The sequence below is a fragment of the Acidovorax sp. 93 genome (assembly GCF_003633835.1).
Lineage (GTDB): Bacteria > Pseudomonadota > Gammaproteobacteria > Burkholderiales > Burkholderiaceae_C > Acidovorax > Acidovorax facilis.
Genome location: NZ_RBIT01000001.1, coordinates 1,283,225 through 1,339,238, shown reverse-complemented (window position 1 = coordinate 1,339,238; position 56,014 = coordinate 1,283,225). Strand labels below are relative to the sequence as shown.

Annotated in this window: 55 protein-coding genes (2 of these 55 cut by a window edge); 33 read left to right on the top strand and 22 right to left on the bottom strand. The window is 64.9% G+C overall.

Going from position 1 to position 56,014, the window contains the following annotated elements:
* The 4 genes in view from C8C93_RS06045 to C8C93_RS06030 are tightly spaced (each overlapping or abutting the next) and all read left to right on the top strand, a layout consistent with a single transcriptional unit that may run on beyond the window.
* Positions 1-170: the final stretch of an ABC transporter permease gene (locus C8C93_RS06045; protein ID WP_121506243.1), read on the top strand. The gene continues 799 nt to the left of window position 1, outside the view; the window shows 170 of its 969 coding nt (coding positions 800-969); its start codon lies beyond the left edge, outside the window; its stop codon occupies positions 168-170.
* Positions 167-1,075 carry an ABC transporter permease gene (locus tag C8C93_RS06040; RefSeq protein ID WP_121506242.1) on the top strand — a complete coding sequence of 303 codons (909 nt, stop codon included), beginning with the start codon at positions 167-169 and terminating at the stop codon, positions 1,073-1,075. Before C8C93_RS06045 ends, C8C93_RS06040 begins: the two co-directional genes overlap by 4 nt.
* On the top strand, positions 1,072-2,520 hold the full coding sequence (locus C8C93_RS06035) for an ABC transporter ATP-binding protein (RefSeq protein WP_121506241.1): 1,449 nt from the start codon (positions 1,072-1,074) through the stop codon (positions 2,518-2,520). Before C8C93_RS06040 ends, C8C93_RS06035 begins: the two co-directional genes overlap by 4 nt.
* On the top strand, positions 2,517-3,266 hold the full coding sequence (locus C8C93_RS06030) for a glutamine amidotransferase (RefSeq protein WP_121506240.1): 750 nt from the start codon (positions 2,517-2,519) through the stop codon (positions 3,264-3,266). Before C8C93_RS06035 ends, C8C93_RS06030 begins: the two co-directional genes overlap by 4 nt.
* Positions 3,267-3,429: 163 nt before the next feature.
* Here the strand turns inward: C8C93_RS06030 and C8C93_RS06025 are convergent, their stop codons facing one another.
* The 4 genes from C8C93_RS06025 to icd all read right to left on the bottom strand — a co-directional run bounded on the left by C8C93_RS06025 (position 3,430) and on the right by icd (position 10,853).
* Positions 3,430-7,047 carry an EAL domain-containing protein gene (locus tag C8C93_RS06025; RefSeq protein WP_121506239.1) on the bottom strand — a complete coding sequence of 1,206 codons (3,618 nt, stop codon included), beginning with the start codon at positions 7,045-7,047 and terminating at the stop codon, positions 3,430-3,432.
* 18 nt (positions 7,048-7,065) lie between these two features.
* Entirely contained in the window at positions 7,066-7,461 is a 396-nt protein-coding gene (locus C8C93_RS06020) for a response regulator (protein WP_055396057.1), read from the bottom strand.
* Positions 7,458-9,311: a PAS domain S-box protein gene (locus C8C93_RS06015; protein ID WP_121506238.1), complete on the bottom strand. Its 1,854-nt coding sequence runs from the start codon at positions 9,309-9,311 to the stop codon at positions 7,458-7,460. Before C8C93_RS06015 ends, C8C93_RS06020 begins: the two co-directional genes overlap by 4 nt.
* A gap of 282 nt (positions 9,312-9,593) precedes the next feature.
* On the bottom strand, positions 9,594-10,853 hold the full coding sequence (gene icd, locus C8C93_RS06010; protein ID WP_055396054.1) for an NADP-dependent isocitrate dehydrogenase: 1,260 nt from the start codon (positions 10,851-10,853) through the stop codon (positions 9,594-9,596).
* Between the two features lie 199 nt (positions 10,854-11,052).
* Between icd and C8C93_RS06005 the strand changes: the two genes are divergently transcribed.
* Both C8C93_RS06005 and C8C93_RS06000 read left to right on the top strand, forming a co-directional pair.
* The gene (locus C8C93_RS06005; RefSeq protein ID WP_055396052.1) at positions 11,053-11,298 is read left to right on the top strand and encodes a hypothetical protein; all 246 of its coding nucleotides are present in this window, start codon (positions 11,053-11,055) and stop codon (positions 11,296-11,298) included.
* A 155-nt stretch (positions 11,299-11,453) separates the two neighbouring features.
* A complete protein-coding gene (locus tag C8C93_RS06000) occupies positions 11,454-11,951 on the top strand; it encodes a DUF192 domain-containing protein (RefSeq protein WP_055396050.1) in 498 nt (165 codons plus the stop codon).
* Positions 11,952-12,234: 283 nt separating this feature from the next.
* Here C8C93_RS06000 and C8C93_RS05995 read toward each other — a convergent pair whose 3' ends face one another.
* Together C8C93_RS05995 and xseA are read right to left on the bottom strand one after the other, a co-directional pair.
* Positions 12,235-12,816, bottom strand: coding sequence for a superoxide dismutase (locus C8C93_RS05995; RefSeq protein WP_121506237.1), 582 nt, complete (start codon positions 12,814-12,816; stop codon positions 12,235-12,237).
* A gap of 210 nt (positions 12,817-13,026) precedes the next feature.
* Positions 13,027-14,352, bottom strand: coding sequence for an exodeoxyribonuclease VII large subunit (xseA, locus tag C8C93_RS05990; RefSeq protein ID WP_121506236.1), 1,326 nt, complete (start codon positions 14,350-14,352; stop codon positions 13,027-13,029).
* A 352-nt stretch (positions 14,353-14,704) separates the two neighbouring features.
* Here xseA and C8C93_RS05985 point away from each other — a divergent pair, with 352 nt between their 5' ends.
* The 6 genes from C8C93_RS05985 (at position 14,705) to adk (ending at position 18,930) form a co-directional block, all read left to right on the top strand.
* Complete coding sequence (locus C8C93_RS05985; protein ID WP_055396044.1) at positions 14,705-15,349, top strand: MotA/TolQ/ExbB proton channel family protein; 645 nt, start codon at positions 14,705-14,707, stop codon at positions 15,347-15,349.
* Positions 15,350-15,455: 106 nt separating this feature from the next.
* A complete protein-coding gene (locus tag C8C93_RS05980) occupies positions 15,456-15,890 on the top strand; it encodes a biopolymer transporter ExbD (protein WP_121506235.1) in 435 nt (144 codons plus the stop codon).
* Between the two features lie 5 nt (positions 15,891-15,895).
* On the top strand, positions 15,896-16,960 hold the full coding sequence (gene lpxK, locus C8C93_RS05975) for a tetraacyldisaccharide 4'-kinase (RefSeq protein ID WP_121506234.1): 1,065 nt from the start codon (positions 15,896-15,898) through the stop codon (positions 16,958-16,960).
* Between the two features lie 70 nt (positions 16,961-17,030).
* Positions 17,031-17,213, top strand: coding sequence for a Trm112 family protein (locus tag C8C93_RS05970; RefSeq protein WP_010458810.1), 183 nt, complete (start codon positions 17,031-17,033; stop codon positions 17,211-17,213).
* Complete coding sequence (gene kdsB, locus C8C93_RS05965; protein WP_121506233.1) at positions 17,210-18,046, top strand: 3-deoxy-manno-octulosonate cytidylyltransferase; 837 nt, start codon at positions 17,210-17,212, stop codon at positions 18,044-18,046. The genes C8C93_RS05970 and kdsB overlap by 4 nt, the downstream gene beginning before the upstream one ends.
* Positions 18,047-18,273: 227 nt before the next feature.
* Positions 18,274-18,930, top strand: coding sequence for an adenylate kinase (gene adk / locus C8C93_RS05960; protein ID WP_121506232.1), 657 nt, complete (start codon positions 18,274-18,276; stop codon positions 18,928-18,930).
* A 122-nt stretch (positions 18,931-19,052) separates the two neighbouring features.
* On the opposite strand, the gene C8C93_RS05955 is transcribed toward adk, so the two are convergent.
* Genes C8C93_RS05955 through C8C93_RS05945 form a run of 3 tightly spaced genes read right to left on the bottom strand, consistent with a single transcriptional unit; the run spans position 19,053 to position 20,938 of the window.
* Entirely contained in the window at positions 19,053-19,523 is a 471-nt protein-coding gene (locus C8C93_RS05955; RefSeq protein WP_121506231.1) for a DUF6152 family protein, read from the bottom strand.
* A gap of 24 nt (positions 19,524-19,547) precedes the next feature.
* Positions 19,548-19,970, bottom strand: coding sequence for a hypothetical protein (locus C8C93_RS05950; RefSeq protein ID WP_055396033.1), 423 nt, complete (start codon positions 19,968-19,970; stop codon positions 19,548-19,550).
* A 17-nt stretch (positions 19,971-19,987) separates the two neighbouring features.
* Positions 19,988-20,938: an asparaginase gene (locus C8C93_RS05945; RefSeq protein WP_199726988.1), complete on the bottom strand. Its 951-nt coding sequence runs from the start codon at positions 20,936-20,938 to the stop codon at positions 19,988-19,990.
* Positions 20,939-21,027: 89 nt separating this feature from the next.
* Between C8C93_RS05945 and lexA the strand changes: the two genes are divergently transcribed.
* The 3 genes from lexA (at position 21,028) to C8C93_RS05935 (ending at position 23,553) form a co-directional block, all read left to right on the top strand.
* Positions 21,028-21,702, top strand: coding sequence for a transcriptional repressor LexA (gene lexA / locus C8C93_RS05940; protein ID WP_121506230.1), 675 nt, complete (start codon positions 21,028-21,030; stop codon positions 21,700-21,702).
* 173 nt (positions 21,703-21,875) lie between these two features.
* A complete protein-coding gene (locus tag C8C93_RS24935; RefSeq protein WP_147433732.1) occupies positions 21,876-22,364 on the top strand; it encodes a hypothetical protein in 489 nt (162 codons plus the stop codon).
* A gap of 181 nt (positions 22,365-22,545) precedes the next feature.
* On the top strand, positions 22,546-23,553 hold the full coding sequence (locus tag C8C93_RS05935; protein WP_055396027.1) for a D-2-hydroxyacid dehydrogenase family protein: 1,008 nt from the start codon (positions 22,546-22,548) through the stop codon (positions 23,551-23,553).
* Between the two features lie 287 nt (positions 23,554-23,840).
* Here C8C93_RS05935 and C8C93_RS05930 read toward each other — a convergent pair whose 3' ends face one another.
* Positions 23,841-24,968: a branched-chain amino acid ABC transporter substrate-binding protein gene (locus C8C93_RS05930; RefSeq protein ID WP_121420293.1), complete on the bottom strand. Its 1,128-nt coding sequence runs from the start codon at positions 24,966-24,968 to the stop codon at positions 23,841-23,843.
* Between the two features lie 131 nt (positions 24,969-25,099).
* A complete protein-coding gene (locus C8C93_RS25215; RefSeq protein WP_055396105.1) occupies positions 25,100-25,300 on the bottom strand; it encodes a hypothetical protein in 201 nt (66 codons plus the stop codon).
* Here C8C93_RS25215 and C8C93_RS25210 point away from each other — a divergent pair.
* Positions 25,299-25,442, top strand: a complete 144-nt coding sequence (locus C8C93_RS25210; protein ID WP_199726987.1) for a hypothetical protein — start codon at positions 25,299-25,301, stop codon at positions 25,440-25,442. The genes C8C93_RS25215 and C8C93_RS25210 overlap by 2 nt on opposite strands.
* A gap of 280 nt (positions 25,443-25,722) precedes the next feature.
* Here the strand turns inward: C8C93_RS25210 and C8C93_RS05920 are convergent, their stop codons facing one another.
* Both C8C93_RS05920 and C8C93_RS05915 read right to left on the bottom strand, forming a co-directional pair.
* On the bottom strand, positions 25,723-26,157 hold the full coding sequence (locus C8C93_RS05920) for a DNA polymerase III subunit chi (protein WP_121506228.1): 435 nt from the start codon (positions 26,155-26,157) through the stop codon (positions 25,723-25,725).
* A 7-nt stretch (positions 26,158-26,164) separates the two neighbouring features.
* Positions 26,165-27,661: a leucyl aminopeptidase gene (locus C8C93_RS05915; RefSeq protein ID WP_121506227.1), complete on the bottom strand. Its 1,497-nt coding sequence runs from the start codon at positions 27,659-27,661 to the stop codon at positions 26,165-26,167.
* 73 nt (positions 27,662-27,734) lie between these two features.
* On the opposite strand from C8C93_RS05915, the gene lptF reads away from it, so the two are divergent.
* From lptF to C8C93_RS05890, 5 genes are all read left to right on the top strand, one after another.
* A complete protein-coding gene (gene lptF, locus C8C93_RS05910) occupies positions 27,735-28,838 on the top strand; it encodes an LPS export ABC transporter permease LptF (RefSeq protein WP_121506226.1) in 1,104 nt (367 codons plus the stop codon).
* On the top strand, positions 28,835-29,941 hold the full coding sequence (lptG, locus tag C8C93_RS05905; protein WP_121506225.1) for an LPS export ABC transporter permease LptG: 1,107 nt from the start codon (positions 28,835-28,837) through the stop codon (positions 29,939-29,941). The genes lptF and lptG overlap by 4 nt, the downstream gene beginning before the upstream one ends.
* Positions 29,942-29,974: 33 nt before the next feature.
* A complete protein-coding gene (locus C8C93_RS05900; RefSeq protein ID WP_121506224.1) occupies positions 29,975-30,355 on the top strand; it encodes a sirohydrochlorin chelatase in 381 nt (126 codons plus the stop codon).
* A 64-nt stretch (positions 30,356-30,419) separates the two neighbouring features.
* Positions 30,420-31,361 carry a CysB family HTH-type transcriptional regulator gene (locus C8C93_RS05895; protein WP_010458783.1) on the top strand — a complete coding sequence of 314 codons (942 nt, stop codon included), beginning with the start codon at positions 30,420-30,422 and terminating at the stop codon, positions 31,359-31,361.
* A 55-nt stretch (positions 31,362-31,416) separates the two neighbouring features.
* Positions 31,417-32,589 (top strand): pyridoxal phosphate-dependent aminotransferase, encoded by a 1,173-nt coding sequence (locus C8C93_RS05890; RefSeq protein ID WP_121506223.1) that lies wholly within the window; start codon positions 31,417-31,419, stop codon positions 32,587-32,589.
* Between the two features lie 21 nt (positions 32,590-32,610).
* On the opposite strand, the gene C8C93_RS05885 is transcribed toward C8C93_RS05890, so the two are convergent.
* Positions 32,611-33,513, bottom strand: coding sequence for a DMT family transporter (locus C8C93_RS05885; protein WP_121420300.1), 903 nt, complete (start codon positions 33,511-33,513; stop codon positions 32,611-32,613).
* Positions 33,514-34,013: 500 nt separating this feature from the next.
* On the opposite strand from C8C93_RS05885, the gene kdpF reads away from it, so the two are divergent.
* The 6 genes from kdpF to C8C93_RS05855 all read left to right on the top strand — a co-directional run bounded on the left by kdpF (position 34,014) and on the right by C8C93_RS05855 (position 42,190).
* Positions 34,014-34,109 (top strand): K(+)-transporting ATPase subunit F, encoded by a 96-nt coding sequence (kdpF, locus tag C8C93_RS05880; RefSeq protein ID WP_010458774.1) that lies wholly within the window; start codon positions 34,014-34,016, stop codon positions 34,107-34,109.
* Positions 34,106-35,899 carry a potassium-transporting ATPase subunit KdpA gene (gene kdpA / locus C8C93_RS05875; RefSeq protein ID WP_121506222.1) on the top strand — a complete coding sequence of 598 codons (1,794 nt, stop codon included), beginning with the start codon at positions 34,106-34,108 and terminating at the stop codon, positions 35,897-35,899. Before kdpF ends, kdpA begins: the two co-directional genes overlap by 4 nt.
* Before the next feature lie 21 nt (positions 35,900-35,920).
* Positions 35,921-37,987, top strand: a complete 2,067-nt coding sequence (gene kdpB / locus C8C93_RS05870; protein ID WP_121506221.1) for a potassium-transporting ATPase subunit KdpB — start codon at positions 35,921-35,923, stop codon at positions 37,985-37,987.
* 53 nt (positions 37,988-38,040) lie between these two features.
* Complete coding sequence (gene kdpC / locus C8C93_RS05865) at positions 38,041-38,655, top strand: potassium-transporting ATPase subunit KdpC (RefSeq protein ID WP_121506220.1); 615 nt, start codon at positions 38,041-38,043, stop codon at positions 38,653-38,655.
* A 70-nt stretch (positions 38,656-38,725) separates the two neighbouring features.
* Complete coding sequence (locus C8C93_RS05860) at positions 38,726-41,458, top strand: DUF4118 domain-containing protein (RefSeq protein ID WP_121506219.1); 2,733 nt, start codon at positions 38,726-38,728, stop codon at positions 41,456-41,458.
* 21 nt (positions 41,459-41,479) lie between these two features.
* Positions 41,480-42,190 (top strand): response regulator, encoded by a 711-nt coding sequence (locus tag C8C93_RS05855; RefSeq protein WP_121506218.1) that lies wholly within the window; start codon positions 41,480-41,482, stop codon positions 42,188-42,190.
* 187 nt (positions 42,191-42,377) lie between these two features.
* Here the strand turns inward: C8C93_RS05855 and C8C93_RS05850 are convergent, their stop codons facing one another.
* Positions 42,378-43,328: a YafY family protein gene (locus C8C93_RS05850; RefSeq protein WP_121506217.1), complete on the bottom strand. Its 951-nt coding sequence runs from the start codon at positions 43,326-43,328 to the stop codon at positions 42,378-42,380.
* A 95-nt stretch (positions 43,329-43,423) separates the two neighbouring features.
* Between C8C93_RS05850 and C8C93_RS05845 the strand changes: the two genes are divergently transcribed.
* Entirely contained in the window at positions 43,424-44,032 is a 609-nt protein-coding gene (locus tag C8C93_RS05845; RefSeq protein WP_121506216.1) for a glutathione S-transferase family protein, read from the top strand.
* 24 nt (positions 44,033-44,056) lie between these two features.
* On the opposite strand, the gene rng is transcribed toward C8C93_RS05845, so the two are convergent.
* From rng to C8C93_RS05810, 7 genes are all read right to left on the bottom strand, one after another.
* A complete protein-coding gene (rng, locus tag C8C93_RS05840; RefSeq protein ID WP_121420308.1) occupies positions 44,057-45,544 on the bottom strand; it encodes a ribonuclease G in 1,488 nt (495 codons plus the stop codon).
* Positions 45,545-45,574: 30 nt separating this feature from the next.
* The gene (locus tag C8C93_RS05835; RefSeq protein WP_121506215.1) at positions 45,575-46,189 is read right to left on the bottom strand and encodes a nucleoside triphosphate pyrophosphatase; all 615 of its coding nucleotides are present in this window, start codon (positions 46,187-46,189) and stop codon (positions 45,575-45,577) included.
* 93 nt (positions 46,190-46,282) lie between these two features.
* Positions 46,283-46,750: a 23S rRNA (pseudouridine(1915)-N(3))-methyltransferase RlmH gene (gene rlmH / locus C8C93_RS05830; RefSeq protein WP_010458753.1), complete on the bottom strand. Its 468-nt coding sequence runs from the start codon at positions 46,748-46,750 to the stop codon at positions 46,283-46,285.
* 56 nt (positions 46,751-46,806) lie between these two features.
* Positions 46,807-47,691 (bottom strand): ribosome silencing factor, encoded by an 885-nt coding sequence (gene rsfS / locus C8C93_RS05825; protein ID WP_121506214.1) that lies wholly within the window; start codon positions 47,689-47,691, stop codon positions 46,807-46,809.
* Between the two features lie 194 nt (positions 47,692-47,885).
* Positions 47,886-48,857 carry an oxygen-dependent coproporphyrinogen oxidase gene (gene hemF / locus C8C93_RS05820; RefSeq protein WP_121506213.1) on the bottom strand — a complete coding sequence of 324 codons (972 nt, stop codon included), beginning with the start codon at positions 48,855-48,857 and terminating at the stop codon, positions 47,886-47,888.
* A complete protein-coding gene (purD, locus tag C8C93_RS05815) occupies positions 48,857-50,137 on the bottom strand; it encodes a phosphoribosylamine--glycine ligase (RefSeq protein WP_121506212.1) in 1,281 nt (426 codons plus the stop codon). The genes hemF and purD overlap by 1 nt, the downstream gene beginning before the upstream one ends.
* Positions 50,138-50,251: 114 nt before the next feature.
* Entirely contained in the window at positions 50,252-50,971 is a 720-nt protein-coding gene (locus C8C93_RS05810) for a YebC/PmpR family DNA-binding transcriptional regulator (RefSeq protein WP_010458745.1), read from the bottom strand.
* 71 nt (positions 50,972-51,042) lie between these two features.
* Here C8C93_RS05810 and C8C93_RS05805 point away from each other — a divergent pair, with 71 nt between their 5' ends.
* The 5 genes from C8C93_RS05805 to upp form a co-directional block, all read left to right on the top strand.
* Entirely contained in the window at positions 51,043-52,563 is a 1,521-nt protein-coding gene (locus tag C8C93_RS05805) for a helicase HerA-like C-terminal domain-containing protein (protein ID WP_121506211.1), read from the top strand.
* Between the two features lie 191 nt (positions 52,564-52,754).
* The gene (locus C8C93_RS05800; RefSeq protein ID WP_121506210.1) at positions 52,755-53,561 is read left to right on the top strand and encodes a hypothetical protein; all 807 of its coding nucleotides are present in this window, start codon (positions 52,755-52,757) and stop codon (positions 53,559-53,561) included.
* A gap of 166 nt (positions 53,562-53,727) precedes the next feature.
* Positions 53,728-54,570 carry an enoyl-CoA hydratase-related protein gene (locus tag C8C93_RS05795; RefSeq protein WP_055401170.1) on the top strand — a complete coding sequence of 281 codons (843 nt, stop codon included), beginning with the start codon at positions 53,728-53,730 and terminating at the stop codon, positions 54,568-54,570.
* 151 nt (positions 54,571-54,721) lie between these two features.
* Positions 54,722-55,714, top strand: a complete 993-nt coding sequence (locus tag C8C93_RS05790) for a threo-3-hydroxy-L-aspartate ammonia-lyase (RefSeq protein ID WP_055401172.1) — start codon at positions 54,722-54,724, stop codon at positions 55,712-55,714.
* A 182-nt stretch (positions 55,715-55,896) separates the two neighbouring features.
* On the top strand, positions 55,897-56,014 hold the 5' end (the start) of the coding sequence (upp, locus tag C8C93_RS05785) for a uracil phosphoribosyltransferase (protein ID WP_121420316.1). Its footprint extends 530 nt past the window's final position; only the first 118 of its 648 coding nucleotides appear in the window; it begins with the start codon at positions 55,897-55,899; its stop codon lies beyond the right edge, outside the window.

Below are 56,014 nucleotides of genomic sequence, written 5' to 3'. Positions count from 1 at the left end.
CCTGGCCCGGCATCGGCCATGCGCTGGTGCACGCCGTGTTTGGGCGCGACATCCCGGTGGTGCAAGGCACGGCCCTGTGCATGGGGGTGCTGTTTGTAGTGTTCAACCTGCTGGTGGATGCGGCGTGCCTCGCGCTGGACCCTCGGCATACCCAGAAGGTGGCGAAATGAGCAGCCCCCCTGAGTCGCTGCGCGCCATCCCCCCAGAGGGGGGACGCACCCCGGTGGCCTGGCAAAGCCAGATCCACGGGGGCGCTGAGGCAGTGCCTTCTGTCCCCCCGCGTCCTCTCCGCTGGCCTGTTCGCACCGTGCTGGGCATTACCTTGCTCGGCCTGCTGGCGCTGTTTGCCCTGCTCGGCCCCTGGCTGGTGGGCGCCAGCCCGGTGGTGCAAGACCTGCGCAACACCCTGGCGCCCCCCAGCGCCCAGCACTGGCTGGGCACCGATGTGCTGGGCCGATCGGCGCTAGCGCGGCTGGCGCATGCGGCGCAGCTGTCGCTGGGCATGGCGCTGCTGGCGGCCGTGAGCGCCGCCGTGCCCGGCACGCTGCTGGGCATTGCCGCCGCGTGGCGCGGCGGGCGCACCGAGCGGGCGCTGCTCATGCTGTCGGACTCGGTGCTCGCCATCCCCGGCCTGCTGCTAGTGTTGCTGATTGCCGCCCTGGCGCCCGGCGCGCTGTGGGCGCTGTATGCGGGCCTGTCGGCCGCGTTGTGGGTCGAATACTTCCGCGTGAGCCGCGCGGTGGCCCGGCCCGTGCTGGCGGGCGACGCGGTGCAGGCATCGCGCCTGCTGGGTTTTGGGCGCGGATACGTGCTGCGCCGCCACCTGCTGCCTGCGCTCGCGCCCACGCTGGGCACGCTGCTGGCCTTCACCACATCGCAAGCCGTGCTGGCGCTGGCCGCGCTGGGTTTTGTGGGTGTGGGCATGCAGCCGCCCACGCCCGAGCTGGGCCTGATGATGACAGAGGCCATGCCCTACTACGAAGAAGCCCCGTGGCTCATTGCCGCCCCCACCGCGCTGCTGGTGTGGCTGGTGGCCGCGATGATGCTGCTCAACCCCGACCGGGAGACCGCATGACCACGCCTTTGAAATCCGACGCCCTGCTGGTCGTGGAGGGCCTGGGCATCCAGGTGGGCGGCAAGCGGCTGCTGCGCGACATCGGCTTCAGCCTGCGGCCGGGCGAGGCGCTCACGCTGGTGGGTGAAAGCGGCGCGGGCAAGTCGCTGCTGGCCCAGGCCATCATGGGCAACCTGCCGCCTGCGCTGCAGGCCACGGGCCAGATCACGCTGGATGGCACCACCACCGGCGCCCAGGACGCCGCCGCGCGCCGCGCCTTGTGGGGCCGCAAGCTGGCGCTGCTGCCGCAGGAGCCCTCGCTGGCGCTCAACCCCCTGGCCCGCGTGGCACCGCAGCTGGCCGAGGTGTACCGCCTGCTGCACCAGCAGCCCCCCAGCGCCGCCAGCGCGCAGGCCGAACAGGTGCTGAGCGCTGCGGGCCTGGGCGGTGCAGGCAGCCACTACCCCTGGCAACTGTCGGGCGGCATGGCCCAGCGCGCCGTGGCCGCCATCACCCTGGCTGGGGGCGCTCCGGTGCTGATGGTGGACGAGCCCACCAAGGGCCTGGACGCGCATTGGCGCGGCCGCATGGTGGAATTGTTCCAGGGCGTGCTGAAGGCAGGCGGCTGCCTGCTCACCATCACCCACGACATGCAAGTGGCGCAGGCGCTGGGCGGCCAGGTGATCGTGCTGCGCCACGGGCAGGCGGTGGAGCAAGGCGACATCCACACCGTGGCCGCCGCGCCGCAGCACGCCTTTACCCGCCAGCTGCTGCAGGCCGACCCGGCCCACTGGCTGCCGTTTGCCGCGCCCACGCTGGGCGAGCCGGTCGTGCAAGCGAATGGCATCTCCAAAGCCTATGGTGCGCAGAAGCTGTTTGCGCCGCTGGACCTGGAACTGCGCAGCGGCGAGCGCCTGGCCGTTCAAGGCCCGAGCGGCACCGGCAAAAGCACGCTGGGCAATGTGCTGCTGGGCCTGGTGGCGCCCGACACGGGCCGTGTGGAGCGCAGCGCCCGGCTGCGCCCGCATGCGTTCCAAAAGCTGTACCAGGACCCGGTGGGCTCGTTTGCGCCGCACATCAGCCTGGCCCAGTCGCTGCGCGATGCTGCGCGGCTGCACCGCTGCGACTGGAAGGCCGTGCAGCAGCGCCTGGCGCAGCTGCGCGTGCCCGAGGACCTGCTGGCGCGCAGGCCCGACCAAGTCTCGGGCGGCGAGTTGCAGCGCATTGCGCTGGCGCGCGTGCTGGTGGCGCAACCGGCGCTGCTGTTCGCCGACGAGCCCACCTCGCGCCTGGACCCGATCACGCAGCAGGAGGCCATCCAGGTGCTGCTGCACGCGGTGCAAGACACCGGCGCCGCGCTGATGCTGGTGACCCACGACCCGCACCTGGCCGCCGCCGTGGGCACCCGCACGCTGGACTTCGCGAGCGCTGGCAAGGAGCCCGCCGCCACTATGCTCGCCGCATGACAGCGACACCCTCCCGCACCCTCTGGATCATCAAGACCGGCGACACCCTGCCCCCCCAACGGGCCCGGCATGGCGACTTTGAAGACTGGATTGCGGGCGGCCTGAACCAAGCCCCCGCCAGCACGCAGCTGGCGCTGCAGACACTGGACGCCCGCACCGCCACCGCATGGCCAGAGCCCGGCCAGATAGCGGGCGTGGTGGTGACCGGCTCCCCCGCCATGGTGACCGACCGCGAACCCTGGAGCGAGCGCACCGCTGCATGGCTGGCCAGCGTGGTGGCGGCCCGGGTGCCCGTGCTGGGCATCTGCTACGGCCATCAGCTGCTGGCCCACGCGCTGGGCGGCGAGGTGGCGCGCCACCCCGCCGGGCTGGAGATAGGCACCGTGGCCGTGCAGCGCCTGGCCGGTGCCGAGGGCGACGCCCTGCTGGGCCACCTGCCAGCCCGCTTTGGCGCCCAGGTGGTGCACGAGCAAACGGTGCGGCGCCTGCCCCCTGGTGCCGTGGCGCTGGCCGCCAACGCCCACGAGCCGCACCACGCGTTCCGCGTCGGCCCCTGTGCCTGGGGCGTGCAGTTTCACCCCGAGTTCAGCGACGTGGTGATGCGCGACTACGTGGCGTGTTTTGCGCCTGCGCTGCAACGCGCGGGCATGGATGTGGCAGCGCTGGAGCAAGGTGTACAGGCCACGCCAGAATCGGCCAGCCTGCTGGCACGTTTTGCGCAGCTGGCGGCAGCGGCCACCACTTGAAATCTCAATGAAAATTGGCTCTAGCGCTTATCTATCAAGCACTAACAGCTATCAATACAATAGCAAATCCTCCGCTGCGATTGCTTTGCATTGGGCGTAGCGCCTCACCAGTGCATCACCCGCCGCTGCCCCGGCGCACCGCCAATTTCTCGGATTCAGTGGACTAGGAAGCTAGGAAGCGGGCTTCAAACACCTCGGCGGCCACCGGCCTGCTGAGCAGGTAGCCCTGGATTTCGTCACAGCCCAGCAGCGCGAGCCGGCCGCATTGTTCGTCCGTTTCTACGCCTTCGGCAACCACCTTGAGCCCCAGCGAGTGCCCCATGTTGATGATGGCGGAGACCAGCGCCTGCCCTTGCGGTCCGGTATCCATCCCCATGATGAAAGAGCGGTCGATCTTGAGGGTGTCAGCGGGCAGCGTCGCCAGGTAGCTCAGTGATGAGAACCCGGTGCCGAAGTCATCAATGGCAATCGTGATGCCCATCTCGCGCAGGGCGTGCAGGCTGCTGCGGCTGTGCTCCACATCCTCCATGACCATGCTCTCGGTGATCTCCAGCTCCAGCCCGGCCCCTGCGGCCGGGTCAAAGGCCAGCGCCTCGCGCACCTCGGCCACAAAGCTGCGGTGGCGCAGCTGCAGAAACGACACGTTGACCGCCACCCGCAGCGGCGCATGGCCGGCCTGCCGCCAGCGCTGGTTGTCTGCCAGTGCCTGCCCAAGCGCCCAGCGCCCCACGTCGTAGATAAGGCCGGTTTCCTCCAGGATGGGGATGAAAAGCCCCGGCGGCACCAGCCCCCGCTCAGGGTCGTTCCAGCGGATCAGGGCCTCTGCGCCTGCCAGGGCGCCAGTGGACAGGCACCGCTTGGGCTGGTAGTGCAGAACAAACTGCCCGCGCTCCAGGGCATCGCGCAGGCGGCCTTCCATGCCCAGGGCCTCGGCCACGCGGGTATTCATCTCCGACATGTAGAACAGCAGGCTGTCTGCCGATGCCTTGGCCTTGTTGACGGCGGCCTCCGCATTGCGCAGCAGCGTTTCGGCATCAGCGCCATCCATGGGGTACAAGGCCACGCCAGCCTTGGCGGCCATGCGCAGCTCGGTGCCGCCCAGCGCAAAGGGTGTGTCAAAACAGGCGCGCAGGAGGTAGTCCACCGCCATGGCCACCGCGCCCGCATCGCGTGCGTCGGTCACAGCGATGCCGAAGCTGTTGATGCCAATGCGTGCCACGTCGTACACATCGCGGCTGGCGTGCTGCAGCCGCTGCGCGACCTGCTTGAGGAGTTCGTCGCCCATCTGCCGCCCCAGCGTGTCATTGACAAAGCGAAAGCGGCTGATGTCCATCAGCGCAATACCCAGCAGAGGCCGTGTGCCCTCACGCGGGCGCAGGTGCTGGCCGGTGCGCTCCAGAAAAAGGGTGCGGTTGGGCAGCCCGGTGATTTCGTCGTAATAGGCGAGGTAACTCAGCCGGTCTTCCTTGTCGAGGTGGTCCAGGGCAAAACCGATGTCGCCGGACAGCTCTGTCAGCAGCTTCATCTCGGCCTCGTCGAAGAAGCCCACCTCGTCTGCCAGCAGGGCCAGTGTGGCGGCGACCTCCTGGCCCACCAGGATGGGCAGTACCGCAATGCTGGCCACACCCCGCTGGCGCAGTTGATCGCGCAGCATCACGCGCGGGTCGCCGCTGATGTCGTCGCACAGCACGGCCTTGCGAGTGCGAACCACTGCGGCGGCGAGGCTTTCACCCGGTGTGGGAACGTCAAACAAACCCAGTCGGTCGCGGATGTTGTGCACAAAATCGGCCTCTACGCCCGACAGCCCCACCGGCACCACCTGCTGCGCCGCGCGGTCCACGCGGCCGATCCAGGCGATGCGGAAATGGCCGTGCTCCACCGCAATGCGGCAGGCCTCGCGGAACAGTTCCTCGCGGTCGCGCACCCGCACGATCAGCGTGTTGATGCCGCTGAGCATCGCGTACACGCGGTTCAGGCGCTTGATCTTGCGCTCGGCCTCACGGCGCTCGGTAATGTCTTCACCGAGCGCGGCCACGCCCGTCACCTGTCCGCCCACAGAGCGCAGCACGGTGTTGTTCCAGTGCACCAGGCGCCGCTCGCCCGAGCGGGTGAGGATCTCGTTGTCGTAGTGCCAGGCCGAAGGCCGGTCCGCCAGCACATCGGCAAACACGCTGCGCACATTGCCCATCTCAGGGGGCACAAACATGTCAAACCAGTTGCGGCCAGCGATCTCTTCACGCTCCCAACCTGTCAGGCGCAGCAGGTAGTCGTTGCAATAGGTGATGCGCCCTTCGCAGTCGAGCATCAGCGAGATCATCTCGACCTTGTCGAGCATGTCATTGAAACGGCGGTCGCTTTCGTGCAACTCTTCCTCGGCGCGCTTCTCCCGGGTGACATCCTGGATGGTGTTGAACCAACGGCCCTGCTCGCCCCGGCCAGCCTCATCCTCCAAGGGCTCCATCACCTGGCGCAAATGCAGCAGTTCGCCATCTGCGCGCAACAGGCGGTAGGTGAAATCCAGGCGGGCGCCTTGCTGTGCAGCCTGCAGCGCATGCTGGCGGAACATGTCGCGGTCTTGCGGGTGTACCAGCGCCAGCCACTCGCGCGCGGACTTGGGCATGGCATCGGCCCCCAGCCCCAGCATATCCGGCAGCGTATCCAGCCAGCTCTCGAAAGCACCATCAGCACCGCTGATCACATGGGTGATTTTTGCCAGTGCCTGCGCCCTTCGCAGGCTGGCTTTGCTGGCGCGCAGCGCGTCCATGGCCCGCTGGCGTTCGAACACTTCCACCTGCAGTTGCTCGGCATGCTTCTGGATCTCGATATAAAGGCTGCCGTTTTCGTAGATACGACCCACCTGCGCGCCCAGGACGGCCAGGACTTTTTCATCGTCGGCCGTGAACGCTTCTTCCCCCTGCTTGTTGGCCAGGCAGATCCAGCCATAGGAGAACGAGAGCGAAGTGATGGGCGCAATCAAGCCGGAGTGCAGTGGCGGGTAGCCTGCAGGCAGGCCGATGTCGCTCGGCGCACCGCTTTCATTGACCAGCCGCTCAGAGCGGCGCGCAGCACGCAACTGCCCCAGAAGGCCGTGCGAGACCACGGGCAGGTCCAGCAGCCCGCTCAGCGCAGGCTCGATGCCGCTGGTGCACACGATGGAGGCATCGCTTTGCTTGCGCACCACACACAGCACCGCATACTGCGCCCCCACCAGTTCGCGCGCGCCACGGCATACATTGGCCAGCAGCACCTGCGGGTCGCGCTCGGAGGCCAGTTGCAGGTTCAGGTCGGTCAGGGCCGCCAGACGCCGGTTCATGGCCTCCAGCTCGGCGACGTTGCCCGTGAGCTTGTCCGTCATGAGCTGCAGGTGCCGGGTCTGAAAACTGTGCTCCATCGGGTGGAAGGGCTGCGGCGGCACCTGCGACAAGGCCCGTTCAATGGCCGAGGTGATGTCCTGTGGCTCGCAGGGCTTCACCAGCACCTGCGTCACCCCACAAGCCAGGGCCAGGTTGCGGGCCTCTTGCTCGCGGTAGTGCGCGCTGTAGAAGATCACCTGGGTTGCGGCGAGCTGGTGGTCTGTGCGCAGCTGGCGCACAAACTCGTACCCGTCCATGGTCGGCATCAGGATGTCGGAGATCACCAGATCGGGACGCTCGGCACGCACCAGGGCCAGGGCCTCGGCACCGTCTGCGGCCTCCAGGGCCTGGTGGCCACTGTGCCCGATGAGCGTGACCACCAGCGCACGGTTGGCCGGCAGGTCATCGACAACAAGGATCTTGGCCATGCTACCCGGGGTCCAACGTCAGGCTGCGCCCGGCGGCGCGTGGAATGAAGAACCCAGAAACGCCTCGACCTGGCTCACGAAGGTTTCGGGCGTGATGGGCTTGGACAGGTGCTCGTCAAAACCCACCTCAAGGGCCTTTTCGCGGTCACCCGGCATCGAAAAAGCGGTCACAGCCACCAGCGGCACCACACGCCACCCATGGTGCGAGCGCAGGCTTTGTGCCACCTCATAGCCATTCATCACCGGCATTTGCAGGTCGCACAGGATCAGGTCGGGCCCCTCGGCCAGCGCCAGCCCCAGGCCCAGGGCGCCGTTTTCGGCGGCCAGCACACGGTGGCCCGCGGCTTCCAGCAGGTAGGTGACGAGTTGCCGGCTGGCATCATCGTCTTCGATGACCAGGATGGTGGCTTTCATGCGCTGGTCTCCTGAAACTCCACAATGAACGTGCTGCCCTGCCCTTCGGCGCTCTCCAGCCCCACACTGCCCCCCAGCGCTTCGGCAAGCTTGCGGCTCAGGTGCAGGCCCAGGCCGGTGCCTTCGTGGTGACGCCGGTCGGCGCTTTCGACCCGGGAGAAGGCCTCGAAAAGCCGCGACTGCTCCTGCAGCGGAATGCCAGGCCCGGTGTCGCGCACCTGAACCTGCACAGTGCGCCCCTGGGCCGACAAGGTCTCCTCCAGCACCACATCCACACGCCCCTGCGGCGTGAACTTGATGGCATTGCCCACCAGATTGATCAGAATCTGGCTGAAGGCCCGGCGGTCGGTGTGCAACTGAACTGCCTGGGCGGGAGCATGCACATTAAACACCAGGCCCTTGCGCACGGCTTCGGGCTCCAGCGTGGCGGCGACCTCCGCAACAATGCTGCGGCAGTCAAGCAGCTCCTTGTGGAGCGACACCTTGTTAGCGCTGAGCTTGGCCACATCGAGCAGGTCGTTGATGAGCGAAAGCAGGTGCCGCGCCCCAGTCTGCACGATGCGCAACTGCTTGTCCTGCTCCGGGTTGAGCGGCCCCGGCAGCTGCATGAGCAAGGTGCCCGTGAAACCGATGATGGCGTTCAGCGGGGTTCGCAGTTCGTGGGACATGCTGGCCAGAAAGCGGTCTTTGACCAAGGCGGCATTTTCAAGCTCCAGGTTCTTGTCGCGCAAGGCCCGCTCGATCCGCTTGCGCTCCGTCACATCGCGGATCGCGCTGGAGACAAACAGTCCTTCTTCCGTCTCCAGCGGGCTCAGGCTGATCTCGACTGGAAACTCGGAACCATCCTTGCGCAAACCAAACAGATCAAGGCCCGCCCCCATGGAGCGGGAGCGTGGTTCGGCAAAAAAGCCGCGGCGGTGCTCAGGGTGCCGACCGCTGAAGCGTTCTGGCACCAGCAGCTCGATCTTCTGACCCAGGAGTTCGCTGCGGCTCCAGCCAAACAGTTTCACGGCCTGCGAGTTGACGAGCACGATGCGGCCGTCGCGGTCAACGATGACCATCGCGTCCGGCGCGGCTTCGAGCAGGTCCTTGAACTTCTGGTCGGCCCGCTTGCGGTCGGTGATGTCTCGGATCGCGCTCATCACCATCGCGCCTTCTTCGGTGTGGATCGGGCTCAGGCTGATCTCCACTGGAAACTCGCCGCCATCCTTGCGCAGGCCATGCAGCTCCAGCCCCGCCCCCATGGTGCGCGTGCGCGGCGCCCCAAAGAACCCGCTGCGGTGCCCCAGGTGCGCGCCCCGGTAGCGGTGTGGCAACAGCACCTCCACGGCCTGCCCTAGCAATTCGGTCCTTTCATAGCCAAACACGCGCTCGGCCTGGGAGTTGACCAGGACGATGCGGCCTGTCACGTTGACCATCACGATCGCATCGGGTGTGGATTCGAGCAGGTCACGGAACCGCGCCTCCAGCAGCTTGGCCTCGCGCTGGACCTTGAGCTGGGTGACATCCTTCTTGCTCGACAGAAAGTACAGCAGCTGGCCAGCTTCGTCGCGCACGGCCTTGGTGGACACGTTGACATGCACCAGCGATCCATCCTTGCGGCGGCGCACCGACTCGTGCACGGTGCTGCTCAGGCCCCGCAGGGCCTCGGCCCGGATCTCGTCTTCTTCGTGGGCCCGGTTCTCGGGAACAATGAGATCAATGAGGCGCCTGCCCTGAGCCTCTGCCGGTGCATAGCCAAAGATCGCTTCGGCAGCCGGGTTCCAGTTGAGCACCACCCCCTCAGGCGACAGCACCAGCAGCGCATCGGGGTTTTGCTCCCAATATGCGGCAGAAAAATCAGATGCCATGCAGAACTCCCTGTGGGGACCCATCCCTCTGCATCCCGTTGTTGTGTTTGTGTGCGACTGCGGATGCAAGCCCGTGCCATCGCCCGCGCGGGCCCGTGGCTGGACCCATCTTAGGCGGGAAGCCTCTCGATTGCCAACTCTGAAATGCCACAGCCAGTTCCGCGCCGCCGACCATCGGGGCAGTTTGGCCCTGGGCGGAGCCCTGCAGCCGCCAGACGACAAAAAGCCCCTGCACCAACAAGGGAACAGGGGCTTGCGAAACGGCGCAAAAGCCGCGCTGGCTTACATGTGGTCGATCATGACCTGGCCAAAACCCGAGCAGCTCACCTGGGTGGCTCCGTCCATCAGGCGGGCAAAGTCGTAAGTCACCTTTTTGGAGGCAATCGACTTCTCCAGCGAACTGATGATCAGGTTGGCAGCCTCGATCCAACCCATGTGGCGCAGCATCATCTCGGCCGACAGGATCTCGGAGCCGGGGTTCACATAGTCCTTGCCTGCATATTTGGGGGCCGTGCCGTGGGTGGCTTCAAAACAGGCCACCGAGTCGGACATGTTGGCGCCAGGCGCAATGCCGATCCCGCCCACCTGGGCTGCGAGCGCATCGGAGATGTAATCGCCATTGAGGTTGAGCGTGGCCACCACCGAATACTCGGCCGGGCGCAGCAGGATCTGCTGCAGGAAGGCATCGGCGATGCTGTCCTTGATGGTGATGTCCTTGCCCGTCTTGGGATTCTTGAGCTTGCACCACGGGCCGCCATCGATCAGCTCGGCACCGAACTCTTTTTGCGCCAGGGCGTACGCCCAGTCGCGGAAGCCACCTTCGGTGTACTTCATGATGTTGCCCTTGTGGACGATGGTCACGCTGGGCTTGTCGTTGTCGATGGCGTACTGGATGGCCTTGCGCACCAGGCGTTCGGTGCCCTCGATGGAGACGGGCTTGACGCCGATGCCCGAGGTGTTGGGAAAGCGGATTTTCTTCACGCCCATCTCGTCCTGCAGGAACTTGATGAGCTTCTTGGCCTTGTCCGACTCGGCTTCGAACTCGATACCGGCATAGATGTCCTCCGAGTTCTCGCGGAAGATCACCATGTTGGTCTTTTCGGGCTCTTTCAGCGGCGAAGGCACGCCCTTGAAATACTGCACGGGGCGCAGGCAGACATACAGATCCAGCTCCTGGCGCAGTGCCACGTTCAGCGAACGGATGCCGCCACCCACGGGCGTAGTCAGCGGGCCTTTGATCGACACCACGTACTCGCGCAACACCTGCAGGGTTTCTTCGGGCAGCCACACATCAGGGCCGTAGACCTTGGTGGATTTCTCGCCCGCATACACCTCCATCCAGTGGATCTTCTTCTTGCCGCCATAGGCCTTGGCCACCGCAGCGTCCACCACCTTGATCATCACCGGCGTGATGTCGAGCCCCGTGCCATCGCCTTCAATGAAGGGAATGATGGGCTGGTCCGGCACATTCAGCGACATGTCGGCATTGACCGTGATTTTCTGGCCTTCGGCAGGCACCTTGATGTGCTGGTAGCTGGTCATGGAAGGGATGTCTCCTGTGGAAGCTGAAGCAGATTCAGCAGATGGGGCAAAGCGCTCGGTAGCCAGTCAATTCTAATGACAATTTTTTGGGCAAAGTCCCTGCCAGCCTGCGCGCCGCTGCTATCGTTGCGGGCGAAGCCGTGCAGGTTTGCGCGGCTTCAGATCCTCTCTTTCAACCCCTTCACTGGAAACGGCATATATGAAAAAACTCCTCGCTGTCCTGGTGGCTGGTCTGTTGGGTGCAAGTGCTTTTGCACAGGCGCCTGCAGCCGCTCCGGCCCCCGCCCCTGCAGCCCCAGCGCCCATGGCTGCACCCGCTGCACCTGTAGCTGCTGCCCCGGCACCCGTCGCCAAAACCAAGGCAAAGGCCAAGGCCACCAAAACGGCCAAAAAGAAAACCACCAAGAAGGTCGCCAAGAAAAAGACCACCCACAAGGCAGCCTGACGCTGGCATGCAGCACCCTTAGCGGGGTCATGCACATTGCTTCAAAATCGCCCGCTACTGCGGGCGTTTTCTTTTTCCGTTCTTTTCCCTTCTTTTGCCCGCCGGTTCGGCGCCCCTTGTGCGGACGCTGCCCCCTTGTCCAGAAAGCCTTGCCCATGACCGCTTTTGCACTTGCCTTGCCTTTTTCCGCTGCCACACGGCGCACCGTGGCCGCCGCGCTGTTGACCGCTGCTGCGGGACTGCCGTTCACCACGGCCCAGGCCCAGGACGGCCCCCAGCTGAATTTGCAGCGTGTGGAACTGACCGCAGGCATGCACCGCATTGACGCCCAGGTGGCCGCCACGCCCCAGGAGCGCCAGACCGGCCTGATGCATCGCAAGGAGATGCCCCAGCACGAGGGCATGCTGTTTGTGTTTGAACAACCCGCGCAGCAGTGCTTCTGGATGAAGAACACGCTGCTGCCGCTCACAGCAGCGTTTGTGGATGACGACGGCACCATCGTGAACCTGGCCGACATGAAGCCCCAGACGCTGGATTCGCACTGTTCGGCAAAACCGGTGCGCTACGTGCTGGAGATGAACCAGGGATGGTTTGCCAAGAAAAACATCAAGGCAGGCGCCAAGCTGGGTGGAGCGCTGTTCAGCCGCAAGTGACGCAGGACCACCCAGGGACTTGCGCAGATCGGGATGCCACAACCCCATAGGCCTTGGCCCTGGGCCCTGCCGCTTGCCCGAGCGCTGTCTTGCCGACATCGCACTCCCAGTATCCGGGAGTGTAAATTACTATCATTTATATAGCTACCAGCGCTTATCCAGCAAGCGCCAGATGCCAAAAACGCCTCAAAGTCCCCAACAAAAAACGGCCCGAAGGCCGTTTTTTGTTGCCCGCAGACCTCAGTCCATCAGGACAGGTCACTCGCGGGGCGCGGATCGCGCATCAGGCGAAGTTGGCTTCGGCAAACTTCCAGTTCACCAGCTTGTCGAGGAAGGTCTCAACGAACTTGGGACGCATGTTGCGGTAGTCGATGTAGTACGCGTGTTCCCACACGTCCACGGTGAGCAGCGCCTTGTCGGCGGTGGTCAGCGGCGTGCCGGCGGCGCCGGTGTTGACGATGTCAACGCTGCCATCGGCCTTCTTCACCAGCCAGGTCCAGCCCGAACCGAAGTTGCCCACGGCAGACTTCACGAACGCTTCCTTGAAGGCTGCGTAGCTGCCCCACTTGGCGGTGATGGCTGCAGCCAGTGCACCAGAAGGCTCACCGCCGCCCTGGGGAGCCATGCAGTTCCAGAAGAAGGTGTGGTTCCAGATTTGCGCTGCATTGTTGTAGATGCCGCCGCTCGACTTCTTGACGATCTCTTCGAGCGTCATGGCTTCGAACTCGGTGCCCTTTTGCAGGTTGTTCAGGTTCACCACATAGGCGTTGTGGTGCTTGCCATGGTGGTACTCCAGGGTTTCCTGGCTGTAGTGCGGAGCCAGGGCATCGATGGCGTAGGGCAGCGGGGGAAGGGTATGTTCCATGGTGGTGTTTCCTTGTGGTTTGAAATTCCGGGATGCCATCTGCAACGCTTTTCTTTCCTGAGCAATGCAGTCGGACACAGCGCGAAGGGGGCATTGTAGGAACATCAGGTGACCTGTGCAGCGTGAGGCCACCCAGATCCGGTCTGCAGCACCACAAACCGCTGCTGTCCTACAGAAGCGCGCCTTCTACGGCGCCGCGACATCACCCCGTTACAGCAGTCGCGGCTGGGCCACCGTCACGTCCACCACGCCATCGGCCAGTGTGGCGCGCAGGGCATCGCCGGGATGGGCACGCCGCACGCTGGTCACGGCTTGGCCCTCGGTGTCGGTGAGCAGCGCGTAGCCGCGCTGCAGCACCAGGCGCGGGTCGAGCAGCTCCAGCCGCAAGGCCGCGCGGTCGAGCCGCTCGGCCTGCTGCACCAGGCGCCGTTGCATTTTTTGAGGGAAATCGGCCTCCAGCGCTTTCTGGGATTGCGCAAGCCGCTGCAATTTTAATAGCACTCCATGGCGCATGCGCTGGGCCAGGCGTGCCAGCTGCATCTGCTCACGCGCCACCAGGCCCGACGGGCGGCCTAGCCGCGCCGCCGCCTGGTCCAGCCGCTGGTGCCGGGTGTCGAGCTGGCGCTGCACGCCGTCGCTGATACGCCCAGCCAGCAGCCCGAGCGCCCCCAGCCACACATCGCGCGGCTGGGCCACCAGCTCAGCGGCGGCGGTGGGCGTGGGGGCGCGCAGGTCGGCGCAAAAGTCGGCGATGGTGAAGTCGGTCTCGTGCCCCACCCCGCTGATGAGCGGCACGGGGCTTCGCACGATGGTCCGGGCCAGTTGTTCGTCGTTGAAAGCCCAGAGATCTTCGATGGAACCGCCCCCGCGCACCAGCAAGATCACGTCAATGGGGGGATTTTTGGCCAAATCAGCCCCTGAAGCCTGTCCCGCTTGCACAAGCAGATACAGTTTTGATAGCGCCGCAACCAGCGAAGCAGGTGCTGCGGCGCCCTGCACCTGCGCAGGCACCAGCACCACCGGAATGTGCGGCACGCGACGGCGCAGCGCCGTGACCACGTCGTGAAGGGCCGCAGCCCCGGTGGACGTGACAAGGCCAATGCCACGCGGCTGCAAAGGCAGCGGGCGCTTGCGGGCGCTGTCGAACAAGCCTTCCGTTTCGAGCTGCGCCTTCAGGCGCAGGAACTGCTCGAACAACGCGCCCTGCCCGGCCCGCTGCATGCTTTCCACAATGAACTGCAGATCGCCCCGCGCCTCGTACACCGAAAGGCGCCCGCGCACTTCCACCAATTCGCCATCGCGCGGCGAAAAGTCAAGCAGGCTGGCGGCGCGGCGGAACATGGCGCAGCGCAACTGGCCGTTCGCGTCTTTGACCGAGAAGTAGCAATGTCCGCTGGATGCGCGCGAGAAGCCCGTGATCTCGCCGCGCACCGCGACAGGATTGAAGCGCGCCTCCAGAGCATCAGCAATGGCGCGGCATAGCGCGCCAACTTCCCAGACGCGCGGCGCCGCTGCGGGGCTGGGGCGCTCAAACATGAGAAACGGCGGGCGTTTGCGCCGCGCGCACCGCGCAAGTACTCCACAGAATCTGGCCAGCGGCGGTTACCACAGCCACATAACTAAAAACCGCCCGCAAAACACCAGAGCACGTACAAGTTATTGATTTATATAGCTTTTTCATTGCGCAATTTTTCATCAATCTGTTGCAAGCACGGCGTGGCGCCACTTTGCGTGGCCTGGAACAGTGGTTGCCCACAAAGTTATCCACAGATTTTGTGGGTGAGCAGATGGCGCGACGGCGCGCACAGCAACGTAACGGTTTGTGACGAGGTGGGCCCTGCAAGCTGGGCCATAATCGCCGATTGCTTTCATCTGCGCGGAGAGAGATTTGCTGTCCATCATACAAGCCGCAGGCTGGCCGATCTGGCCCCTGATTGCGTGTTCCGTCCTGGGAATGGCGCTGATTTTTGAACGTTTCGTGGCCCTCAAGACGGCCCGTGTCGCCCCCCCGAAATTGCTCGATGAAGCCATTACGGTCTCGTCCAAGGCCGTGCCCACCCCCGACGTGGTGAACCAGTTGGCGCAAAACTCCGCCCTGGGCGAGGTGCTGGCCAGCGGCCTGCGCACCCTCAACAGCAACCCCCAGTGCAGCGAGACCGACCTGCGTGCCGCCATGGAAGGCGCAGGGCGCGCTGTGGCGCACCGACTGGAAAAATACCTGTCGGCACTGGCCACCATCGCCTCGGCCGCTCCCTTGCTGGGCCTGCTGGGCACGGTGATCGGCATGATCGAGATCTTTGGCTCGCAGGCCGGCAGCGGTGGCGTGGGCCAGGCCATGGGTGGCGGCAACCCGGCCCAGCTGGCGCATGGCATCTCGATCGCGCTGTACAACACGGCTTTTGGCCTCATCGTGGCCATCCCGGCGCTGATCTTCTGGCGCTACTTCCGCGCCCGGGTGGATGCCTATCTGCTCACCTTGGAGTTGGCTTCGGAACAATTTGTGCGCCACATCCTGCGTTTGCGGAAGAAATGACGCCCCCACGGTCCGCCCGCTGCGAGTGGCTCCCTGCCCCCCAAGGGGGCCGCGTTTTGCCTTGGGGCGGCCCGGCGGCAAAACCTCAGCCTGAAAGGCTTCGCCAATGAACTTCCGTCCCCGCGCCAAGGAAGAGCCGGAGATCAACCTGATCCCGTTCATCGACGTGCTGCTGGTGATCCTCATCTTTCTGATGCTGACCACCACCTACAGCAAGTTCACCGAGTTGCAGCTCACGCTGCCCGTGGCCGATGCCGAGCAGCAACGCGACCACCCCAAGGAAGTCATCGTGTCCGTGGCCGCCGACGGGCGCTACGCCGTCAACAAGACGGGCGTGGACGGCAAAAGCGTGGACGCGATCGCGCAGGCCTTGCGCAGTGCCGCCACAGCGGGCCCGGGCAGTGTGGTCATCATCAGCGCCGATGCGATGGCGCCGCACCAGTCCGTGGTTTCGGTGATGGAGGCAGCGCGCCGCGTGGGCCTTACGCAGATCACGTTTGCCACGCAGTCTTCGGCTGCGGCGCGCAGCCCCAGCCGCTGACACGCATGGCTGCCCCCGGGCTGCAGCCGCCCTCGCCCAGCGCCCCCGCATTGCGGGGCGCAGCCCTCCCCCCACCCGCCTCCGGGCTCCAGAAAATCTGGCAGACACGCGGCCCGCTCGCCTGGGGGCTGTGGCCAGTCTCCCAGGTGTACCGCACGCTGGTCGGTATGCGGCGCGGGCTTTACCGCATCGGCCTGCTGAAGGCGGAGCACCCTGGCCGCCCCGTCATCGTCGTGGGCAACGTGATTGCCGGAGGCGCAGGTAAAACCCCCGTGGTCATTGCCGTTGTCCAGCATCTGCAAGGTCTGGGCCTGCGCCCCGGCGTGGTCTCCCGCGGCTACGGCCGCAGCACCACCGACTGCCGCGAGGTGACGCCCGACAGCCCCGCCCATGAGGTGGGCGACGAACCTGCCCTTATCGCGCACAACTGCCGGGTGCCCGTGTTTGTGGCGCCTCGCCGCATCACCGCCGCCCGCGCCCTGCGGGCTGCTTACCCGGACACCGACGTGATCGTTTGCGACGATGGCCTGCAACACCTGGCCCTGGCGCGCGATCTGGAGGTATGCATCTTCAACGAACAGGGCGTGGGCAACGGTTTCCTGCTGCCAGCGGGGCCCCTTCGTGAGCCCTGGCCACGCGCGGTGGATTTTGTGCTGCATGCAGGGACTCTGCCGCCTGGAAGCGACCCCACCCATGCCTATGGCCTGCAACGCCGACTGGCCCCCTATGCCTTGCGTGCGGACGGCACCCGGGTGCCACTGTCGGACCTGCAAGGCCAGCCGCTGCATGCCGTGGCGGCCGTGGCACGCCCCGAAGTGTTCTTTGCCATGCTGCAGGCTGAGGCGCTGCAGCTGGCACACACGGAAGCCTTACCAGATCACTATGATTTTGATAGCTGGAACCGCGCATCTGACAAGCGCCACCCGCTAATTTGCACTGAAAAAGACGCTGTCAAGCTCTGGCAACACCACCCGGACGCGCTGGCCGTGCCCCTGCAATTGCACATCGACCCGGCCTTTTTCGCAGCGCTGGAGGTGCGCCTGCTGGCCTTGGGCGTCCACAGGCATTAATGATTCACCGCCCGGGCCGCCGCTATCATCCTTGCCTGCCCGAACGAACCTCCTGGAAAGCGCTGTCACCATGGATCCCAAACTGCTTGAACTGCTGGTCTGCCCCGTCACCAAAGGCCCGCTGACCTACGACCGCGATGCCCAGGAACTGGTCTCCCGCAGCGCTCGCCTGGCCTATCCGGTGCGGGACGGCATCCCGGTGCTGCTCGAAAACGAAGCCCGCACGCTCACCGACGAGGAACTGGAGCAGTGAGCGCAGCAACGGATCCCGGCACGCCAGGCGCTCCGACCGCGAGCGGTCGCTTCACGGTGCTGATCCCAGCGCGCATGGCATCCAGCCGCTTGCCCGACAAACCCCTGGCCGATATCGCGGGCCTGCCCATGGTGGTGCGCGTGGCCCAGCGTGCCGCCCAAAGTGCAGCAGCCCGCGTGGTGGTGGCAGCCGATGACCCTCGCATCCTGCAGGCCTGCGCCGCCCATGGCGTACAAGCGATACTGACCCGCGCCGACCACCCCAGCGGCAGCGACCGCCTGGCCGAAGCCTGTACCCAACTGGGCCTGGACGGGGACGACGTGGTCGTCAACGTGCAAGGCGATGAACCCTTGATAGACCCCGGCCTCATCGACGCTGTGGCAGCCCTCCTGCCCACCCGGACGGAGGCCAGCATGGGCACCGCAGCCCACGCGATTGCGTCACTGGCCGACTACACCAACCCCAACGTGGTGAAAGTGGTGCTGGACGCGCGTGGCCTGGCCCACTACTTCAGCCGCGCGCCCATCCCTTTTGCGCGGGACCATATGGGATTGGCCTGGTGGCAAGGTGCCGCCGAGGCGGCGGCACCCGGTGCAGCAGCCCTGGCGGGGTTCGCGCCACTGCGGCATGTGGGCATCTACAGCTATCGTGCGGGCTTTCTGCGCCAATTTCCTGCCCTGACACCCGCCCCCACCGAGGCGGTGGAAGCGCTGGAGCAACTGCGCGCCCTGTGGCACGGCCACCGCATTGCGGTTCACCTGGCCAAAGCGGTCCCTGGCCCGGGCGTGGATACGCCCGAAGACCTGGAACGGGTTCGCCGCCTTTTCCGATGAGGAGCGGGCCGGTGGCGCGCGCCGCGCCGGTCCGCCGAATGCCCCGGCTATCCACCCTGCGACACCCCTGCCCAACCCGGTGCAGCATGTAAGTCAGCGCAAGGGAGTCGCATGCTATCCTCGACCGCAACGAGAGCACCGCATCCCGGGCGCACAGAACGGCTTCAGGCGCCCTTCGAACGTCCCCGCCAGCGGCGCCAACCGATTTCTAACCTTCGAGGACTTCCATGAGACTGATTTTGTTGGGCGCGCCTGGCGCCGGAAAGGGCACGCAAGCCACGTTCATCTGCCAGAAATACGGCATCCCCCAGATCTCCACCGGCGACATGCTGCGCGCAGCCGTCAAGGCCGGCACCCCTCTGGGCCTGCAGGCCAAGGCGGTGATGGATTCGGGCGCCCTGGTCAGTGACGACATCATCATCGGTCTCGTCAAGGAGCGCATCACGCAAGCAGACTGCGCCAACGGTTTCCTGTTCGACGGCTTCCCCCGCACCATTCCCCAGGCCGATGCCATGAAGGCAGCGGGCGTCAAGCTCGACTACGTGCTCGAAATCGATGTGCCTTTTGACGCCATCATCGAACGCATGAGCGGCCGCCGCTCGCACCCCGCCAGCGGCCGCACCTACCATGTCAAGTTCAACCCGCCCAAGGTGGAAGGCAAGGACGACGTGACGGGCGAAGAGCTGATCCAGCGCCAAGACGACAAGGAAGAAACCGTCAAGAAGCGCCTGCAGGTCTACAGCGACCAGACGCGCCCGCTGGTGGACTACTACAGCAACTGGGCCCAGGCCGAACCCGAGCTGGCCCCCAAGTACCGCGCCATCAGCGGCACGGGCAGCGTGGACGAGATCACGGCACGCGCACTGCAGGCACTGGCCAGTTAAGGCACGGGGCTATCGCCCCTTACAACCAGCGACGCCATGGCAGCATGGCGTCGCTTTTTTTATGCGGTGCAGGGAACAGTTTCAGGTCTTTCGCATGGCTATCCCCGGGCCATACCGATGGCTCAGGCTGGGCTGGAGCGTAAGCCGTAGGCTTTGCCATCCACAAACAGGTATTCCGCCCGCAGCACCGCGTCGCCCTTCTCTTCGCGCAGGGTAAAGCCCACCACCGATACCGCAGTGCCGGGTTTGATCTCCTGCACCTGCCAGGCCTGCATGCGGGTCAGGGGCGCCAGCTCCACCTCCCAGCGGCGGTCTTTGCGGGTAGGCAAAACCGTCTTGGCCAGCAAGGCCTTGCCATCCACGGGGGACACCTGCGCAGGCACCACACGCTGGGCCAGATCCGCAGGCAGCTTCAGCTCGGCAGGTGTCTCCAGCTCCAACTCGGCGTGTGGGTTTTGCCAGCGCACTTTGCGCACGGTGCCTTCCAGGTAGATGGGACGGTCGGGGTCAAAACTGCTCCACCCATGGTGGGCACGCGCGCCCCAGGGAATGGCCGTGGCGGCCAGGAGCACGTGGCGGCGTTGCAGGCTCATCGGTTCTCTCCTTGTCATGTCTGATCAGAGGTAAGCAATCCAGCGGCCACACACCACCACAGCCAGCCAGATCACGGTGGAACCCAGCATCTGTACCCGCGCCAGAGCATCCAGGCGAGCCAGGGAACCTCGCCCATGGAACCACGCGGCGTTGCAACCCGCAAGCATTAACAGCAGCATCTTCAAGGTGAATGCGCGGCTGGCGAGCAGTTCGGCAGGCTGTGTGGCAAACATCAAGAGGCCCGACGCCGCCGCCAGGCCAAAACCACACAACGCCAGCGACAGGCTGAGCCGCGCCAAGTCCTTGACGGGCAGCGCCGCCCCACGGCCAAACACCCGCAACTCCAGCAAGACCAAATTGCCCAGCAGCAAGGCAATGCCCACGATGTGCACCACCTCCAGCGCGGGGTAGGCCCACGCATGGGACTTAAGGGCTGCAAAAAACATCGGAGCGGCCTTGTTGCTCAGTGCAGCAGTTCGAGCATCAGCGAGATCCTGGCCTTCAAGGGGGATAGCCCTTTGGAGTCCGGTAATGCGTCCCCCGGCTTGGGCAGCACCTGCCCCTCAGGGCAGCGTGTGGACCGCACCACGCGCACACCCGCCTCCTGGGCACGCAGCAATGCGGCCTCCAGAGCATGGTGGATGGTGCCATTGCCCGTGCAGGCCACCACCAGCCCCTGGACCCCATCTCGCACCAGTGCGTCCACCATGGTTCCCGATGCGCCAGCGTGGCTGATGACCACTTCCACGCGGGGCCAGGCTGCGGCATTCACTACATTTTGAATAGCATTCAATGCTGGAACACCAGGCGCCAGGGGCCAATCCTGCACAAGGCGGACAGCCCCCTCCTCCACCCAACCCAAAGGCCCGGCCTCGCCCGAGTTGAACGCATTCACCCGGTAGGGGTGCACCTTCTGAACCTGCCGTGCCCCATGAATTTCGCCAGCGGCGACCGCCAGCACACCCCGTGCGCCGGGCGTGACCGCCACAGCAACAGCATCCAGAAGATTCTGAGGCCCATCGGGCGTGAGCGCCGTGGCCGGGCGCATGGCACAGGTCAGCACCACGGGTTTCGCGCGGGTGTCCAGCACTTCGTGCAGAAACCAGGCCGTCTCTTCCAGCGTGTCGGTTCCGTGGGTAATGACTACACCACGCACCTCGGGATCTTCCAGATGGTGCGCACAGCGCAGCGCCAGCGCCTGCCACACCTGGCCATCCATGTCCTTGCTGTCGATCTGGGCCACCTGCTCCGCCACCAGCACGCTCCGCGCGGCCTGCTGCAATCCGGGAACAGCTGCAAGCAGCTGCCCGACCCCTACCTGCGCAGCGGTGTAGCCGATGTTGTCGCCAGCCTGCGCGGACGTGCCCGCAATGGTCCCTCCGGTACCCAAAACCACAATTTTTTGCCCACTCACTTGCGTACTCCGAAAAACTGGTGAAAAATACAGTTACTGGATTAAAAAACAGTTGTCCATCACTGTAGCCGCCTCCACCGGAAACCACCATGCTCGACAACCCGAAACTCACTGCCCGCCAGCAACAAATTCTGGATCTCATCCAGACGGCCATTGCACGCACCGGGGCGCCGCCCACCCGTGCAGAGATCGCTGCCGAACTGGGGTTCAAGTCGGCCAACGCGGCAGAAGAACATCTCCAGGCGCTGGCGCGCAAAGGCGTGATCGAGCTGGTCAGTGGCACATCCCGTGGCATCCGGTTGCGCGGTGACACCGTGCGCTCCATCAATGCAGCGCGCGGCAACCAGTTCAGCCTGCCGATTCCCGGACTCTCACAACTGTTGCTACCCCTGGTGGGACGTGTGGCGGCAGGGTCGCCCATTCTCGCGCAGGAACACGTTGACCAAACCTACAGTGTGGAAAACAGCCTGTTCCATCACAAGCCCGATTACCTGCTCAAAGTGCGCGGTATGTCGATGCGCGATGCCGGAATCATGGATGGCGATCTGCTGGCTGTGCAGTCCACCCGCGAAGCCCGCAACGGCCAGATCATCGTGGCCCGCCTGGGAGACGATGTGACGGTCAAGCGCCTGCGCCGCACTGCGACCGCCATCGAACTGCTGCCCGAGAACCCGGATTACCCGGTCATCGTGGTGCAGCCCGGCGAACCCTTTGAGATTGAAGGGCTCGCCGTCGGCCTCATCCGCAACACCATGCTGATGTAACCACAGCGCTCCATCGCATTCACTCATGAATTAGTTCGTTAGCTGCCGCGCTGCAGGTGGCGGGCGTTTGGCGCACTGGTAAAACCAGTACGCCAGCCCTGCGGTGCCGGTTTACTTTGCAATCCTGCCTATGTCCAACCCCCGACCTTCGGAGTTTTCACATGGGAATTGCCTTGACCACCTTTTCTGCGCTCTCCAGCACTCTGCGTACCCTGACCCACTGGCTCCACACCTTCAAGGAGCCGTCTGCAGCAGACCTGCCAGCGCCCCGCCCCCATCCCGATGACGCGGACCTGGGCCGCAGGAGCGGATCAGCAGGCACTGACAAACCCCGCCATCCATCCAACATCCCCAGCCAACGTCCACCGCGAGGCAACTGGCCCTTTACGGTCAGCCCCCAGACACCACCCACCGGAGCCACCACGCGGTTTGTGGCCACCAATACCGATGCCCGGGCGTTCATACCGCCGCCTGCCGCTACCCGCGTTGCCGGTGGATCATCCAGATTGGCAGACGGCTCAGGCGGCAGGGCTGCCAAGGTCCTGCGCAGGGTCCCCACATCGGGCGGCTCAGGCCGACTGGTGATCGCCGGCCGCATGGCCGATGTGTGCGCCGAGCTGGACCGCCTGGCTGCATCCGAGGCGGCGCTGCAAGCCTGTTGAGCCCAAGGCATGCACCACCCAGCGATCCATTGACTGCTTTGCATATTGAGGGTGCTGCCTGATCGCTGTGGACAGCGCTTGTCGAGGTCGCCAACACTCCGTCACCAAAAGCCCCATCCTTTCCTGTACCAGGGGGCGGTCCGGTATGAAACGACCGGCGTAGCCAAGGCACAATGTCGGGATGAACATTGTGATTCTCGACGACTACCAGGACGCAGTCCGCAAGCTCCACTGCGCATCCCGGCTCGACGCGTACACCGCCAAGGTCTACACCAATACCGTCAAGGGGCTGGGCCAGCTGTCCGTCCGCCTCAAAGACGCTGACATCATCGTGCTTGTGCGGGAGCGCACCCAGATCACCCGTCAACTGGTGGAGAAACTTCCCCGTCTCAAGCTCATCGCGCAAACCGGCAAGATCGGCAATCACATTGATGTAGCTGCCTGTACGGAACGTGGGATTGCAGTGGCAGAAGGCATAGGCTCACCCGTGGCCCCCGCAGAGCTGACGTGGGCACTTGTCATGGCCGCAATGCGCCGACTGCCGCAGTACATCTCCAACCTCAAGCATGGCGCCTGGCAACAATCAGGGCTGAAGACGGCGTCCATGCCTCCCAATTTTGGCCTTGGCAGCGTGCTGCGGGGCAAAACGCTGGGTATCTGGGGTTATGGCCGCATTGGCCAATTGGTGGCGGGCTACGGGCGTGCTTTTGGAATGAACGTCCGCATTTGGGGGCGTGAGGCATCACGCGCCCAGGCCTTGACGGATGGATACCAGGCTGCCACCACGCGCGAGGAGTTTTTCTCGCAATGCGATGTGATCTCGCTCCACCTTCGGCTCAACGACGAAACGCGCGGCATCGTCTCACTCGAAGATCTGTCTTGCATGAAGCCCACCTCCCTGCTGGTCAACACTTCGCGTGCCGAGCTGATTGAGACCGATGCCCTGATTGCCGCCCTGAACCGGGGCCGCCCCGGCATGGCCGCTGTCGATGTATTCGAGAGCGAACCCATCCTTCAGGGCCATGCCCTGCTGCGGCTGGAGAACTGCATTTGCACGCCCCACATTGGCTATGTAGAGCAAGACAGCTATGAGCTTTATTTTGGTGCAGCGTTCGACAATGTGGTGAATTTCATCAAAGGCACTCCCACCAACATCGTGAATCCAGGCGCACTGCAGGTGCGGCGTTAATTTGGCGCAAAAATCGGGTACATCCATCCTCGCTATTGCGGGAAGCAACAAGACTGGAAGCTCCTGACCTCAGTACGATTGCATCTTCTGCTGCGCCTAGCGCCGGTTTTGGTCATCGCCCGAGTCTTCAACAAACTCCAGCTCCTGGGCATTGAGCAGCCAAGCAGAACAACCTGCTCACCCCACCTAGCTGCATTTGAACAACAAAAAAAGGGCTTCCCAAAGGAAGCCCTTTTGTTTGGCGCTCTCCAAAGCCAAAAAAACCTTGAAGAGCCAGACCACTCCGATTACAGAGGGGTCTTCTTGCCGTCCTTGTAGACGTACAGAGTGATGGCGGGGTTCTTCATTTCGCCATTGGGTTCAAAAGCGATGGTGGAGGTCACACCCTTGAAGTTGGACTTGGCCAGCTCGTTCACGTACACCTTGGGGTCCACGGAGTTGGCGCGCTTCATAGCGTCCACCAGCAGGAACGTGGCGTCGTAGGTGTAGGGGCTGTAGACCTGGAACTGGTTGGGGTACTTGGCATCGTACTTGGCCTTCCAGGCCGTGCCGCCAGGCATCTTGGCCAGCGAAGAGCCGCCTTCAGCGCAAATCACGTTGCCCAGGGTCTTGGCACCCGCTGCGAGCTTGGCGATTTCAGACGTGCAGACGCCGTCACCACCGAAGTACTTGACGTTGCCCATGCCCAGTTGTTCCATCTGGCGCAGCATGGGGCCGGCTTGAGGGTCCATACCGCCGTAGAACACGGCATCAGGGTTCTTGGACTTGATGGCTGTCAGGATGGCCATGAAGTCGGTAGCCTTGTCGGTCGTGAACTGCTCGTCCACCACTTTCATGCCCTTGGCAGTGGCAGTCTTCTTGAACACGTCTGCCACACCTTGGCCGTAAGCAGTACGGTCGTCGATGATGGCAACCGTCTTCAGCTTGAGCGTATCCACAGCGTAGAACGCCAGGCCAGCGCCCAGGGCGTTGTCATTGGCGATGATACGGAAGGTGGTCTTGTAGCCAGGCTTGGTCAGGTTGGGGTTGGTCGCAGCGCCCGTCACCATCGGGATGCCGCAGTCGTTGTAGACCTTGGAAGCAGGAATGGTGGTACCGGAGTTGAGGTGGCCGACAACGCCTGCAACTTTGGAGTCGCACAGCTTTTGTGCAGCGGCCGTGCCCTGCTTTGGATCGGCAGCGTCATCTTCAGCTTGAAGTTCGAACTTGATCTTCTTGCCGCCGATGGTGATGCCTTGAGCGTTCAGCTCTTCAATGGCCATGCGGGCGCCATTTTCGTTGTCCTTGCCGTAGTGGGCTTGGGCGCCGGAAACCGGAGCCACATGGCCGATCTTGACCACCTGCTCTTGTGCAGAGGCCACACCAGCAACAGCCGCGATAGCAGCAACCACGGTCAGTTTCAACTTCAATTGCATATCAAATCTCCAGTAAAGATAAACGCTGAGAATCTTCTTGTGTCTCAACGCAGGCGAACATATCGCAATTTACGGGCCAGATCATTAGGGAACACGATTAAACGCGAGAGAAACCACAGGGGAATACCCTGTCATCCCTTTGGCACCGAGGCCGCGCCACTGGCCAGCTCGTCCGCCACCGCCTCGTACACGGCATGCCGGACCACGGATTCAATCTCTTCACGCAGTCGCGGCAGCACTGATCGTGTCTGCTCCTGCACCACGGTGGCGATGGCTTCGCGCAAACGTTGATCCAGCACAACGTCCACACGCTGCATGACCCTGTGCACCATGTACTCCTCCATGCCTTCCGGCAGTGGCCGGGTGAGCTGCGGTCTGGGCGTCTTTGAAGACCCGAGGGTCGACGCGAGCGATGCTGGCGAAGGCGAAGACGAAGACGCGGGAGCCACTGCCGCCGCAACGGGAGCATGGTGAACCAACGGAGCGGGCGCACTCTGCACGGGCGCTGGTGCAGCCGGGCGTGGCGCCATCACAGCAGGCGGGCGGGCACTGGGCAGAGGCGGGCTCAGCGGTCGTGTCGCAGGCTGCGCTGCTGTCGGGCTGGGTCTTGCAGCGGGCAACGCGGACGGAGACATGACCGTGGTGCGCAATGGTGCAGAGGACGCCGGCGGCAGAGGCGCGGAGTCCGGCACCTGCACCACTTCGGTGAGGGTGGGAACAAAGCGCGGGGGCGTTTTGGGAGGAGGCAGCGCCATCAGCCAGCTTTCAGCACCAAGTCGTGGCGAGTAATGGCATAGCCGCGCGATGCATAGTGGCGCCAGCGCGCCCGGGCCTCGCCACGATCCAACTCATCCTGCGCACTCACCACCTCCACCAACCGATCAAACCGGCCAAATCCCTCGGGCACCTCCGCGTGCAGGTTCAGTAGCACTTCATGGTGCGGGGCAGACCGGGCATCGGCAGTCAGCAACACGGGAGACGCATGGACCAGGTCTTGATCAGCATCGCCAAGGCAATGGGCCACAAAGTCCTGCGGAGCAAGGGCCCAGAGCATGCGGTCCAGCGCCGCCAAGGTGTCGGGTGGCGCCGCAATCACCAGGCGGGCCCCGCTGCGCTGCACCTTGCGCGCAAAGCGGCATGCGTAGGCCAGCTTGTCCGGCGCATTGAAATGAAACGCAACCTCGGTCATGGCACGCTCAGGCCGTCTTGGTGCGCACGGAGCGTTTTGCCGCCGCAGGCTTGGAAACCGGCTTGGCACGGGCCTGGCCCATCAGATAGTGCACCAGAAGTCCCACCGGCCGCCCTGTGGCACCTTTTGCGGCGCCACCCTTCCAGGCCGTGCCAGCAATATCCAGGTGCGCCCATGGCACGTCGCCCACGTACTTTTGCAGGAACTTCGCGGCGGTGATGGAGCCCCCCGCACGGCCGGCTACATTGCCCATGTCGGCGAAATTGCTCTTGAGACCATCGGCATAGTCGTCGTCCAGCGGCATGCGCCAGCAAGGGTCCTGGGCAGACTCGCCGGCCTGCTGCAATGCGGATGCCAGGGGATCGTTGTTGGCGAACAGACCACTGCGCACACCACCGAGCGCAATCACGCAGGCGCCGGTCAGGGTGGCGATGTCCACCACGGCGGCAGGCTTGAAGCGGGCGGCGTAGGTGAGCGCATCGCACAGCACCAGACGGCCTTCGGCGTCGGTGTTCAGGATTTCGATGGTCTGACCGCTCATGCTCGTGACCACGTCACCCGGCTTGACGGCACGGCCATCGGGCATGTTCTCGCAGGCGGGTATCAGCCCCACCACATTGATCGAGGGCTGCAACTCTCCCAGAGCGCGAAAGGTGCCCAGCACACTGGCAGCGCCGCACATGTCGAACTTCATCTCGTCCATCTCCGGGGCAGGCTTGATGGAGATGCCCCCGGTATCGAACGTAATGCCCTTGCCCACCAGCACGACGGGAGCCTGGTCCTTGGCCGCGCCGTTGTAGCGCAATTCGATGAATCTCAGGGGTTCCTCGGAACCCCTTGCCACAGCAAGGAAGGCGCCCATGCCCAACCGGGCCACTTCGGCCGGGCCGTGGACCTTGCACTGGATGCGGGGCAGCTTGCTCAGAGTCTTGGCGGCATCGGCGAGCAGGGTGGGGGTGGCATGGTTGGCGGGGCGGTTGCCCCATTCCCGCGCAAACTCAACCCCAGCCACCAGCGCCACACCGGCGTCGAAGTCCTCGCGCACATCCGGGGCGGTGGGTACACCCACCACGCAGCGGCTCAGGCTGCGTGCCTCCACCTTGGTCTTGGTGGTGGTGTAGACATAGCTCACTTCGGCCACAGCCTGCACGGCGGCGCTGACAGAAGCGGCTTGCACGGCTCCGGCAAAACACAACACCACCCGTTTGGTCTGCGGCGCCTTGACGGCACCCCCCACCGCCTGCAGCGCCTGGCGGGTGGCACGGGCAGATCCGTCACCCTGCCCCACCAACACTACGCGACGGGCGGCAACGGCAGGCACTTGGTACAGCTGCAGGTGCTTGCCCGCCTTGGTGGCCAGATCCCCGTTCTTGAGCGCCAGGGCCGCTAGGGCGGACAGCGCATCCTTGCCGGGCTTGAAGCCCTCAGGGAGCAGCACAACCAGCAGGTCGCATTTCTCTGAAGCTGCCGCAGCAAGGTCAAGGGTCTTGAGATCAAAGTTCATAATCGGTGTTTTCCTTTTGAGCGTGCTATGCACTTTGATATGCACGCAAAAGTGCATAGCGCGCTCCTAGCCAATGTTATTCGATTCATCCATCCGCAAGGAGCTGGCGCGCAGCTTTGGCGCGACGCTCGTGGTGCTGGTGACCGTGGTCATGACCATGATGCTCATCCGCACCCTGGGACAGGCATCCAAGGGCAGCGTGAGCCCTTCCGATGTGATGCTGGTCATGGGCTTCACGGTGCTGGGGCAGTTGCCCACCATCTTGAGCCTGAGCCTCTTCATCGCTGTGGTCGGCACACTTTCGCGCATGTACCGTGACAGCGAAATGGTCATCTGGTTTGCCAGCGGCCGTGGCCTCATCAGCCTGCTGCGGCCCTTGCTGCGTTTTGCGTGGCCGGTCATGGTGGTCATTGCTGTGCTGTCGCTGCTGGTGTGGCCCTGGGCCAACTCCCAGATTCAGGAACTCAAGACGCGCTACGAACAACGCAGCGACATCGACCGCATCGCGCCCGGCGAATTCCAGGAATCCTCCAACGGCAGCCGGGTGTTCTTCATCGACAAGGACAGCCCCGACACGCAGGCTGGCAACAACATCTTCATCGCCGCCACCGACGGCGCCCGCGAATCCGTGACCTCTGCGCGCAGCGCGCGGCTGGAGACACGGGGCGGCGAGCGCATGGCGGTGCTGAGCGAAGGACAGCGCCTGGAGACCTCGCGCGACAAGCCCGGCGTCAAGATCAGCGAGTTCTCCGAATACGGCACCCGCATTGGGTCGGCACCTGCAGGCTCGGCGGAAGAACTGTCTGTGAAGACCCGCGCCACGCACGAGCTGCTGATGCAACCCTTGCCCGCCTACCGCGCCGAGCTGGGCTGGCGCCTGGGGCTGGCGCTGGCCGCCATCAACTTCGTCGTGCTGGGCCTGGCCGTGGCCAGCGTCAACCCGCGCGCTGCGCGCAGCACCAGCCTGGTGTTCGCGCTTTTTGCCTTCATCGTGTACTACAACCTCATGACGCTGGGACAAAGCTGGGTGGGTGCGGGCCGGTTGGGCCTGCTGAGCTTCATGGTGCTGCTGCATGGCGGCATGTTGACCATGTCGCTGCTGATCCTGGCTGCGCGCCACAACCACTGGACCGTGCGGCGGCTCTGGCAGCCCCGTCTGACCAGGAGCCCCGCATGAAAACCATTCGCCGCTTGATCCACCGCGAAGCCCTGTTCGCCGTGGCCTTTGTCACCGCCGGATTTCTGGCGCTGTTTTTCTTTTTTGACCTGGTGGACGAACTGCGCTGGGTGGGCCGCACCGGCGCCGAGGGCTACCAGCTCTCGCATGCTTTCCTGTTCGTGGTGCTGAGCATTCCCAGCCACCTGTACGAATTGCTGCCCATTACCGTGCTCATCGGCACCATCTTCGTGATGGCTCGGCTCGCCCAAAGCTCCGAATTCACCATCATGCGCACCAGCGGCATGGGCCCGTGGCGTGCCTTGCGCACCCTGGTGGCGCTGGGGGGCTTCTTTGTACTGTTGACCTTTGCGGTAGGCGACTACATTGCGCCGCTGACCGACCGCGCCGCCCAGCTCGTCAAGGTGCGATACCTGGGGCGCCTGACCACTGGCGCCACGGGCGCCTGGCTCAAAGAGCGCCAGGACGACTACTCCTATGCCGTGAACGTGCGCGCCCTCACACCCAATGGCGGCATGCTGGACGTGCGTATCTTTGAATTCGATGCCAAGGGCCGGCTCGCCTCGCAGACGCGGGCCGCATCCGGCCAGTTTGGGCCGGACGGTGCGTGGAACCTGGAGCAAGTGCAGCGCAGCCGCTTCGAACAGCGCGGCAACGACGAGGCGCGTGTGGAGCACCTGGATGCACCCACCCTGCAGTGGCCCACCCGCATCAGCGCCGACATGGTGGCCGCCTCGCTGCTCAAACCCGACCGCATGGCCACCATCGACCTCTTCCAGTACATCCGCCACCTCGACGCCAACGGCCAGTCTGCCCAGCGGTACGAAATCGAGTTCTGGCGCAAGGTTTTCTACCCGCTCAGTTGCCTGGTGATGGTGGTGCTGGCCCTGCCTTTTGCCTACCTGCATTTCCGCTCGGGCGGCATTGCGGGCTATGTGTTTGGCGGCGTCATGGCGGGCATCAGCTTCTTCTTGCTGAACAACGTGTTCGGCTATGCAGGCAACCTGCAGAACTGGTCGCCCTGGCTCACCGCCGCCGCGCCGGGGCTCATCTATTCCGTGCTGTCGCTAGCCGCCTTCGGCTGGCTGGTGCTTCGCCGGTAAAATTTTTTTAAGCCTTTTGGGCCTCTACCGCTTATGCAACAAGCGCAAGCCGCTATCATTTTATTCGCACACGGATCGCGGGACCCACTCTGGCGCGTGCCGCTGGAAGCCGTTGCGGCGCATATCGCCGCGCAGCAGCCTGGCAGGCCGGTCCTTTGCGCTTACCTGGAACTGTGCACACCATCGCTGCCAGATGCCGCCCAGCAACTCACCGCACAGGGCGCCACGCAGGTCACCGTGGTGCCCATGTTCCTGGGCACCGGCAAGCATGCGCGTGAAGACCTGCCCGTGCTGGTGCAGGACCTGCGTGCCGCCCACCCCGGCGTTCATTTCCACGTGCAGACCGCCATCGGCGAAGACCCGCGCATGACCGCATTGATGGCAGAAATCGCGTGCGAGGCGCCCCAAAGCTGAGGTTCTTCCAATATCTCTTAGATGCTTGCAGCATAATGATGCAACCCTTTAGGCGATATCAGATATGAACCTGCACCAATTCCGTTTCGTTCAAGAGGCAGCACGCCGCAACCTCAACCTGACTGAAGCCGCCAAGGCCCTGCACACCTCCCAGCCCGGGGTTTCCAAGGCCATCATCGAGCTGGAAGAAGAACTGGGCGTGGACATCTTTGCCCGCCACGGCAAACGCCTCAAGCGCATCACCGAGCCCGGCCAGCACGTGCTCAAAAGCATCGAAGTCATCATGCGCGAGGTGGGTAACTTGAAGCGCATTGGCGAGCAGTTCAGCGCACAAGACAGCGGCACCTTGAGCATCGCCACCACCCACACCCAGGCCCGCTACGTGCTGCCCGTGCCCGTGGCGCGGCTGCGTGAGGCCTACCCCAAAGTCAACATCAGCCTGCACCAGGCCACGCCGCACGAGGTGGCGCGCATGGTGATCGATGAAGTGGCCGAAATCGGCATGGCCACCGAATCCCTGGCCGATTACCCCGAACTCGTCACCCTGCCCTGCTACGAATGGCAGCACGTGCTGGTCGTGCCCAACGACCACCCGCTCGCGCAGAAGGAACGCATCGGCCTGGACGACCTGGCGCACGAGGCGTTGATTACCTACCACCCCTCGTTCACCGGCCGGGGCAAGATCGACCAGGCCTTTGCCGCCCGCAAGCTTCAGCCGCGCATCGTGCTCGAAGCCATCGACTCGGACGTGATCAAGACCTACGTGCGCCTGGGCCTGGGCATCGGCATCGTTGCTGAGATGGCCATGCGCGACGACCCGGTGGGCGACTTGGCCGTGCGCCCTGTGGGCCACCTTTTCGGGCAGAGCGTGGCACGCGTTGCCTTCAAGCGCAGCGCCTACCTGCGCAACTTTGTCTATAAATTTGCCGAACTGCTCAGCGACCGGCTGAGCCGCGACCTTATCGCACGTGCGATGACGGGGCACGTCAACGACTATGAGCTGTGACTTCGCCGTAGTTCGCCTGTCTTCAAAACACCTTTGATTTTTACGTTGTTGCGCCATGACCCAAGCTAACGCTGCCGCCCGCACCCCAGCCTTCCCCAGCAAGCTGCCCCACGTCGGCACCACCATCTTCACGGTGATGTCGGCCCTTGCCACCGAACACAAGGCCGTCAACCTGGGCCAGGGCTTTCCAGACTTTGAATGCGCCCCTGAGCTGGTGAACGCCGTCACCGCCGCCATGCAGGCCGGGCACAACCAGTACCCGCCCATGCCCGGCATCCCCGCGCTGCGCGAGGCCGTGGCCCGCAAAATCGAGGCGCTGCACGGCCGCGCCTACAACCCCAATACTGAAATCACCATCACGGCGGGTGCCACGCAGGCCATCATCACCGCCATACTCGCCATCGTGCACCCGGGTGATGAGGTGATCGTGCTCGACCCCTGCTACGACAGCTATGTGCCCAACATCGAGCTGGCTGGCGGCAAGGCCGTGCGCGTGCCGCTCACGCCAGGCACCTTCCGCCCCGACTTCGCCAAGATCAGCGCCGCCATCACGCCGCGCACCCGCGCCATCCTCATCAATAGCCCGCACAACCCCAGCGCCACCATCTGGACGGCCGAGGAAATGCGCCAGCTCGAAGACCTGCTCGCGCCCACCGACATCCTGCTGATCAGCGACGAGGTGTACGAGCACATGGTGTTCGACGGCGCCGAGCACCAGAGCGCAGCGCGCTTTGCGGGCCTGGCCGCACGCGCCTTCATCGTGTCCAGCTTTGGCAAAACCTTCCACGTTACCGGCTGGAAGGTCGGCACCGTGGCCGCCCCTGCAGCGCTGACGGCCGAGTTCCGCAAGGTGCACCAGTTCAACGTGTTCACCGTCAACACGCCCATGCAGCATGGCCTTGCTGCCTACCTGCAAGACCCCACGCCCTACCTGCAACTGCCCGCGTTCTACCAGGCCAAACGCGACCTGTTCCGCCAGGGCCTGGAGGGCTCGCGCTTCAAGCTGCTGCCCAGTACCGGCAGCTACTTCCAGTGCGTGGACATCTCGGCGATCAGCGACTTGAACGAGGCCGATTTCTGCCAGTGGCTCACCCGCGAGGTGGGCGTGGCGGCGATTCCGCTGTCAGCGTTCTATGGCGACGGGTTTGACCAGCGCGTGGTGCGGTTCTGCTTTGCCAAGAAGGACGAAACGCTGCGCGCCGCGCTGGAGCGACTGCGCAAGCTTTGATCTGCAGGGCCTATTGAGGCCCTACCTCGTCTGCCGCGCCAGCCACACCCCCGCCACTGCCAACGCCATCCCCACCAGCGCCCAGCCGCTGAGCGTCTCGCCAAACATGGCCCAGGCAATCAGCGCCGTGGTGGGCGGGGTCAGGTAGAACAGACTGGCCACGTTCACTGCGCCGCCCCGGCGAATGAGCAGGTTCAGCAGGCTCACCGCCCCCAGCGAGAGCACCAGCACCAGCCAGCCCAGCGCAAACACAAACTCTCCCGTCCACGATATGGCCATGGATTCGGTGGCGTAGGCGACGGCGGCCATGGCCACGGCACAGGGCAGGTACTGAATCACCGAGCCCGTGCGCAAGTCGAACGAGGGGCAGAAACGCTTCTGGTACAGCGTGCCGGCCGTGATGCCCAGCAGCGCGACCACAGCGGGCAGCAGCATGCCCATCAGTGCATTGGCTGGCACGGTGGCCACCTTGCCGGCCACCACCAGCGCCACGCCGGTAAAGCCCAGGGCCAGGCCCGCCCACTGTGCCGGCCGCACCTTCTCGCCCAGCAAAGCCCCGGCCACCAGGGCTGTCAGCAGTGGCTGCAACCCCACCACCAGCGCCGTGATGCCTGACGGCAGCCCGTGCCCGATGGCCATGAACACCCCGCCCAGGTACACGCCATGCACCAGCAGGCCCGACACCCCAATGTGCAGCCAGGCCCTTCCCGTTGGCGGCCACGGCGCACGCGCCACGGCGACCACCGCGAGCATGAGCACGATGACGATGGCAAACCGCAGCGCAAGAAAGGTCAGTGGCTCCACATACGGCAGCCCCAGCTTGGCGCCGATAAAGCCGGTGCTCCAGAGCGCCACAAAAAGCAAAGGGACCAGCGAATTGAGCGGACTGGAAGCGCTGGGACGGAGTGGAGTGGCCTGGGTCATGAAGAAAAGAAACGAAAACCGGGGTGGGGATGATCTCACCTTGCGAGCGCCTTGGCTCCGGGCTGGCATCCAAGCACTGCTGTGACCCGGCTCCCTTGCTAGAAAGCCTCAGTGTGTGCCCCAGCAAGGCGTGCAACAGCAGACACACCCAACGCCTGCACCACCACCAGCCAGCCCGTGCCCCGCACAAAGGTGAATCAGAGCAAAAACAGCCTCTAGCGCAGGAAGACAAAGCGCCAATAGCTATCAACTAGATAGCACACCACCACACACCTGTTTGATAGTCCGGCCGCGCGCCCGCGCATCTTGATGCGATCTTGATACCCCGCCCCGCACTCTTGCGCTCGTCTTGATGCGGCCATTCCTAGCATCGGTCCATGTCTCAAGGAGGACGCTATGGACTGGATATTTTTGGCGACAGCAGGCCTGCTCTGGCTGGCTGGCTATGGGCTGGCCCAGGGTTGCGCGCGGCTGCAACAGCAAGCGCAAGGGGGGCGGTCATGACCAGCGGCTGGATGATTCTGGCGGCCGTGCTGGCTGCTGCCCTGTTGGTGTACCTGGTCGCTGTGCTGCTGCGGCCGGAGGACTTTTCATGAGCACCGGTGCCTGGCTGCAACTGGCAGTGTTTATGGCACTGCTGCTGGCGCTGGCTTGGCCGCTGGCGCGCTGGATTGACGCCGTCATGGCAGGCCGCTTTGCCCTGGGGCGGCGGCTGGAGGGGCCGCTGTTCAAACTTGCTGGCGTGCGGCCCGACGAAGAAACTGGCTGGCTGCGCTACGCGCTGGGCCTGCTGGTGTTCAACGGCCTGGGCGTGCTGGCCGTGTATGCGCTGCAGCGCTGGCAGGCGGTGTTGCCCCTCAACCCGCAAGGCATGGCTGCCGTGTCGCCGGACTCGGCCTTCAACACGGCCGTCAGCTTTGTCACCAACACCAACTGGCAAGGCTATGGTGGCGAGAGCACCATGAGCTACCTCACGCAGATGCTGGCGCTGACGGTGCAGAACTTTCTGTCTGCCGCCACGGGCCTGGTGGTCGTCATTGCGCTGGTGCGTGGTTTTGCAAGGCACTCTGCACAATCCATCGGCAATGTGTGGGCCGACCTGACCCGCGCCACGCTATGGGTGCTGCTCCCTCTGTCGCTGGTGCTGGCCGTAGTGTTTGCAGGCCAGGGCGTGATCCAGAACCTGTCACCCTATACCGAGGCACAGACGCTGGAGCCCGTCCACTACGACGCCCCCAAGCTCGATAGCGCAGGCCATCCCGTGCTCGACGCACAAGGCGCCCCGGTCACCGAGCCCGCCACACAAACCACCCAGACGCTGGCCATGGGCCCCGTGGCCTCACAGCTCGCCATCAAGATGCTGGGCACCAACGGCGGTGGCTTCTTCAACGCCAACTCGGCCCACCCGTTCGAGAACCCATCGGCCGCCAGCAACCTGCTGCAGATGCTGGCGATCTTCCTCATCCCCGCCGCGCTGTGCCTGGTGTTTGGCCGCATGGTGGGCGATGAGCGCCAGGGCTGGACGATTCTGGCAACGATGAGCCTCCTATTCCTGGTCGCAGTGTTGGCAGCCACCACGTTTGAGCAGCAGGGCAACCCGCTTCTGGCCTCGCTGGGCGTGGACCAAGCCGCCAGCGCGCTGCAGCCGGGCGGCAACATGGAAGGCAAAGAAACGCGGTTTGGCATCGCCGCCTCGGCCCTGTTCGCAGTGATCACCACAGCCGCGAGCTGCGGCGCGGTGATTGCGATGCACGACAGCTTCACCCCCCTGGGCGGCATGGTGCCCATGGTGCTCATGCAGATGGGCGAGGTGGTATTTGGCGGCGTGGGCTCGGGCCTGTACGGCATGCTGGTGTTCGCCATCATGGCCGTGTTCATTGCCGGGCTGATGATTGGCCGCACGCCCGAATACCTGGGCAAGAAGATCGAGGCGCACGAGATGAAGCTTGTGTCCATCGCGATCCTCATCACCCCGCTGTTGGTGCTGCTGGGCACGGCCGTAGCTGTGATGAGCGAGGCGGGCCGCGCTGGCCTGGCCAACCCGGGCGCGCATGGGTTCAGCGAGGTGCTGTATGCGCTGTCTTCTGCCGCCAACAACAACGGCAGCGCCTTTGCAGGCCTGTCGGCCAACACCCCGTTCTACAACACGCTGCTGGCCGTGGCCATGTGGCTGGGGCGGTTTGGCGTGATCGTGCCCGTGCTGGCCATGGCCGGTGCCCTGGCCGCCAAGAAGCGCGCCACCGCCACCGACGGCACCCTGCCCACGCACGGCCCACTGTTTGTGGTGCTGCTCGGCGGTGTGGTGCTGCTGGTCGGACTGTTGAACTATGTGCCCGCCCTCGCGCTGGGCCCGGTGGGCGAGCATTTGATGCTCTGGCCACGTTAAGAAGATAGCTGGGAGATTGTGATGACTCGCAAAACATTGACCCTGTTCGACCCCGCCCTGGTGCGCCCCGCGCTGCTGGAGGCTTTCAAGAAGCTGGACCCGCGCGTGCAATGGCGCAACCCCGTGATGTTTGTGGTGTACGTGGGCAGCGCATTCACCACCGCGCTGGCCGCCAGCAAACCTGAGGGCTTCACCGCTGCCGTGGCGCTGTGGCTGTGGTTCACCGTGCTGTTCGCCAACTTTGCCGAGGCCATGGCCGAGGGCCGCAGCAAGGCCCAGGCGGCTTCGCTGCGCGGCCTGAAAAAGCAGACCTGGGCGAAAAAGCTGGACGGCCAGTTTGACCGCAACACCCCACGCACCGCCATGACCTGGCTGCCCTTGGAGGCAGCCAACCTGCGCAAGGGCGATGTGGTGCTGGTGGAGGCGGGTGACACCATCCCTGCCGATGGCGAGGTGATCGATGGTGTGGCCTCGGTGGACGAGAGCGCCATCACCGGCGAATCCGCCCCGGTGATCCGCGAATCGGGCGGAGACTTCTCGGCCGTGACTGGCGGCACCCGCGTGCTGTCCGACTGGATCGTAGTGCGCGTGGCCGTGAACCCCGGCGAGACCTTCGTGGACCGCATGATCGCCATGGTGGAGAACGCCAAGCGCCACAAGACACCCAACGAGATCGCGCTGACCATTTTGCTGGTGGCGCTCACCATCGTGTTCCTGGGTGTGGTGGTCACGCTGCTGCCGTTCTCGCTGTTCAGCGTGCAGGCCAGCGGTGCGGGCGAGCCTGTGAGCCTGGTGGTGCTGGTGGCCCTGCTGGTGTGCCTGATCCCCACCACGATTGCTGGCCTGCTCAGCGCCATTGGCGTGGCGGGCATGAGCCGCATGATGCAGGCCAATGTGATCGCCACCTCAGGCCGCGCGGTGGAGGCTGCAGGCGACGTGGACGTGCTGCTGCTGGACAAGACCGGCACCATTACCCTGGGCAACCGCCAGGCCAGCCAGTTCATCTCGGCCCCGGGTGTCACGGATGCCGCCCTGGCCGACGCCGCCCAATTGGCATCGCTGGCCGACGAAACGCCCGAAGGCCGCAGCATCGTCGTACTGGCCAAGCAGAAGTTCAACCTGCGCGAGCGCGACATCGAGGCCATGGGCGCCCAGTTCGTGCACTTCACCGCCCAGACCCGCATGAGCGGGGTGGACCTGCCCGGCCCGCGCCTGCTGCGCAAAGGTGCGGCCGATGCCATCCGCAAACATGTGGAGGCCCTGGGCGGGCGCTTTCCTACCGCCGTGCAGACGGCGGTGGACGATGTATCGCGCCGTGGCAGCACCCCGCTGGTGGTGGCCGATGGTGCCCACGTGCTGGGCGTGGTGGAGCTCAAAGACGTGGTCAAGGGCGGCATCAAGGAGCGCTTTGCCGAACTGCGCCGCATGGGCATCAAGACCGTGATGGTGACGGGCGACAACCGCCTGACGGCCGCCGCCATTGCCGCCGAAGCGGGTGTGGACGACTTTCTGGCCGAGGCCACCCCTGAGGCCAAGCTGCAGCTCATCCGCAGCTACCAGGCCAATGGCCAACTGGTGGCCATGACGGGCGACGGCACCAACGATGCGCCCGCCCTGGCCCAGGCCGACGTGGCCGTGGCCATGAACACCGGCACCCAGGCCGCCAAGGAGGCGGGCAACATGGTGGACCTGGACAGCAACCCCACCAAGCTCATCGAGATCGTGGAGACCGGCAAGCAGATGCTGATGACACGCGGCTCGCTCACCACCTTCAGCATCGCCAACGACATCGCCAAGTACTTCGCCATCATCCCGGCGGCGTTTGTCACCACCTACCCGCAGTTGTCGGCGCTGAACTTCATGCACCTGGCCAGCCCCTCGTCGGCCATCCTGTCAGCGGTGGTGTTCAACGCATTGATCATCATCTTTTTGATCCCGCTGGCCTTGAAGGGCGTGGCTTACCGCGCTGTAGGTGCTGCTGCGCTGCTGCGCCGCAACCTGGCTATTTACGGGCTGGGCGGGGTGGTGGTGCCATTCATTGGCATCAAGTTGATTGACATGGTGCTGGCAGCGACTGGCCTGACCTGAGCCACGCCCCATCCAAAGACATAGCCCACCGAATGACTGAAAAGGAAAATCCTATGCCTGTCCGTATTCCCCGCGACGACGTGCCCGCCAGCCCAGGCGGCCTGCTGCGCCCTGCCCTCACGCTGTTCGTTGTGCTGTCCATCATCACCGGCCTGCTGTACCCCCTGGCCGTCACCGGCGTGGCGCAGACCGCCTTCCCCCACCAGGCCAACGGCAGCCTCATCACGCAAAGTGGCAAGGTGCGGGGCTCCGAACTCATCGGGCAATCCTTCACCGAGCCCGGCCACTTCTGGGGCCGCCCCTCGGCCACGGCGCCCATGCCTTACAACGCAGCGGCCTCGGGCGGATCGAACCTGGGCCCCACCAACCCGGCGCTGGCAGATGCTGTGAAGGCACGCATTGAAGCCCTGCGCGCTGCCGACCCCGGCAACACACAACCCGTGCCCGTGGATCTGGTCACCGCCTCGGCCAGCGGGCTCGACCCGCACATCAGCCCCGCAGCCGCCGCCTACCAAGCCGAGCGTGTGGCCCGCGCTCGCAGCCTGCCCGTGGCACAGGTACAGGCCCTGGTGCAGCTGCACACCGAAAACCCCTGGCTGGGCCTGCTGGGTGAGCTGCGTGTGAACGTGCTGGCCTTGAACCTGGCGCTCGATGCGCTACCAAAATAATAGCTGCCTGCGCTTGATGAATAAGCGCTAGAGGCCAATTTGAATGCAAATTGATGGATACACTGTAGCCATGCAGGATCGCCCCGACCCCGACGCGCTGCTGCAGCGCATCCAGCAAGAGCAAGCCCAGCAGCAGCGTGGGCGGCTCAAGGTGTTCTTTGGCGCCTGCGCGGGGGTGGGCAAGACCTTTGCCATGCTGTCGGCAGCACGCGCTGCGCAGGCGCAAGGCACGCCCGTCACCATTGGCATGGTCGAGACGCACGGCCGTGCCGACACCGAGGCGCTGACCGCCCACCTGCCGCGCCTGCCGCTGCGCGCCCTGCCCTACAAAGACCGCACCCTGCCCGAGTTTGACCTGGACGCCGCCCTGGCCTGGGGCGCCGCGCACCCCGAGGGCCTGGTGCTGCTGGACGAGTTGGCCCACAGCAATGTGGCCGGATCGCGCCACCCCAAGCGCTGGCAAGACGCCGAAGAACTGCTGGCCGCAGGCATCGACGTGTGGTCCACCATGAACGTGCAGCACCTGGAGAGCCTGAACGACATCGTGAGCGGCATCACCGGCATCCGCGTGTGGGAGACGGTGCCCGACCAGTTCTTTGACGCGGCCGACGAAGTGGTGGTGGTAGACCTGCCGCCCGACGAACTGCTGGAGCGCCTGAAGGCCGGCAAGGTCTACCTGCCCCAGCAGGCCGAGCGCGCCGCTGCCAACTTCTTTCGCAAAGGCAACCTGCTGGCCCTGCGCGAGCTGGCCCTGCGCCGCACCGCTGACCGTGTGGACGACGAAATGCGCGCCTACCGCCGCGCCAGCAGCACCAGCGCCGAGGCCGTGTGGCCCAACCGCGAGGCCCTGCTGGCCTGCGTGGGCACGGGCGACAACGCCGAAAAAGTGGTGCGCAACTGCGCCCGTCTGGCCGCCCAGCTCGACCTGCCCTGGCACGCCGTGCATGTCGAGACGCCCGAGCAGCAAGGCCGGTCGGCCACGCTGCATCCGCAGGTGGAGCGCACCTTGAAACTTGCGCAACAGCTGGGGGCCGTGGCCTGCACGGTGCTGCCTGCCGCCCAGCCCGCGCAGGCCCTGGTGCGCTATGCGCGCGAGCACAACCTGGTGCGCGTGGTCATGGACCGCAGCGCACGCCGCTGGCCCTGGCAGACCACGCTGGCCGACCAGGTGGGGCATCTGGCCAGCGACCTCGACCTGCTGCAGGTGGGCACGCTGCCCGCCCGCGCAGGCCTGTCGCGCCCCTCCACCTCCAATGCGTCGCCTGAAACCACGAACAAGGGCGCTGCCTTCTGGCCTGGCTATCTGGCGGCGGGCTTGGCCTGCTGCCTTGCTGCCGTGGTGGCCACGCCGCTGGCCGATGTGCTGGAGCTGACCAACATCGTCATGCTGTTTTTGCTGGTGGTGGTGGGCGTGGCCTTGCGGTTTGGACGCGGCCCTGCCGTGATGGCCGCCATTCTGGGTGTGGCGTTCTTCGACCTTTTCTTTGTACCGCCGCGCTTCACGTTTGCGGTCAGTGACGCGCAGTACCTCGTCACCTTCGCCGTGATGCTGGTGGTGGCCCTGGTAGTGGGCCAGCTCACCGCCGGGCTCAAGGTGCAGGCCGAGTCCGCCACCGAGCGCGAACACCGCGTGCGCAGCCTGTACGACATGGCGCGCGACCTGTCTGCCGCGCTGCTGCCCGAGCAAGTGGCCGAGATTGGCGCGCGGTTCATGACCGGCGAGTTCAACGCAGGCAGCACTTTGGTGGTCGCTGACGACGACAACCGCCTTCAGATACTGCCCGGCGGCAGCGCGCCGGTGGACATGGCCGTAGCGCAATGGGCGTTTGAGCGCGGTGAGCCTGCTGGCCGGGGTACGGACACCTTGCACTCCAGCCCCACGCTGGTGCTGCCGCTCAAGGCGCCCATGCGCATCCGCGGCGTGCTGGTTGTAGCCATGCCCCAAGGACAGGTGCCGGGGGTGGAACCGCGCCGCCTGCTGCAGACCTGTGCCTCGCTGCTGGCCATCTCGCTGGAGCGCATCCACTACATTGATGTGGCGCAAAAAAGCACGGTGCAGATCGAGTCCGAGCGGCTGCGCAACTCGCTGCTCTCTGCCATCTCGCACGACTTGCGCACGCCGCTGGCCTCATTGGTCGGCCTGGCCGAATCACTGGCCATGGTGCAGCCGCCCCTGCCCGCCCACCAGCAGGAGCTGACCGGCGCCATCCAGCAATCGGCCCAGCGCATGAGCGCACTGGTCAACAACCTGCTGGACATGGCCCGTTTGGAGGCTGGGGCCGTGCAGCTCAACAAGGCCTGGCAGCCGCTGGAAGAAGTGGTGGGCAGTGCGCTGGCTGCCAGCGCCCCCGCCATGGGCACCCACCGTGTGGACGTGCACCTGCCCGACGACCTGCCACTGCTGCAGATCGACGCCGTGCTGATGGAGCGCGTGCTGGTCAATCTGCTGGAAAACGCCGCCAAGTACACGCCCGCCGGCACGGCCATCCACATCGGGGCGCAGGCCCAGAGCGATGCGGTGGCCCTGACCATCACCGACGAAGGCCCCGGCCTGCCCAAAGGTCGCGAGGAGCTGCTGTTTGAAAAGTTCGAGCGTGGGGCCCGCGAAAGCGCCACGCCCGGTGTGGGCCTGGGGCTGGCCATCTGCCGCGCCATCGTGCAGGCGCATGGCGGCAGCATCAGGGGCGATACCATCCTCAACGCCCAGGGCCAACCTGCGGGCGCACGCTTCACGCTGCTGCTGCCACGCGGCACACCGCCCACCGACCTGGGCACCGATACCGATACCAACAGCGACGTTTGACGGCACGGCCCCGCAACCACCATGACCGACCTGCCCACCCACATCCTCATCGTCGAAGACGAAGCCGACATCCGCCGCTTTGTGCGCCTGACGCTGGAGAGCGAAGGCCACACCGTGCACGAGGCCGCCACCCTGCAGCGCGGCCTGATCGAAGCTGGCACGCGCCGCCCCGACCTGGTGGTGCTGGACCTGGGCCTGCCCGATGGCGACGGCGTGGACCTGATCCGCGACCTGCGCACCTGGTCGGCCATGCCCATCATCGTGCTCTCGGCCCGCAGCGCCGAGGCCAGCAAGATCGCGGCGCTGGATGCGGGGGCCGACGACTACCTGGTAAAACCGTTCGGCTCGGGCGAGCTGATGGCCCGCGTGCGCGCCCAGCTACGCCGCAGCCAGCGGGCCTCAAGCGCCGAGGCCACACCCGTTATCCAGTTCGGCCCCGTCACCGTGGACCTGGCCCGCCGAACGGTAGAGCGCCGCACGGGGGAGGATGGCAGCGAGGCCCTGCACCTCACGCCCATCGAATACAAGCTGCTCACCCACCTGGCATCCCAGCCCGACCGCGTGATCACGCACCAGCAGTTGCTCAAGGCGGTATGGGGGCCAGGCCATGCCGAAGACACGCACTATGTGCGCGTGCACATGGCCAATCTGCGCAAGAAGGTGGAGGACAACGCCTCGATGCCCCAGCATTTGCGGACCGAGGCGGGCATCGGGTACCGTTTCGTGCCTTGAGCACTCATACCCATTTGCTTTCAAAAATATGAAACCGTAGTTGTCCGTTGCGTTGTGCACCGCCCGCGATGCATGAAACTGGCGCAGCCCAAACCCAGTGCCGCCGCGCTGGCGGCGTGCCCCTCACAGATGGCGAAGCAACGTGAGAGAGGGGGAAGGCGCGAAGCGACTCAGGGGGTGTTTCACTTCAGGCGCAGCGCAAGGCCCGCTCCCCCGCCACCCGCAAGCGCTCCTTCAACGAAACGGGTGCAAGCACTTCGAACTCCACATCGAGCGCCATCAGCCAGTACACCAGTGAATCGTTGGCGCCGCATTCCAGCTGGCACCGCTGCCCCTCATCGAGCGCCGACACCACACCTGCCGACTGCGGAATGCGTCTGGCCATCTCTTGATACGGTGCATGCAACACAATGCGCGCCTGTTCGGCATGGGGCGCCACTGCAATCGAACGTGAAACGTATGCCTTCAGATCCCCGCCATCGGGCGACACCCGGGGCGCGAAATGGGCACCCACCGTGGGAGCACCCACGATGCGGTCGATACGGAAGGTGCGCCAGTCCTCCCGCACCCGGTCCCACGCCACCAGGTACCAGCGGTGGCCGGTATGGGCCAGGCCCTGGGGCTCCACGCTGCGTTCGGCGCTGCGGCCCTTGCTGTCGCCGTAGGTGAACGCCAGGCGCAACTGATCACGGCAGGCCGACGCCAGTGTGGCCAGCAACGAGGCATCCACCACCGGCCCGACACGGTCCATGGGCAGGATGGTGGAGCGCAGTGCATCCACCTGCTGCCGCAGGCGGGCGGGCATGGCCTGCTCCAGCTTGACCAGGGCCCGAAGTGCGGGCTCTTCAATGCCGCCGACCGCGCCGGCCGTGGCAGTGCGCAGGGCAATCGACACGGCCAGCGCTTCGTCGTCGTCCAGCAGCAAGGGCGGCAGCGCCTGACCGGCCCGGAAGGCATAGCCACCCGCCACACCGCTACTGGCATGCACGGGGTAGCCCAGCTGGCGCAGGCGGTCGATGTCGCGCCGCAAGGTGCGCGGGTGCACTTCCAGGCGCTCGGCCAGTTCCGGCCCCATCCAGTGGTTGCGCGTCTGCAGCAAGGAGAGCAGACGCAGCAGACGGGTTGATGAAGTGAGCATGGAGCGACTTTACTTTTTATTGCGGACTGAAATTGTCCGCAATGGCTTTTACAGTGGCAACACCTTTTCTTCCACAGCCACCCAAGGAGCTTTCCATGTCCATCGTTCTCTACTGGCATCCCATGTCCAGCGCCACCCCCATCGCCTGCGCCCTCACCGAGCTGGCCGTGCCCCACGAACGCGTGAAGATCGACATCCGCACCGGCGAGCAGCGCCGCCCGGAGTACCTGGCCCTGAACCCCAACTGCAAGGTGCCCACCTTGACCGTGGACGGCGCCCCCATGTTCGAGGCCCTGGCCATCCACCTCTGGCTGGGCCATCGCTTTGGCATTGAGCGCGGGCTGTGGCCCGCTGCGGGCACGCCCGAGGCGCTGCAGGCCCTGTCGTGGTGCACCTGGGCGTATGTGACCTATGGTGCGCTCGTGGGACGCCTGCATGTGGCAACCCAAGGCGAAGAGGTTTGGCGCAACGCCGCCCAAGCAGAAGCCCTCCTGCGTCAACTGAGCGAGTTGCTAGCGGTGCTGGACGCGCGGCTGGCTGCGCAGCCCTGGATGCTGGGTGCCGACTATTCGCTGGTGGATTTAGTAGTGGGCTCGGTGCTGGGCTACAGCCTGTACCTGGGCGCCCCCGTCAACGCGCACCCGCATGTGCAGGCCTGGCTGGCGCGGGTGCAGGCACGCCCGGCGATGCAGATCGACGCTTGAAGACGGCGCGCAGAACGATGGACGCTACAGCAGCACGATGTCGTACTGCTCCTGCCCCATCGCGCTCTCGGATTGCAGCGAGATCGGCTTCTTGATGAAGTCCGAGAGACCGGCCAGGTGCTGGCTTTCCTCGTCCAGGAACAGCTCCACCACGCGGGGCGACGCCACCACGCGGAATTCGCGCGGGTTGAACTGGCGGGCTTCGCGCAGGATCTCGCGCAGGATGTCGTAGCACACGCTGCGCGCGGTCTTCACGCTGCCCTTGCCCTGGCAGGCTTCGCAGGGCTCGCACAGCATATGGGCGAGGGATTCGCGCGTGCGCTTGCGCGTCATCTCCACCAAACCCAGCTGCGAGAAGCCGCCTGCCATGGTCTTCACGCGGTCGCGGGCGAGTTGCTTTTTGAACTCCGCCAGCACGGCCTGCTGGTGGTCGTCGCGCACCATGTCGATGAAGTCCACGATGATGATGCCGCCCAGGTTGCGCAGGCGCAGCTGGCGGGCAATGGCCTGGGCGGCCTCCAGGTTGGTCTTGAAGATGGTGTCGTCGAAGTTGCGTGCCCCCACGTAGCCACCGGTGTTCACATCGATGGTGGTGAGCGCCTCGGTCTGGTCCACGATGAGATAGCCGCCAGACTTCAAATCGACGCGGCGCCCCAGGGCTTTGGCCACCTCTTCGTCGATGGAGTACAGGTCAAAAATCGGGCGTTCACCCTTGTAGTGCTGTAACTTGCCGGCAGCCGCTGGCATGAATTCCTGCCCAAACGCACGCAGGCGCTGGAACTGCTCCATCGAATCCAGGCGGATGGTCTGCGTGTGGTCGCCCACCAGATCGCGCAGCACGCGCTGCAGCAGGTCCAAATCCTGATGGAGCAGCGACATGGCAGGCAGCTTGAGCGATGCCTCCTTGATGCGCGCCCAGGTCTTGCGCAGGTAGGCGATGTCTTCGGCCAGCTCCGCATCGGTCGAATCCTCGCCGTTGGTGCGCAGGATGAAGCCGCCCCCACCACCCGTGGATTTATCGCCCACCAGCGCCTGCAGCCGCGCGCGCAGCGCATCGCGCTCGGCCGGCGGAATCTTCTGCGACACGCCCACATGGTCGTCCTGCGGCAGAAACACCAGCAGTCGCCCGGCCACGCTGATCTGCGTGGACAGTCGTGCGCCCTTGGTGCCAATGGGGTCCTTGATGACCTGCACCATCAGCGCCTGCCCCTCGAACACCTGCTTTTCAATCGGCACCTGCGGCTCGTTCTTGCGGGCGAATGCGGGCGGCTCGCCATCGGGCTGGCGCTGCCACACATCGGCCACATGCAAAAAGGCCGCGCGCTCCAGGCCGATGTCGATGAAGGCCGACTGCATGCCCGGCAGCACGCGCGAGACCTTGCCCAGGTAGACATTGCCCACCAGGCCGCGCTCCAGCGTGCGCTCGATGTGCAGCTCCTGCACGGCGCCGTGCTCCACCACGGCCACGCGGGTTTCCTGGGGCGACCAGTTGATCAGGATGTCTTGTTGCATGGCGTTGTTGTTGTCTGTTGTTGCTGTCGCCTAGATGGCGAAACCTGCCGCGCGCAGCAGCTGTGCCGTCTCGTACATCGGCAGCCCCATGATGCCCGAATAGCTGCCAGCCAGGTGCTCCACATATGCAGCAGCCCTGCCCTGGATACCGTAAGCCCCGGCCTTGCCCAGTGGCTCACCCGTAGCCACGTAGGCCTCAATCTGCGCGGTGGTCATGGCTGCAAAGGTCACTCGGGATATGGACAGCGCGCTCAGGCGCTTGGGGCCCACCTGCAGCGCCACCGCGGTGAGCACGCGGTGCTCGTGGCCCGCCAGCTCGGCCAGCATGCGCGCGGCATGGGGCGCGTCGTCGGGCTTGCCGTAGATGGTGCGGCCCAGCGCCACGGTGGTGTCAGAGCACAGGATGGGCGCATCGGGCAAACCACGGCGGGCACACCGGGCCACAGCCGCGTCGAGCTTGAGGGCGGTCACGCGCTCCACATAGGCCGTGGGCGCTTCACCGGGCAGCACCACCTCGATGGCTTCCGCGTCTTCGGGCTCGTCGCCGTCCACATTGGGCAGCAGCAGTTCGTGGCGCACGCCCAGTTGCTCCAGCAGCTGGCGCCGGCGGGGGCTTTGGGAGGCGAGGTAGATGAAGTCAGGCATGAACAGATTTTGATTAAAAATCGGCTCTAGCGCTTACCCATCAAGCGCCAGAAGCTACAAAAACAGGAGTTGCGTGCACCACCTGCCCGCACCCTACTCGCGGTGGTAAGGGTGCCCCGCGTTCACCGACCAGGCGCGGTACAGCTGCTCGATGAGCAGCACCCGCACCATGGCATGGGGCAAGGTCAGGTCCGACAGGCGAATGCGTTCATGTGCGCCCTGGCGAAAGGCCGGGTCCAGCCCATCAGGGCCGCCAATGACCAAGGCAACGTCGTCGCCGCCCAGTTGCCAGCCCTTCAGGCGCTCGGCCAGGGCCTTGGTGGTGAGGTTGGTGCCGCGCTCGTCCAGCGCCACCACGCGGGTGCCCCGGGGGATCGCAGCTTCAATCCGCTCGCGCTCGGCGGCGTACAGCGTCTCCAGCGTCTTGGAGCCCCGTGGCTCGGTCTTGACGGCTTTGAGTTCGACCTTGAGCTCCGGCGGAAACCGCTTGGCGTAGTCGTCGTACGCCGTCTGCGCCCAGTCGGGCACGCGCTGGCCCACGGCCACGATCAGCAGCTTCATGGCAACTCAGGCGCGGTGCGCGGGTACAGGTGGTCGTCGATGGGCCGAGGCTGCAATCACTTGCGGCCCGGTACCCTCTTGGCGGCGGGCTTGGCGGCTGCTCCGCCGCGTGCGGGTGCAGGCTTGGCACCGGTCTTTGCGGTGACAGCAGCTTTACTGCGGGAGGCCGATGGCTTGACGACCACAGTCTTGATCGGTGCCTTGGTAGCTGCGGGCTTCCTGGCGGCAGTGGCTGGCTTTGCGGGCGCCTTGGTCGGTGCGGCCTTGGCACTGCTGCTTTTTGCGGGGGTCTTGGCTGGGGCCTTGGTGATGGCTTTGGCAGGTGCTTTTGCGGTTGTCTTGGCGGCAGGTTTGGCAGCTGATTTAGCAGGTGCGGCAGCGGACTTGGCAGCTGTTTTGGCCACAGCCTTGACCGTAGCCTTGCCCGACCGGGCCGGCACGGCTGGTGCGGCTGCCTTTTTGGCGGTCGCCTTGCCTGCAGCCTTGGCGTCGGACTTGGCAGCCTTCTGGGCCGACTTCTTTTCGGCCAAGTCGGTGGCAGCGCTGGAAACAGGCTTGGCGGCGCCCAGCTTCAGGCGCACGGGCGTATCGCCCCACAGCTCTTCCAAGCGGTAGTACTGGCGGATGGCGGGCTGCATGATGTGCGCCACGGCGGCGCCGCAGTCCACGATGATCCATTCGCCGTTGTCTTCGCCTTCGATGCGCGGCTTGGTAAAGCCCGCTTCCTTCACCGCGTCGCGCACGCTGGCGGCCAGGGCCTTGGTCTGGCGGTTGGAGGTGCCCGATGCCACGATCACCCGTTCAAACAGCGGCGAGAGATGCTCGGTGTTGAAGACCTGGATGTCTTGCGCCTTGACGTCCTCCAGTCCATCAACGATGGCGCGCTGGAGTTTGGTAACGTCTTTTTTGGCGGCGGTTTCCGATTTGGTGGAGGTGGTCATCAGGCGGTGATTAGAGAGGAAATGGAATCAATATAGCGTGCAACGCAGCGCGCAACCAGTGGGGCTGCGCCTTGGGTGTTGCGCAGCTGTTGCGCGTTGGCGCTGCGTCCGTTTGAGGTGTTTTTGGCCTCTTGCGCTGGTGTGAAAAGCGCGGGCAGCTATTGAAATTATAGCTTTTGCGCTTTTCAAGGCTTTCAAGCCGCTGCAGCAGACTCGCCACCGAGCCAGTCGCGCCGCAGCAGAAAGCGCTGTGTGAGATCAGCTTCGGCGGAATCGGCCGCATCCGAACGCTGGTACGACCACGCCACCAGCGGCGGCATGGACAGCAAAATGGACTCGGTGCGCCCACCCGACTGCAGGCCAAAATGCGTGCCCCGGTCCCAGACCAGGTTGAACTCCACATAACGGCCGCGGCGGTAGAGCTGGAAGTCCCGCTCGCGCTCGCCGTAGGGCGTGCCCTGGCGCTTTTCCACGATGGGCAGGTAGGCCTTCAAAAAGGCGTCGCCCACCGACTGCGTCATCGCCAGGCTTTGCTCAAAGCCCAGCTCGGAGAAGTCGTCATAGAACACGCCACCCACGCCTCGCTGCTCGCTACGGTGCTTGAGGTAGAAGTATTCGTCACACCACTGCTTGAAGCGCGGGTACTTGTCGTCACCAAAGGGTGCCAAGGCATCACGGCAGGTGCGGTGAAAGTGCACCGCATCTTCCTCAAAGCCGTAGTACGGCGTGAGGTCCATGCCACCGCCAAACCAGCAGGTCGGCGCTTGCCCAGGGTGACCAGCCGCGATCATGCGCACGTTCATGTGCACCGTCGGCACATAGGGATTGCGCGGGTGGAACACCAGCGACACGCCCATGGCCTCGAACGGTGCACCCGCCAGCTCGGGCCGGTGCTGCGTGGCCGAGGGTGGCAGCTGGGGGCCGCGTACATGGCTGAAGCCGCAACCCGCGCGCTCGAACACGCGGCCGCCTTCCATGATCTTGGTGATGCCGTCGCCCTGCAACGGCTCACCGGGCGTCTTGCTCCAGGCGTCGGCCAAAAAACGTGCACCGCCCTCCCCTTCCACGGCTTCGAGCGCGTCGGTGATGCGCGCCTGCAGACCCAGCAGATAGCCGCGCACCCTCGCCACTGTGTCAGCGGGGTTCAAGTTCTGAACGTCTGCCATCAGCTCTTGAGTGCTCTGAAGCCGATATCGCGGCGGTACTGCGCACCATCGAACTGGATGCCGCGCGCCACGTCATAGGCACGCTGCTGCGCCTGCTTGACGCTGTCGGCCAGCACCGTCACGCACAACACGCGGCCACCGGTCACGCTGACCACACCGTCTTTCAGCTGCGTGCCCGCATGGAACACCACGGCATCGTCCGCCTCAGCAGGCAGGCCGGTGATGGAATCGCCCTTACGCGGGTTCTCCGGGTAGCCGTGGGCGGCCATGACCACGCCCAGTGCGGTGCGGCGGTCCCATTGCAGTTCCATCTGGTCGAGCTTGCCGTCAGCGGCAGCGGCCATCAGGTCGCTGAAGTCGCTTTTCAGCCGCATGAGGATCGGCTGCGTCTCGGGGTCGCCCATGCGGCAGTTGAATTCGAGCGTCTTGGGCTGGCCCTTGGCGTCGATCATCAGGCCGGCATACAGAAAACCGGTGTAGGGAATGCCGTCCTTTTCCATGCCCCGGATGGTGGGCAGGATGATCTCGCGCATGGCGCGGGCATGTACATCGGCCGTGACCACTGGTGCGGGCGAATACGCACCCATGCCGCCGGTGTTGGGACCTTCGTCGCCGTCTTTGAGGCGCTTGTGGTCCTGGCTGGTGGCCAGGGCCAGCACGTTCTTGCCATCGCACAGCACGATGAAGGAGGCTTCCTCGCCTTCAAGGAATTCCTCGATCACCACGCGCGCGCCACCTTCGTTGTGGGTCACGCCGTATTTGTTGTCCACCAGCATGAAGTTCACAGCATCATGGGCTTCCTGCAGCGTCATGGCCACGACCACGCCCTTGCCTGCAGCCAGGCCATCGGCCTTGATGACGATGGGCGCGCCCAGCCGGTCCACAAATGCGTGGGCCGCAGCCGGGTCGGTGAAGGTATCGTAGTCGGCCGTGGGGATGCCATGGCGGCGCATGAAGGCCTTGGAAAAGGCCTTGGAGCTTTCGAGCTGGGCAGCAGCCTTGGTGGGGCCGAAGATGCGCAGGCCATTGGCACGGAACTCATCGACCACACCCGCCGCCAGTGGCGCCTCGGGGCCCACCACCGTCAGTGCGATCTTTTCGGCCTGCGCCCACACACGCAGTTCGCGCACGTCGGTGATGGCCACGTTCTCGAGCTTGGAGTTCAGCGCGGTGCCGCCATTGCCAGGCGCCACATACACCTTGGTCACCTTGGGGGACTCGCTCAGTTTCCACGCCATCGCGTGTTCACGGCCGCCGCCACCAATCACAAGTACTTTCATAGGAACCTTTGGTGAACCCTGCTCGCAGCGCTGGGCTGCTTGGCGGGGTTCGGGGAAATATCAGTCGGAAAACAAGTCAGCGCAAGAAAAAAGCGGCGGTCCACAGGCGCAATGTCACAGGGCAGCGTTGTGGTAGACCTCCTGGGTATCGTCCAGGTCCTCCAGCACATCCAGCAGCCGCTGCATGCGCGCCGCGTCGTCGCCCGTCAGTTCGATGGTGTTTTCAGGCCGCATGGTCACGCCCGCCACTTCGGGCGTCAGGCCTGCGGCTTCCAGGGCATTCTTCACGGCTTCAAAGTCGGCGGGGGCGGTCAGCACCTCCACTGCGCCGTCGTCGTCGGTCACCACGTCTTCGGCCCCCGCCTCCAGCGCCACTTCCATCACCTTGTCTTCGCTGGTGCCGGGGGCAAAAATCAGTTGGCCGCAGTGCTTGAACTGAAAAACCACCGAGCCCTCGGTGCCCATGTTGCCACCGTGTTTGCTGAACGCGTGTCGTACTTCGGCCACGGTGCGCACCCGGTTGTCGGTCATCGTGTCGATCATGATCGCTGCGCCACCAATGCCATAGCCCTCGTAGCGGATTTCCTCGTAGGTCAATCCCTCGGCGTTGCCCGTGGCCTTGTCGATGTTGTACTTGATGCGGTCGGCGGGCATGTTGGCCGCCTTGGCCTTGTCCACCGCCAGGCGCAGGCGGGGGTTGGCAGACAGGTCGCCGCCGCCCGAGCGGGCAGCCACAGTGATTTCACGAATGATGCGGGTCCAGATCTTGCCGCGTTTTTCATCCTGCCGCCCTTTGCGGTGCTGGATATTCGCCCATTTGCTGTGTCCTGCCACGAGAAGTCCTTTTGTATTGATTTAATCTACTGACCGCGATTTTACTTTTGACTCCACCCGGAACCTCCGCCATGGCCGAACCCCTCCTGATTGCCAAGCACGACACCATCGAATGCCACCTGCTGCCCGGCCTGGCCAACCGCCACGGGCTCATCACCGGCGCCACCGGCACCGGCAAGACCGTGACCCTGCAGACCCTGGCCGAAAACTTCTCGCGCATTGGCGTGCCGGTGTTCATGGCCGACGTGAAGGGCGACCTGACCGGCGCCAGCCAACCCGGCAAGATTGGCGACAAGCTGGCGGCAGTGCTCAAGGAGCGGGGCCTTCCCCTGCCCGCCCCCCTGGCCTGCCCCACCACGCTGTGGGACGTATTTGGCGAACAGGGCCACCCTGTGCGCGCCACGGTGTCGGACATGGGCCCGCTGCTGCTGGGCCGCATGCTCAACCTGAATGAAACCCAGCTGGGCGTGCTCAACCTTGTGTTCAAGATCGCCGACGACAACGGCATGCTGCTGCTGGATCTCAAAGACCTGCGCGCCATGCTGCAGTACGTGGGTGACAACGCCAAAGAGTTCACGACCGAATACGGCAACGTCAGCGCAGCCAGCGTGGGCGCCATCCAGCGCGGGCTGCTGCAGATTGAGCAGCAAGGCGGGACGCAGTTCTTTGGCGAGCCCATGCTCAACATCCAGGACTTCATGCAGACGGTGGACGGCCACGGCGTGGTCAACATCCTGGCGGCCGACAAGCTCATGAACTCGCCGCGTCTGTACGCCACCTTCCTGCTCTGGATGCTGTCTGAGCTGTTCGAGCAACTGCCCGAGATCGGCGACCCCGAGCAGCCCAAACTGGTGTTCTTCTTCGACGAGGCCCACCTGCTGTTCAACGAGGCGCCGAAAGTGCTCATCGAGCGCATCGAACTCGTGGTGCGGCTGGTGCGCTCCAAGGGCGTGGGCGTGTATTTCGTCACGCAGAACCCTCTGGACATCCCCGACAGCGTGCTGGCCCAGCTGGGCAACCGCGTGCAGCACGCGCTGCGCGCCTTCACCCCGCGTGACCAGAAGGCCGTGAAGGCCACGGCCACCACCATGCGGCAAAAGCCGGGCCTCGATATCGAGACCGCCATCACGGAATTGGCCGTGGGCGAGGCGCTGGTGAGCTTCCTGGATGCCAAGGGCCGACCGAGCATCACCGAGCGCGTGTTCGTGCTGCCGCCCGGCAGCCAGCTCGGCCCCATCACAGCGCAGCAGCGCCAGGTGCTGGTGGCCAACTCGCTGGTGGCGGGCGTGTACGAAAAGGTGGTGGACCGCGAGTCAGCCTACGAAAAACTTAAGGGCCGCGCCGCCGAAGCCAGTGCGCAGGCGCCTGCCAATGGCAAAGGTGCACCCGCCAACACGGAAGACAGCGGCGGCGGCCTGATGGGTGGGCTCAACGACGTGCTGTTTGGCAGCACCGGCCCGCGCGGCGGCAAACGCGACGGCTTGGCCCAGACCATGGCCAAGTCGGCGGTGCGCACCATGGGCACCACCATCGGCAAGGAAATCCTGCGCGGGGTGCTGGGCAGCATCTTCGGCGGCAGCAAGCGGCGTTGAACGCAGGGGGGCACAGATTCCGCCTCTCCCCTGCTCAGCGCCTCCAATCGCGGCCCCATCACGGCAGCTTCGGCATGCGATGGTGCTGGGGGTAGCCCCCGCGTGACCATCTGGCGACACCACCCAAAGTGTCATCAATCAGTCACCAAACAGCCGTGAAATCGCCACACAACAACAAAAAAGGAGGGACGATGAAGCGCATCGAAAACGTTCTGCTGTGGTGGGGAAGCAAGGTCGTGCTGCTGGCGATTGCCGTGTGGGTGGCCGCCATCGTCGGGATCTTCGCGGGCGCCTGGCGCCTGCGGTGGCCCTGGATTCTGTATTTTTTGGCCACAGTCATCATCACCGCCCTGGTGATCCAGTGGACCAACGCGGTCCGCCAGCGCTATATCCGCGAGGCCCCCCTGCCCCGCTTTCTGCAGCGCAAGCTGCGCGAAACCTACCCCCACCTGAGCACCCGCGACTGCGAGCTGGTCGAACGCGGCCTGCGCCAGTTCTTCATGGCCTGCCTGCGCGGCAACAAAGACTTTGTGGCCATGCCATCGAGGGCCGTGGATGCGCTGTGGCACGAGTTCATCCTTCACACGCAGGCCTACAAGCTGTGGTGCCACAACGCCCTGGGCTTCTTTTTGCACCACACCCCGGCCGAGGCCCTGGGCAAAAAAGCCCGCCACAACGATGGCCTGCGCCGCTGTTGGTACTGGGTATGCAAGGAGGAGTCCATCGACCCCAAGGCCCCCAGCCGCCTGCCCCTGCTGTTTGCGCTGGATGCCAAGTTCGCCATAGCCGGGGGCTTCACCTACGTGCCCGACTGCTCCGACATCGCCCGCAAGAGCGACGCGGGTGGCAGCGGTGGCGACAGCTACTGCGGCACCAGCTTCTCGGACGGCAGCTACAGCGGCAGCTCGGGCGACTTTGGCGGCGCCGAAAGCTCGGATGGAGGTGGAAGCGACGGCGGAGGGGATGGCGGCGGCTGTGGTGGCGGGGGCGGCGATTGACAGACTGTGCCTGTAGACGTCCGCCGCCCGTTCTGCCGCACGCGCGCAAAAGCACTCCTGTTTTCATAGCTGCCAGCGCTTACCAGATAAGAGTTTTCAGCCAAAATAGCTCAAAGTCACCCAGGCGACGACCCGACCTGCATTCACCCGTCTACAGTGGCACCCCATGAACACCCTCACCTGCTTTTCCCTCAGCATCACCGACCACGTGGCCCATCTGGTGCTGAACCGCCCCGAGGCCATGAACACCATGCACCCCACCTTCTGGCGTGAGCTGGACGAGGTGCTGGCCCAGCTCAACAAGGCGGGCGAAGCGCGGGCGCTGGTCATCAGCAGCACCGGCAAACATTTCAGCGCGGGCATGGCGCTCGAAACCTTTGGCGGCGCCATCACCATGGACGACCAGAGCCCCGAGGGCCGCGCCGCCATCTTTGACTTGCTGACCGACATGCAGGCCACCTTCACCCGCATCGAAAGCCTGCGCATCCCCGTCATCATGGCCATCCACGGCGGTTGCATCGGCGGCGCGGTGGACATGGTGACGGCCGCCTGCATCCGCTACGCCACGGCAGACACGTTCTTCTGTATCCAGGAGATCAACATCGGCATGGTGGCCGACGTGGGCACGCTGCAGCGCCTGCCCAAGCTGATCCCGCTGGGTGTGGTGAAAGAGCTGGCCTACACCGGCCGCCGCCTGAGCGCAGCCAAGGCCCTGGGCTACGGCCTCGTCAACGAAGTGTTCGAGACCCAAGAAGCAATGCTTGCCGCCGCGCTGCAGTGCGCGCAAGAGATCGCCAGCAAGCCGCCCGTGGCCATCTGGGGCACCAAACAGGCCGTGAACTACGCCCGCGACCATTCGGTGGAAGACAGCCTGCGCCAGATGGGCTGGCTGCAAGGCGCCATCTGGAGCAACCAGCATGTGCGCGAGTCGGTCACGGCGATGAAGCAAAAGCGCGCGGGCGACTTCCCCGCACTGACGCCGCTGCAACGCTTCAGCGAGCTGGGCTGACCCGCCATCAACCATCAACCATCAAAATCTATAGCTGCTCGCGCTTGCCACACAAGCGCGTAAGGCCATTTTGGATTGAAACCACGCGGCAACCCGCTATCATCCGAGGGCTGAAGGGGCAAGCGTTTGCCCCGCCACCAGGGATGCCGCCATGACCTTGCCCAGCCTCACCCCGCCCACCTACGACGACGTGGCCGCCGCCGCGCACCGGCTCAAGGGCATGGCGCACCACACGCCGGTGCTGCGCTCCACCACCGCCGACGACCTGCTGGGTGCTCAACTGTTCTTCAAATGCGAGAACCTGCAGCGCACCGGCGCCTTCAAGTTCCGGGGCGCCTTCAACACCCTGGCCCAGTTCACCGATGAGCAACGCGAGCGCGGCGTGCTGGCTTTTTCGGCCGGCAACCACGCGCAGGCCATCGCGCTGTCGGCCCGCATGCTGGACATGCCCGCCGTCATTGTCATGCCCGCAGACGCGCCCGCCTCCAAGATGGCGGCCACACGGGCCTACGGCGCCCAGGTCGTCACCTACGACCGCTACACCGAAGACCGCGAAGCCATCAGCCGCCACCTGGCGCTGGAGCGCGGCATGACGCTGGTGCCGCCGTTTGACCACCCGCACGTCATTGCGGGCCAGGGCACCGCCGCCAAAGAACTGTTTGAAGAAGTGCCCGATCTGGACTACCTGTTTGTCTGCGTGGGCGGTGGCGGCTTGCTGGCAGGCAGCCTGCTGGCCGCGCAGGCCCTGGCACCCCAGTGCCGCGTGGTGGGTGTCGAGCCCGAAACGGGCAACGACGCCCAGCAGTCGCTGCGCGCCGGGCACATCGTGCGCATCCCCACGCCCCACACCATCGCCGACGGCGCGCAAACCCAGGCACTGGGCGAGCTCACCTTCCCCATCATCCGCGACCATGCCGAAGACATCATCAGCGTGAGCGACGAGCAGCTCATGCAATCCCTGCGCTTCTTTGCCGAGCGCATGAAGATCGTGGTGGAGCCCACCGGCGCCCTGGCCTATGCGGGTGCGCAGGCCTTCTCTGGCGCTGACAACGGAGGCAAGCTGCTGCACGGTGAGCGCGTGGGCGTTCTCATCAGCGGCGGCAACGTTGACCTGGCGCGCTATGCGCGGTTTCTGGCGGACTAGCCCGCGCCCCCCTGAGTCGCCTGCGGCGCCTTCCCCTCAAGGGGACGCCGCCAGTGGCCTGGCGAAGCCAGTTCCACGGCGTCCACTGGCCTGGGCCGCGCCAGTTTTTACGGGCGCTGGCGCAAGTACCGTCAAAATACCGCCACCCCTTTCATTCCTACCTGTAGACCATAGGCCTCGCCATGAGCACTGCCAGCACCAACAACAACGTCACCGTCATCACCCACCCCCTCGTCCAGCACAAGCTCACGCTCATGCGCCGAAAGGACGCCAGCACCAACAGCTTTCGTCGCTTGCTGG

Coding starts and splice junctions, on each gene's coding strand:
- C8C93_RS05995 (WP_121506237.1), bottom strand. CDS start 12,816: ATGGAACATACCCTTCCCCCGCTGCCCTACGCCATCGATGCCCTGGCT.
- C8C93_RS05885 (WP_121420300.1), bottom strand. CDS start 33,513: ATGACCCAGGCCACTCCACTCCGTCCCAGCGCTTCCAGTCCGCTCAAT.
- C8C93_RS25210 (WP_199726987.1), top strand. CDS start 25,299: ATGTACTCCTCCATGCCTTCCGGCAGTGGCCGGGTGAGCTGCGGTCTG.
- C8C93_RS05980 (WP_121506235.1), top strand. CDS start 15,456: ATGAACTTCCGTCCCCGCGCCAAGGAAGAGCCGGAGATCAACCTGATC.
- rng (WP_121420308.1), bottom strand. CDS start 45,544: ATGCAACAAGACATCCTGATCAACTGGTCGCCCCAGGAAACCCGCGTG.
- C8C93_RS05805 (WP_121506211.1), top strand. CDS start 51,043: ATGGCCGAACCCCTCCTGATTGCCAAGCACGACACCATCGAATGCCAC.
- C8C93_RS05935 (WP_055396027.1), top strand. CDS start 22,546: ATGAACATTGTGATTCTCGACGACTACCAGGACGCAGTCCGCAAGCTC.
- adk (WP_121506232.1), top strand. CDS start 18,274: ATGAGACTGATTTTGTTGGGCGCGCCTGGCGCCGGAAAGGGCACGCAA.
- C8C93_RS06015 (WP_121506238.1), bottom strand. CDS start 9,311: ATGGCATCTGATTTTTCTGCCGCATATTGGGAGCAAAACCCCGATGCG.
- C8C93_RS05890 (WP_121506223.1), top strand. CDS start 31,417: ATGACCCAAGCTAACGCTGCCGCCCGCACCCCAGCCTTCCCCAGCAAG.
- C8C93_RS06000 (WP_055396050.1), top strand. CDS start 11,454: ATGACCGCTTTTGCACTTGCCTTGCCTTTTTCCGCTGCCACACGGCGC.
- C8C93_RS05845 (WP_121506216.1), top strand. CDS start 43,424: ATGTCCATCGTTCTCTACTGGCATCCCATGTCCAGCGCCACCCCCATC.
- C8C93_RS05950 (WP_055396033.1), bottom strand. CDS start 19,970: ATGTTTTTTGCAGCCCTTAAGTCCCATGCGTGGGCCTACCCCGCGCTG.
- C8C93_RS05790 (WP_055401172.1), top strand. CDS start 54,722: ATGACCTTGCCCAGCCTCACCCCGCCCACCTACGACGACGTGGCCGCC.
- kdpA (WP_121506222.1), top strand. CDS start 34,106: ATGAGCACCGGTGCCTGGCTGCAACTGGCAGTGTTTATGGCACTGCTG.
- kdpB (WP_121506221.1), top strand. CDS start 35,921: ATGACTCGCAAAACATTGACCCTGTTCGACCCCGCCCTGGTGCGCCCC.
- C8C93_RS06005 (WP_055396052.1), top strand. CDS start 11,053: ATGAAAAAACTCCTCGCTGTCCTGGTGGCTGGTCTGTTGGGTGCAAGT.
- kdpC (WP_121506220.1), top strand. CDS start 38,041: ATGCCTGTCCGTATTCCCCGCGACGACGTGCCCGCCAGCCCAGGCGGC.
- C8C93_RS06020 (WP_055396057.1), bottom strand. CDS start 7,461: ATGAAAGCCACCATCCTGGTCATCGAAGACGATGATGCCAGCCGGCAA.
- C8C93_RS05900 (WP_121506224.1), top strand. CDS start 29,975: ATGCAACAAGCGCAAGCCGCTATCATTTTATTCGCACACGGATCGCGG.
- C8C93_RS05855 (WP_121506218.1), top strand. CDS start 41,480: ATGACCGACCTGCCCACCCACATCCTCATCGTCGAAGACGAAGCCGAC.
- rlmH (WP_010458753.1), bottom strand. CDS start 46,750: ATGAAGCTGCTGATCGTGGCCGTGGGCCAGCGCGTGCCCGACTGGGCG.
- C8C93_RS06035 (WP_121506241.1), top strand. CDS start 1,072: ATGACCACGCCTTTGAAATCCGACGCCCTGCTGGTCGTGGAGGGCCTG.
- C8C93_RS05850 (WP_121506217.1), bottom strand. CDS start 43,328: ATGCTCACTTCATCAACCCGTCTGCTGCGTCTGCTCTCCTTGCTGCAG.
- C8C93_RS05895 (WP_010458783.1), top strand. CDS start 30,420: ATGAACCTGCACCAATTCCGTTTCGTTCAAGAGGCAGCACGCCGCAAC.
- C8C93_RS05930 (WP_121420293.1), bottom strand. CDS start 24,968: ATGCAATTGAAGTTGAAACTGACCGTGGTTGCTGCTATCGCGGCTGTT.
- C8C93_RS05920 (WP_121506228.1), bottom strand. CDS start 26,157: ATGACCGAGGTTGCGTTTCATTTCAATGCGCCGGACAAGCTGGCCTAC.
- kdpF (WP_010458774.1), top strand. CDS start 34,014: ATGACCAGCGGCTGGATGATTCTGGCGGCCGTGCTGGCTGCTGCCCTG.
- icd (WP_055396054.1), bottom strand. CDS start 10,853: ATGACCAGCTACCAGCACATCAAGGTGCCTGCCGAAGGCCAGAAAATC.
- C8C93_RS06030 (WP_121506240.1), top strand. CDS start 2,517: ATGACAGCGACACCCTCCCGCACCCTCTGGATCATCAAGACCGGCGAC.
- rsfS (WP_121506214.1), bottom strand. CDS start 47,691: ATGACCACCTCCACCAAATCGGAAACCGCCGCCAAAAAAGACGTTACC.
- lptG (WP_121506225.1), top strand. CDS start 28,835: ATGAAAACCATTCGCCGCTTGATCCACCGCGAAGCCCTGTTCGCCGTG.
- C8C93_RS05800 (WP_121506210.1), top strand. CDS start 52,755: ATGAAGCGCATCGAAAACGTTCTGCTGTGGTGGGGAAGCAAGGTCGTG.
- lexA (WP_121506230.1), top strand. CDS start 21,028: ATGCTCGACAACCCGAAACTCACTGCCCGCCAGCAACAAATTCTGGAT.
- C8C93_RS05795 (WP_055401170.1), top strand. CDS start 53,728: ATGAACACCCTCACCTGCTTTTCCCTCAGCATCACCGACCACGTGGCC.
- lptF (WP_121506226.1), top strand. CDS start 27,735: ATGTTATTCGATTCATCCATCCGCAAGGAGCTGGCGCGCAGCTTTGGC.
- C8C93_RS05835 (WP_121506215.1), bottom strand. CDS start 46,189: ATGCCTGACTTCATCTACCTCGCCTCCCAAAGCCCCCGCCGGCGCCAG.
- lpxK (WP_121506234.1), top strand. CDS start 15,896: ATGGCTGCCCCCGGGCTGCAGCCGCCCTCGCCCAGCGCCCCCGCATTG.
- xseA (WP_121506236.1), bottom strand. CDS start 14,352: ATGTTTGAGCGCCCCAGCCCCGCAGCGGCGCCGCGCGTCTGGGAAGTT.
- purD (WP_121506212.1), bottom strand. CDS start 50,137: ATGAAAGTACTTGTGATTGGTGGCGGCGGCCGTGAACACGCGATGGCG.
- hemF (WP_121506213.1), bottom strand. CDS start 48,857: ATGGCAGACGTTCAGAACTTGAACCCCGCTGACACAGTGGCGAGGGTG.
- C8C93_RS05915 (WP_121506227.1), bottom strand. CDS start 27,661: ATGAACTTTGATCTCAAGACCCTTGACCTTGCTGCGGCAGCTTCAGAG.
- C8C93_RS05955 (WP_121506231.1), bottom strand. CDS start 19,523: ATGAGCCTGCAACGCCGCCACGTGCTCCTGGCCGCCACGGCCATTCCC.
- C8C93_RS06040 (WP_121506242.1), top strand. CDS start 167: ATGAGCAGCCCCCCTGAGTCGCTGCGCGCCATCCCCCCAGAGGGGGGA.
- C8C93_RS05970 (WP_010458810.1), top strand. CDS start 17,031: ATGGATCCCAAACTGCTTGAACTGCTGGTCTGCCCCGTCACCAAAGGC.
- C8C93_RS06025 (WP_121506239.1), bottom strand. CDS start 7,047: ATGGCCAAGATCCTTGTTGTCGATGACCTGCCGGCCAACCGTGCGCTG.
- C8C93_RS25215 (WP_055396105.1), bottom strand. CDS start 25,300: ATGGTGCACAGGGTCATGCAGCGTGTGGACGTTGTGCTGGATCAACGT.
- C8C93_RS05860 (WP_121506219.1), top strand. CDS start 38,726: ATGCAGGATCGCCCCGACCCCGACGCGCTGCTGCAGCGCATCCAGCAA.